Origin of the sequence: Rothia sp. HMSC069C03 (genome assembly GCF_001811075.1) — a bacterium.
In the GTDB taxonomy this organism is placed as follows: domain Bacteria; phylum Actinomycetota; class Actinomycetes; order Actinomycetales; family Micrococcaceae; genus Rothia; species Rothia mucilaginosa.
On sequence record NZ_KZ627128.1, the window covers coordinates 1 to 56,004 of the forward strand.

Annotated in this window: 52 protein-coding genes and 5 tRNA genes (1 of these 57 only partly in view); 37 read left to right on the forward strand and 20 right to left on the reverse strand. The window is 59.6% G+C overall.

The window, feature by feature from the left end:
• Positions 1 to 79 precede the first annotated feature (79 nt).
• Together HMPREF2779_RS00810 and disA are read right to left on the reverse strand one after the other, a co-directional pair.
• Complete coding sequence (locus tag HMPREF2779_RS00810) at positions 80 to 319, reverse strand: phosphoglycerol transferase (protein WP_070633657.1); 240 nt, start codon at positions 317 to 319, stop codon at positions 80 to 82.
• A 100-nt stretch (positions 320 to 419) separates the two neighbouring features.
• Positions 420 to 1,496, reverse strand: a complete 1,077-nt coding sequence (disA, locus tag HMPREF2779_RS00815) for a DNA integrity scanning diadenylate cyclase DisA (protein ID WP_012902785.1) — start codon at positions 1,494 to 1,496, stop codon at positions 420 to 422.
• A gap of 208 nt (positions 1,497 to 1,704) precedes the next feature.
• Here disA and HMPREF2779_RS00820 point away from each other — a divergent pair, with 208 nt between their 5' ends.
• The gene (locus HMPREF2779_RS00820) at positions 1,705 to 3,153 is read left to right on the forward strand and encodes a DNA repair protein RadA (RefSeq protein WP_105360587.1); all 1,449 of its coding nucleotides are present in this window, start codon (positions 1,705 to 1,707) and stop codon (positions 3,151 to 3,153) included.
• A gap of 130 nt (positions 3,154 to 3,283) precedes the next feature.
• Here HMPREF2779_RS00820 and HMPREF2779_RS00825 read toward each other — a convergent pair whose 3' ends face one another.
• From HMPREF2779_RS00825 to HMPREF2779_RS00850, 6 genes are all read right to left on the reverse strand, one after another.
• Positions 3,284 to 4,612, reverse strand: a complete 1,329-nt coding sequence (locus HMPREF2779_RS00825) for an FUSC family protein (RefSeq protein WP_105360588.1) — start codon at positions 4,610 to 4,612, stop codon at positions 3,284 to 3,286.
• A gap of 141 nt (positions 4,613 to 4,753) precedes the next feature.
• Positions 4,754 to 6,481, reverse strand: a complete 1,728-nt coding sequence (locus tag HMPREF2779_RS00830) for a polysaccharide pyruvyl transferase family protein (protein WP_105360589.1) — start codon at positions 6,479 to 6,481, stop codon at positions 4,754 to 4,756.
• Between the two features lie 2 nt (positions 6,482 to 6,483).
• Complete coding sequence (locus HMPREF2779_RS00835; RefSeq protein ID WP_070685926.1) at positions 6,484 to 7,545, reverse strand: glycosyltransferase family 2 protein; 1,062 nt, start codon at positions 7,543 to 7,545, stop codon at positions 6,484 to 6,486.
• Positions 7,546 to 7,687: 142 nt separating this feature from the next.
• Positions 7,688 to 8,722: an inorganic phosphate transporter gene (locus HMPREF2779_RS00840; protein WP_105360590.1), complete on the reverse strand. Its 1,035-nt coding sequence runs from the start codon at positions 8,720 to 8,722 to the stop codon at positions 7,688 to 7,690.
• A complete protein-coding gene (locus HMPREF2779_RS00845) occupies positions 8,722 to 9,339 on the reverse strand; it encodes a hypothetical protein (RefSeq protein WP_005504391.1) in 618 nt (205 codons plus the stop codon). Before HMPREF2779_RS00845 ends, HMPREF2779_RS00840 begins: the two co-directional genes overlap by 1 nt.
• A gap of 418 nt (positions 9,340 to 9,757) precedes the next feature.
• Positions 9,758 to 10,531, reverse strand: coding sequence for a histone acetyltransferase (locus HMPREF2779_RS00850; RefSeq protein WP_105360591.1), 774 nt, complete (start codon positions 10,529 to 10,531; stop codon positions 9,758 to 9,760).
• Between the two features lie 88 nt (positions 10,532 to 10,619).
• Between HMPREF2779_RS00850 and HMPREF2779_RS00855 the strand changes: the two genes are divergently transcribed.
• From HMPREF2779_RS00855 to HMPREF2779_RS00895, 11 genes are all read left to right on the forward strand, one after another.
• Positions 10,620 to 10,692: transfer RNA gene (locus HMPREF2779_RS00855), tRNA-Lys, on the forward strand.
• Positions 10,693 to 10,861: 169 nt separating this feature from the next.
• Positions 10,862 to 11,371 carry an asparaginase domain-containing protein gene (locus tag HMPREF2779_RS00860; RefSeq protein WP_105360592.1) on the forward strand — a complete coding sequence of 170 codons (510 nt, stop codon included), beginning with the start codon at positions 10,862 to 10,864 and terminating at the stop codon, positions 11,369 to 11,371.
• A 1-nt stretch (position 11,372) separates the two neighbouring features.
• Positions 11,373 to 12,092, forward strand: coding sequence for an amino acid transporter (locus tag HMPREF2779_RS00865; RefSeq protein ID WP_105360593.1), 720 nt, complete (start codon positions 11,373 to 11,375; stop codon positions 12,090 to 12,092).
• A 203-nt stretch (positions 12,093 to 12,295) separates the two neighbouring features.
• Positions 12,296 to 13,099 carry an organic solvent tolerance protein OstA gene (locus HMPREF2779_RS00870; protein WP_070685936.1) on the forward strand — a complete coding sequence of 268 codons (804 nt, stop codon included), beginning with the start codon at positions 12,296 to 12,298 and terminating at the stop codon, positions 13,097 to 13,099.
• Positions 13,100 to 13,209: 110 nt separating this feature from the next.
• Positions 13,210 to 13,803, forward strand: a complete 594-nt coding sequence (locus tag HMPREF2779_RS00875) for a flagellar type III secretion system protein FlhB (RefSeq protein ID WP_005504401.1) — start codon at positions 13,210 to 13,212, stop codon at positions 13,801 to 13,803.
• A gap of 267 nt (positions 13,804 to 14,070) precedes the next feature.
• Positions 14,071 to 14,964, forward strand: a complete 894-nt coding sequence (locus tag HMPREF2779_RS09060) for a hypothetical protein (RefSeq protein ID WP_233992169.1) — start codon at positions 14,071 to 14,073, stop codon at positions 14,962 to 14,964.
• Positions 14,955 to 15,434 (forward strand): hypothetical protein, encoded by a 480-nt coding sequence (locus HMPREF2779_RS09065; protein WP_233992170.1) that lies wholly within the window; start codon positions 14,955 to 14,957, stop codon positions 15,432 to 15,434. Before HMPREF2779_RS09060 ends, HMPREF2779_RS09065 begins: the two co-directional genes overlap by 10 nt.
• A gap of 319 nt (positions 15,435 to 15,753) precedes the next feature.
• Entirely contained in the window at positions 15,754 to 16,194 is a 441-nt protein-coding gene (locus HMPREF2779_RS09070) for a hypothetical protein (protein WP_233992171.1), read from the forward strand.
• On the forward strand, positions 16,194 to 16,427 hold the full coding sequence (locus tag HMPREF2779_RS09075) for a hypothetical protein (RefSeq protein ID WP_233992172.1): 234 nt from the start codon (positions 16,194 to 16,196) through the stop codon (positions 16,425 to 16,427). The genes HMPREF2779_RS09070 and HMPREF2779_RS09075 overlap by 1 nt, the downstream gene beginning before the upstream one ends.
• A gap of 325 nt (positions 16,428 to 16,752) precedes the next feature.
• A complete protein-coding gene (locus HMPREF2779_RS00890) occupies positions 16,753 to 17,403 on the forward strand; it encodes a hypothetical protein (protein ID WP_070685939.1) in 651 nt (216 codons plus the stop codon).
• Between the two features lie 134 nt (positions 17,404 to 17,537).
• A complete protein-coding gene (locus HMPREF2779_RS00895; protein ID WP_070685941.1) occupies positions 17,538 to 18,155 on the forward strand; it encodes a hypothetical protein in 618 nt (205 codons plus the stop codon).
• Positions 18,156 to 18,287: 132 nt separating this feature from the next.
• Here HMPREF2779_RS00895 and HMPREF2779_RS00900 read toward each other — a convergent pair whose 3' ends face one another.
• The gene (locus HMPREF2779_RS00900; RefSeq protein ID WP_070507274.1) at positions 18,288 to 18,944 is read right to left on the reverse strand and encodes a DedA family protein; all 657 of its coding nucleotides are present in this window, start codon (positions 18,942 to 18,944) and stop codon (positions 18,288 to 18,290) included.
• 337 nt (positions 18,945 to 19,281) lie between these two features.
• On the opposite strand from HMPREF2779_RS00900, the gene HMPREF2779_RS00905 reads away from it, so the two are divergent.
• The 9 genes from HMPREF2779_RS00905 (at position 19,282) to HMPREF2779_RS00945 (ending at position 29,380) form a co-directional block, all read left to right on the forward strand.
• Positions 19,282 to 21,441: a RecQ family ATP-dependent DNA helicase gene (locus HMPREF2779_RS00905; protein WP_070685943.1), complete on the forward strand. Its 2,160-nt coding sequence runs from the start codon at positions 19,282 to 19,284 to the stop codon at positions 21,439 to 21,441.
• 41 nt (positions 21,442 to 21,482) lie between these two features.
• Entirely contained in the window at positions 21,483 to 22,010 is a 528-nt protein-coding gene (locus HMPREF2779_RS00910; protein ID WP_070685945.1) for a nucleoside deaminase, read from the forward strand.
• 368 nt (positions 22,011 to 22,378) lie between these two features.
• Complete coding sequence (locus HMPREF2779_RS00915) at positions 22,379 to 23,044, forward strand: P-loop NTPase family protein (protein ID WP_233992173.1); 666 nt, start codon at positions 22,379 to 22,381, stop codon at positions 23,042 to 23,044.
• Positions 23,045 to 23,046: 2 nt separating this feature from the next.
• Positions 23,047 to 25,653 carry a YhgE/Pip domain-containing protein gene (locus HMPREF2779_RS00920; protein ID WP_070685949.1) on the forward strand — a complete coding sequence of 869 codons (2,607 nt, stop codon included), beginning with the start codon at positions 23,047 to 23,049 and terminating at the stop codon, positions 25,651 to 25,653.
• An 80-nt stretch (positions 25,654 to 25,733) separates the two neighbouring features.
• On the forward strand, positions 25,734 to 26,354 hold the full coding sequence (locus tag HMPREF2779_RS00925; RefSeq protein ID WP_070685951.1) for a TetR/AcrR family transcriptional regulator: 621 nt from the start codon (positions 25,734 to 25,736) through the stop codon (positions 26,352 to 26,354).
• A 154-nt stretch (positions 26,355 to 26,508) separates the two neighbouring features.
• Positions 26,509 to 26,595 (forward strand) — tRNA-Ser (locus HMPREF2779_RS00930).
• A gap of 185 nt (positions 26,596 to 26,780) precedes the next feature.
• Positions 26,781 to 27,419 carry a uracil phosphoribosyltransferase gene (gene upp, locus HMPREF2779_RS00935; RefSeq protein WP_005507583.1) on the forward strand — a complete coding sequence of 213 codons (639 nt, stop codon included), beginning with the start codon at positions 26,781 to 26,783 and terminating at the stop codon, positions 27,417 to 27,419.
• Positions 27,420 to 27,948: 529 nt separating this feature from the next.
• Positions 27,949 to 28,701: a winged helix-turn-helix domain-containing protein gene (locus HMPREF2779_RS00940; RefSeq protein ID WP_070685953.1), complete on the forward strand. Its 753-nt coding sequence runs from the start codon at positions 27,949 to 27,951 to the stop codon at positions 28,699 to 28,701.
• A 133-nt stretch (positions 28,702 to 28,834) separates the two neighbouring features.
• Entirely contained in the window at positions 28,835 to 29,380 is a 546-nt protein-coding gene (locus tag HMPREF2779_RS00945) for a SixA phosphatase family protein (protein WP_070685955.1), read from the forward strand.
• A gap of 63 nt (positions 29,381 to 29,443) precedes the next feature.
• Here HMPREF2779_RS00945 and HMPREF2779_RS00950 read toward each other — a convergent pair.
• Positions 29,444 to 29,535: transfer RNA gene (locus HMPREF2779_RS00950), tRNA-Ser, on the reverse strand.
• A 391-nt stretch (positions 29,536 to 29,926) separates the two neighbouring features.
• Here HMPREF2779_RS00950 and HMPREF2779_RS00955 point away from each other — a divergent pair.
• Positions 29,927 to 30,439 (forward strand): polyprenyltransferase, encoded by a 513-nt coding sequence (locus HMPREF2779_RS00955; protein WP_070685957.1) that lies wholly within the window; start codon positions 29,927 to 29,929, stop codon positions 30,437 to 30,439.
• Between the two features lie 97 nt (positions 30,440 to 30,536).
• Here the strand turns inward: HMPREF2779_RS00955 and HMPREF2779_RS00960 are convergent.
• Positions 30,537 to 30,624 (reverse strand) — tRNA-Ser (locus HMPREF2779_RS00960).
• Positions 30,625 to 30,749: 125 nt separating this feature from the next.
• Here HMPREF2779_RS00960 and HMPREF2779_RS00965 point away from each other — a divergent pair.
• The 3 genes from HMPREF2779_RS00965 (at position 30,750) to HMPREF2779_RS00975 (ending at position 33,642) form a co-directional block, all read left to right on the forward strand.
• Complete coding sequence (locus HMPREF2779_RS00965) at positions 30,750 to 31,760, forward strand: NAD(P)H-quinone oxidoreductase (RefSeq protein ID WP_105360594.1); 1,011 nt, start codon at positions 30,750 to 30,752, stop codon at positions 31,758 to 31,760.
• Positions 31,761 to 32,008: 248 nt separating this feature from the next.
• Positions 32,009 to 32,548 carry a dehydrogenase gene (locus HMPREF2779_RS00970; RefSeq protein WP_105360595.1) on the forward strand — a complete coding sequence of 180 codons (540 nt, stop codon included), beginning with the start codon at positions 32,009 to 32,011 and terminating at the stop codon, positions 32,546 to 32,548.
• 218 nt (positions 32,549 to 32,766) lie between these two features.
• Positions 32,767 to 33,642, forward strand: a complete 876-nt coding sequence (locus tag HMPREF2779_RS00975) for an HpcH/HpaI aldolase/citrate lyase family protein (RefSeq protein WP_070819273.1) — start codon at positions 32,767 to 32,769, stop codon at positions 33,640 to 33,642.
• A gap of 126 nt (positions 33,643 to 33,768) precedes the next feature.
• Here HMPREF2779_RS00975 and HMPREF2779_RS00980 read toward each other — a convergent pair whose 3' ends face one another.
• Positions 33,769 to 34,035, reverse strand: a complete 267-nt coding sequence (locus tag HMPREF2779_RS00980) for a hypothetical protein (RefSeq protein WP_070685963.1) — start codon at positions 34,033 to 34,035, stop codon at positions 33,769 to 33,771.
• A gap of 105 nt (positions 34,036 to 34,140) precedes the next feature.
• Positions 34,141 to 34,215, reverse strand: a tRNA-Thr gene (locus HMPREF2779_RS00985).
• Positions 34,216 to 34,522: 307 nt separating this feature from the next.
• On the opposite strand from HMPREF2779_RS00985, the gene HMPREF2779_RS00990 reads away from it, so the two are divergent.
• Together HMPREF2779_RS00990 and HMPREF2779_RS00995 are read left to right on the forward strand one after the other, a co-directional pair.
• Positions 34,523 to 35,275: a DsbA family protein gene (locus HMPREF2779_RS00990; RefSeq protein ID WP_105360596.1), complete on the forward strand. Its 753-nt coding sequence runs from the start codon at positions 34,523 to 34,525 to the stop codon at positions 35,273 to 35,275.
• Positions 35,275 to 36,063 carry a spermidine synthase gene (locus HMPREF2779_RS00995; RefSeq protein WP_105360597.1) on the forward strand — a complete coding sequence of 263 codons (789 nt, stop codon included), beginning with the start codon at positions 35,275 to 35,277 and terminating at the stop codon, positions 36,061 to 36,063. The genes HMPREF2779_RS00990 and HMPREF2779_RS00995 overlap by 1 nt, the downstream gene beginning before the upstream one ends.
• Before the next feature lie 124 nt (positions 36,064 to 36,187).
• Here HMPREF2779_RS00995 and HMPREF2779_RS01000 read toward each other — a convergent pair whose 3' ends face one another.
• Together HMPREF2779_RS01000 and HMPREF2779_RS01005 are read right to left on the reverse strand one after the other, a co-directional pair.
• Positions 36,188 to 37,162 carry an EamA family transporter gene (locus HMPREF2779_RS01000; protein WP_105360598.1) on the reverse strand — a complete coding sequence of 325 codons (975 nt, stop codon included), beginning with the start codon at positions 37,160 to 37,162 and terminating at the stop codon, positions 36,188 to 36,190.
• A 188-nt stretch (positions 37,163 to 37,350) separates the two neighbouring features.
• Positions 37,351 to 38,412, reverse strand: a complete 1,062-nt coding sequence (locus tag HMPREF2779_RS01005; RefSeq protein ID WP_105360599.1) for an EamA family transporter — start codon at positions 38,410 to 38,412, stop codon at positions 37,351 to 37,353.
• Between the two features lie 273 nt (positions 38,413 to 38,685).
• Between HMPREF2779_RS01005 and HMPREF2779_RS01010 the strand changes: the two genes are divergently transcribed.
• Positions 38,686 to 39,567 (forward strand): di- and tripeptidase, encoded by an 882-nt coding sequence (locus tag HMPREF2779_RS01010; protein WP_105360600.1) that lies wholly within the window; start codon positions 38,686 to 38,688, stop codon positions 39,565 to 39,567.
• Between the two features lie 89 nt (positions 39,568 to 39,656).
• On the opposite strand, the gene purB is transcribed toward HMPREF2779_RS01010, so the two are convergent.
• Both purB and HMPREF2779_RS08915 read right to left on the reverse strand, forming a co-directional pair.
• Positions 39,657 to 41,090, reverse strand: a complete 1,434-nt coding sequence (purB, locus tag HMPREF2779_RS01015; protein ID WP_070685967.1) for an adenylosuccinate lyase — start codon at positions 41,088 to 41,090, stop codon at positions 39,657 to 39,659.
• 4 nt (positions 41,091 to 41,094) lie between these two features.
• Positions 41,095 to 41,295 carry a hypothetical protein gene (locus HMPREF2779_RS08915; protein ID WP_141754876.1) on the reverse strand — a complete coding sequence of 67 codons (201 nt, stop codon included), beginning with the start codon at positions 41,293 to 41,295 and terminating at the stop codon, positions 41,095 to 41,097.
• Between the two features lie 86 nt (positions 41,296 to 41,381).
• On the opposite strand from HMPREF2779_RS08915, the gene HMPREF2779_RS01020 reads away from it, so the two are divergent.
• The 6 genes from HMPREF2779_RS01020 to HMPREF2779_RS01045 all read left to right on the forward strand — a co-directional run bounded on the left by HMPREF2779_RS01020 (position 41,382) and on the right by HMPREF2779_RS01045 (position 49,766).
• Positions 41,382 to 41,975, forward strand: a complete 594-nt coding sequence (locus tag HMPREF2779_RS01020; protein ID WP_105360601.1) for an ABC transporter substrate-binding protein — start codon at positions 41,382 to 41,384, stop codon at positions 41,973 to 41,975.
• Between the two features lie 19 nt (positions 41,976 to 41,994).
• On the forward strand, positions 41,995 to 44,241 hold the full coding sequence (locus HMPREF2779_RS01025) for an extensin (protein WP_105360602.1): 2,247 nt from the start codon (positions 41,995 to 41,997) through the stop codon (positions 44,239 to 44,241).
• A gap of 263 nt (positions 44,242 to 44,504) precedes the next feature.
• Positions 44,505 to 45,632, forward strand: a complete 1,128-nt coding sequence (locus HMPREF2779_RS01030) for a histidinol-phosphate transaminase (protein ID WP_070685973.1) — start codon at positions 44,505 to 44,507, stop codon at positions 45,630 to 45,632.
• Positions 45,633 to 46,035: 403 nt separating this feature from the next.
• Positions 46,036 to 47,202 (forward strand): thiamine pyrophosphate-dependent enzyme, encoded by a 1,167-nt coding sequence (locus tag HMPREF2779_RS01035; RefSeq protein WP_105360603.1) that lies wholly within the window; start codon positions 46,036 to 46,038, stop codon positions 47,200 to 47,202.
• Positions 47,203 to 47,204: 2 nt separating this feature from the next.
• Positions 47,205 to 48,191 carry an alpha-ketoacid dehydrogenase subunit beta gene (locus HMPREF2779_RS01040; RefSeq protein WP_070685977.1) on the forward strand — a complete coding sequence of 329 codons (987 nt, stop codon included), beginning with the start codon at positions 47,205 to 47,207 and terminating at the stop codon, positions 48,189 to 48,191.
• A gap of 99 nt (positions 48,192 to 48,290) precedes the next feature.
• Positions 48,291 to 49,766 (forward strand): dihydrolipoamide acetyltransferase family protein, encoded by a 1,476-nt coding sequence (locus tag HMPREF2779_RS01045; RefSeq protein WP_105360604.1) that lies wholly within the window; start codon positions 48,291 to 48,293, stop codon positions 49,764 to 49,766.
• A gap of 154 nt (positions 49,767 to 49,920) precedes the next feature.
• On the opposite strand, the gene HMPREF2779_RS01050 is transcribed toward HMPREF2779_RS01045, so the two are convergent.
• From HMPREF2779_RS01050 to HMPREF2779_RS09000, 3 genes are read right to left on the reverse strand one after another with little or no spacing between them, the layout of a single operon-like run.
• Positions 49,921 to 51,027 (reverse strand): hypothetical protein, encoded by a 1,107-nt coding sequence (locus tag HMPREF2779_RS01050; protein ID WP_105360605.1) that lies wholly within the window; start codon positions 51,025 to 51,027, stop codon positions 49,921 to 49,923.
• Positions 51,028 to 51,060: 33 nt separating this feature from the next.
• Entirely contained in the window at positions 51,061 to 51,723 is a 663-nt protein-coding gene (locus HMPREF2779_RS01055) for a sugar O-acetyltransferase (protein WP_070685983.1), read from the reverse strand.
• Positions 51,723 to 51,872 carry a hypothetical protein gene (locus HMPREF2779_RS09000; RefSeq protein ID WP_005504480.1) on the reverse strand — a complete coding sequence of 50 codons (150 nt, stop codon included), beginning with the start codon at positions 51,870 to 51,872 and terminating at the stop codon, positions 51,723 to 51,725. The genes HMPREF2779_RS01055 and HMPREF2779_RS09000 overlap by 1 nt, the downstream gene beginning before the upstream one ends.
• Before the next feature lie 147 nt (positions 51,873 to 52,019).
• On the opposite strand from HMPREF2779_RS09000, the gene HMPREF2779_RS01060 reads away from it, so the two are divergent.
• The 3 genes from HMPREF2779_RS01060 to HMPREF2779_RS01070 all read left to right on the forward strand — a co-directional run.
• The gene (locus HMPREF2779_RS01060) at positions 52,020 to 53,786 is read left to right on the forward strand and encodes a long-chain-fatty-acid--CoA ligase (RefSeq protein ID WP_105360606.1); all 1,767 of its coding nucleotides are present in this window, start codon (positions 52,020 to 52,022) and stop codon (positions 53,784 to 53,786) included.
• A 323-nt stretch (positions 53,787 to 54,109) separates the two neighbouring features.
• Positions 54,110 to 54,997, forward strand: a complete 888-nt coding sequence (locus HMPREF2779_RS01065; protein ID WP_105360607.1) for a MetQ/NlpA family ABC transporter substrate-binding protein — start codon at positions 54,110 to 54,112, stop codon at positions 54,995 to 54,997.
• Positions 54,998 to 55,143: 146 nt separating this feature from the next.
• A protein-coding gene (locus HMPREF2779_RS01070; protein ID WP_105360608.1) for a methionine ABC transporter ATP-binding protein crosses the window boundary here: on the forward strand, positions 55,144 to 56,004 show its 5' portion. Its footprint extends 195 nt past the window's final position; only the first 861 of its 1,056 coding nucleotides appear in the window; the start codon lies at positions 55,144 to 55,146; its stop codon lies off the right edge, out of view.

Here is a 56,004-nt window from a genome sequence, read left to right on the forward strand (position 1 = left end):
ATTTTGTTGTCCAAGAAACGGGAGGCAGTTCAGATATTCTCCGGTGCGGGGGCTTTTTGTATAGGTCTATTGCGTGGCGCTATTTGGAGGCGCGCGGCTTGGCGAAGCGGCGCTCACCCAGGTACCCGAGCAGGCTTCCGAATGCGGTCCACTGTAGTGCCGCCAAAAGCAGGGTGGACAGGTCGGTCACCTCAAAGGAATTGGGGATGACCTTGAACCACAGCAGCGGCAGGTAAATTAGGAACAGAATGGGGGACGCCCACACGAAGAACGGGACGGGGTGCTTGGCCGACGGATACTTAGCTCGTGAGTACGACATTGTGACCTCCTTGGGGTGTCAAGGTGCGGAGAAAACTCCGCTGTCACTGCATCATAGCGCAAAAATATTCTCCGGGGGGGGGGGATTACGCGCCGCTGACTTAGAGATATTTCTCCAGGCTGCTCTCCGCCATGCGGGAGAGCTGCTCACGCACCGTGCGGGCACGAGCCTCACCCACACCGTCCACGGCGCGCAGGTCCTCAAGGGACGCCGCCATGAGAGCCTGCAGGCTACCAAAGCGCTCCACCAGACGCTCAGAAATAGCGTTCGGGATGCTCGGAATGCCGGCAAGCAGGCGGAAACCGCGAGGCTGCAGGGGTAGCTCCAGGTCGGGGTTCTCACCAAAGCCGACAGTGCGGGCAATCGTGCGCAGATCCACGATGTCCATATCGTCCAGGTTCTGCAGAGCCTCAACGCCGGCGGTAATCAGCTCGTCGTTCACCTCGGGCAGGTAGTCGCGCAGAATCAGGTCGCTGGCGGTCATCTCGGGGGCGCGCAGCTCCTCCAGCTGCAGGGCAATCAGGCGGCCGTGCACGCCGAGCTCCAGCACGTAGTGGCTGACCTCGCGGATAATGCGGTTCACCATCTCCATGCGCTGCAGGGTCATCGCCACGTCGCTCAGGGAAACGTTCGATTCAATCTCCTGGGCAGACAGGTTGGAGAGCACCGAACGCAGACGCTTCTTGTAGCTTTCAAGGGTCTGAATCGCCTGGTTTGCGCGAGCCATCAGGTACTGGCTGTCCTCAACCATGTAGCGGGTGCCGTCAACGTACACCGAAATCACGGACATCGATGCACTCACCGAAATCACCGGGAAACCGGTCTGAATTGCGGTGCGCTCGGCGGTGCGATGGCGGGTGCCGGACTCGTTCGTTTCAATGGAGGCGTCCGGCATGAGCTGCACGCCGGCGTGCAACAGGCGGGTGGCGTCGCGGTCGCAGATGATAGCGCCATCCATCTTCGCCAGCTCGCGCAGGCGGGTTGCCGAGAACTCAGTGTCGATATTGAAACCGCCCGACGACAGGGAGGATACGGTGCGGTCGGATCCGAGTACGATGAGTGCGCCCGTACGGCCACGCATGATGCGTTCCAGGCCCTCGCGGAGCTCGGTGCCGGGGGCGATTCGGGCGATAGTTTTAAGCAATAGGTCACTATAATTCATCTGCACGAAAACCATTGTACCCGTAAGGGTGGTTATTGAGCCAGGTCAGGGGCGGAACGGCGGGCTAAAGTGCCTCAAAAACGAACGGATATTCTCGATATTTATACGGGAGTGCACCGGGCTAAACTATCTGCGTTTAAGAGTAAAAATGCGTTCTGTGGCACCCCATTTCGCCGTGACCAAACACCGCGCGCCATATCGCCCCAGACCCTAAAATAGACCCATGACCGCGCGCACGAAAAACACCAAAACCGCACCCGCCTACCGCTGCACCGAATGCGGCTGGACCACCGCCAAATGGGTAGGCCGCTGCGGCGAATGCCAAACCTGGGGCACCGTTGAAGAAGCCGCCGGGGGCACCCGCGCGCGTACCCGCGCCGCATCCAGCGTGCAGAAACCCGCCCAGCCCATCGCAGAAGTCGACTCGCGCGTAGCCGCCTACATGAGCACCGGAAACCCCGAATTTGACCGCGTGCTCGGCGGCGGACTCGTACCCGGCGCGGTCATCCTCATGGCGGGCGAACCCGGCGTGGGTAAGTCCACCCTGCTGCTGGATGTTGCCGCCACCTTTGCGCGCGGCACCGCCGGAATCGCGGGGGAGAAGGGCGCGCAGAACAACCCGGCGCAGAATAGCGCACCCCAGCCGCCGCGCCCGGTGCTGTACATTACCGGCGAGGAATCCGCCGCGCAGGTTAAACTCCGTGCCGACCGCATCGGCGCCATCGCGGAAACCCTCTACCTGACCAGCGAAACTGACCTCGGCACCGCCCTAGCGCATATTGAGCAGGTCAACCCCTCCCTGCTGGTCATCGACTCGGTGCAGACCCTCGCCTCCGCGGAAGTTGAGGGTAGCGCCGGCGGTGTGACCCAGGTGCGTGAGGTTGCCGCCTCCGTGATTGCCGCGGCTAAGGAACGCAATATGTGCACCCTGCTCGTGGGTCACGTGACTAAGGAAGGCACCATCGCGGGCCCGCGCCTGCTTGAGCACCTGGTGGACGTGGTCTGCCAGTTCGAGGGCGATAAGCACTCGAATATCCGCATGCTACGCGCGATTAAGAACCGCTTCGGACCCACCGACGAGGTGGGCTGCTTCGACATGCACGAGGACGGCATCGCACCGGTGCTGGACCCCTCCGGCATGTTCGTCTCCAGTACCCCGCACCCGGTGGCGGGCACCTGCGTGACCGTCACGATGGAGGGCCGCCGACCCCTGCTCGCGGAGGTACAGGCGCTACTGGATCAGGCGGTGGCACCCGCCCCGCGCCGTACCGTTTCGGGCCTGGATTCGGCGCGTATTCAGATGCTGTTGGCGGTGCTGCAGCGCCGCGCCGGGCTGAACGTGGGCAAGCTCGACTGCTACGTCTCCACGGTGGGCGGGGCAAAAATTGCCGAGCCCGCCGCTGACCTGGCGTGCGTCATGGCCCTTGCCTCGGCGGCGCAAAATAAGCCGCTACCGCGCAAGCTCGCGGTCTTCGGCGAGGTCGGCCTGGCCGGTGAAGTGCGCGCCGTGCCGGGCATCCGCCAGCGCATTGCGGAGGTGGGCCGCCTGGGCTTCACGCACGTGCTGGTGCCCGCCTCCCCGACCGGTGTGGGGGACGTGCCCGAGGGCGTGACCGTGCGTGAGGTAACCACCCTGGGTGAGGCACTCGCGCTGCTCTTCCCGCAGAAGTAGCCGCCCGCGCATTAACAGCATAGAGATAGCGGAGGAGGGGGCTCCCGGCTGGCGTGAATGCCGGCCGGGAGCCCCTCCGCTGTATCTTGATGGTTGCCACTGACCCCACTAGAGCCCCGCTAGAACCCCGCTAGGAGGAGCGGCTCTCCTCCTCGTTCTCGTGCAACATGATGTTGATCGAGCGGGTGTTGAGCTTGTTCGTGCGGTGGGTGTTCACCGCGCTATCGGTCACGTCATCAACCACCATGGAGTCATCCATGTCAGCGTCAACAATCGGGATTGCCGAGGTACGCGGTGCATGTTTGGTGACCGCCTCACCCAGAGGCACCAGAACCGCCACGGCATCCTGGTGGGACATACCGGTTGCCTCCATAAAGTCCACCACAATCAGGCGGAGCATCAGCACGAGCGACTCGCCCTCAAAGGTCGCCACACCCATTGTGCGCGGCTCGAGGGTGCCGGCAAGCTTAATCATGTGCTCGCGTGCCTCCATCATGTAGTGCTCGCGTTCGCCCTCCGTCGGGGCGGACATGCCCAAGCCGAGGCTCTGCGCCGCCAGCGACAGCTCGGTCAGCGCGTCACTGAGTGAGAGCTGCGCGGCGGTGCGCAGTTGCACGTGGTGAATCGTGGACGCCATGCGGCGGTTGAGCACGCGGTCGTTACGAATCGCCAAATCCACCGCGGCGAGGGTCTTCGCCATGCGCGCCAGCTCGCCCTTGCTCTTGCGGCTATTCCAGGACAGCTCGCTCATGCCCTGCGCGGTAATCAGGTCACCGCGGCATGCATCGTAGAGCGGCTGCAGGGCGCGCGCATCGAGCAGGCTCTGGTACGCCTTGTTGTAATCGTAGTAGCGGATTGCCTCGGAGGAGAGCTGGAAAACCTTCGCGAACGCATCCATGAGAGCCTGCGCGCGGGCACGCGGGTTCTTACGCGGGTCGCGCGGCATCAGGTACATGGCGAGGAACGCGAAGGCGCCACCGACAATGCCGTCAAAACTGCGGGTGAACGCATCGTCAGGTACGGGCAGCAGCAACGTGAAACAGGCCTGGAAGCTGAGCTGAATCGTAAAAATAATGCCCTTATCAATAAATCGGGCAATAATCACGGTCAAGAAAAGCACCACTGCCGCCTGCCAGGTACCGTGACCGAGCAGGATCAGCAGAAGGTCGCCAATGAGAATGCCGAGGGTCACGCCGAAGGAAACCTCAAGGATTCGGCGGGAATGCTTAGCACCGCTTACATAGCCGAGGGATACGAGGGCAGCGACCGGCGCGAAAATGGGCTCGTGGTGGCCCAGGACGCGCTCAGCGAAAAGCCAAGCGCCCATAGACGCCGCAACAATCTGCACAGACTGAAAGAAGTCTGCTCGGACTCGGTGAATACCCTCACGGATGAACTGTCGGGTGTTCTGTTCAGTAGTGCGTAGAATGTCTGCGAATCGTGCCATGGGCACCATCATACCGGCGCATATGCGGTGCACAAGGGGGTAGGGGAGTGTTGGGTTGAAGTGTGAGAGACCCCGCGCCCCGGACCCCGCATAGCACTCTGGCTTGGGTGGTTTTTCGCGCGGAAACTTTAGCTCAAGGGCTCAGCCGCGAATCTAGCCGCGGAGGCGCCGCGCTACCTTCGCCAGCAGGCCCGGCTTCGTCTCGGCGGGCGCTTCAGAAGATGACTCAGGCTCAACGGTGACAGGATGCGTTTCTTCGGCGCCGTGTGCCCCGTGAATACCGTGCGCGCTGTACCCGCCGCCGATTGCGCGGGCACGCTCGAGCTGCCGACGGTGCTCAGCATCCCAGGAGTGCGCCCGGTCGGACATTGCCCACTCAAACCCAGCGGTGAGGGAGGTTTCGGTAAAGAGATCGCGTGCGGCGCGGACGGTCGCACCCAGCGGCTCGGGGAGAGCCGGGGTTTGCTCTGAGGCAGGGAAGGGTGCGGGGGCCGCACATTTCCCAGAGCCAAGAATCTGCGCGAGCAGGTAGGCACGCTCGGCTCGCAGAGCCTCCAGCAGCTCGGTGCGGCGTGCATCCGATGCCACCGCCGCATGCCGCAGGGCAGCGGTGACCATCAGCTCGGGAACGCCACCGGCGAGCATGCCCAACGGCAGGGTGAACTCGCCCAGCCCGTACTGACGCAGGGCACCGCCCACGCGCATCTGCGTGAAGGCGTCCGGCACGAGGGCGAGCACGGGAATACCCGCTGCGGCGGAGAATACCGCCGGGTGGTAGCGGCTGGTCAGGGTGAACGCCGCCGCCCGGTGCACGGTGATGCTCTGGTCGGCGTGCAGAATCGGCAGCAGGGTCGCCGGGGTGGAGGGGCTGAGCTGCTCGGCGATGCGCTGGTGCGTCTGAATATCGCCGCTTTCGGGGTTCTGCGGGTCGCCAAAATGGCTCAGGAACACGGAGGCGTAGCCGTGCTCGCGCCACATGTTATCGAGCAGACGCGCGAGCTGCTGCGCCTGCTGTTCGGTGCACTCGTTGACGGTCACGCACACGTAGCGTTCGGGCAGCTCATCCAGCGCCTGACCTGCGGAAACACCTTCCGCATAGTGCAGGGTACGCGCGGGGGAAGCCGGCAGGTAGTCGGTGGCATCGTCCACGCTCAGGCGCGCGTCAATACCCCGCTCACGGCACCAGGCGAGGGAAGAATGTTCGCGCACCGTCACCGAACGGGCGGTGCGCAGCATACGCTCCAGAACCTGCGCATCCTCAGGATTGAGCACCGGGCCCAGGGACTGGCCGGTCACGTACACGGGCACGCCCGCATGCTCGGCGGCACGCACCGCGGCGGCGCGTTCGTAGAGCAGCCAGCCGTAGCGGGAGTTGAGGTTGCCGCCGCCGGAGACCACGACCGCGTCCATGGTGGCGATAGCGTCCGCGAACTCCACCATGCGCTCAACGGTCTGCGCCAGCGGATGTAGCACCTCCGGCAGCGCCTGCACCTGCGGCAACGCCACCAGCTCGTTAGCGGAGGGGCGCTCCCGGTCGGCGTGCAGCTGCGCCAGGACGCACTCGAGCGCCGCGAGGGTCAGCTCGCGTTCAGCCGGCGCCCAGGGGAAGAGGAAAAACGGCAGGTACTCGTAGGGTACGCCCGCCTCATGATGTACCGCCGCGCCAATATAGCGCGCTGAATGGCCTACGTCGCGGGTCATGAGGGTGACCGCCGCGCCGCCTTCGGAAAGTGCCTCCGCGCTCGCAATGGTCATGGCTTCGTCGCCCACGTGGTAGGTGTGCTGGCCGATATCGCCGATGACGAGCACGCGCGGTGCTTCAGTAAAGTGCGGTGCTTCAGTAATAGGCAGTGCTGTAGAAGAATGATTGTTCTCCGTCATGGCTATGCGCCCTTCTCGCCGGTAGAACCATCCTCAGTACCGCGACGAGCCTGAGAACGCTGGCTGAGGGAACGCTTCGCCAAGGAACGCAACGCGCGGCCCGGGGTGCGCAGGTGCTTGAGAACCCGCAGACGCTCCTCAATACCCTGCTGACGGGCCTCGATACGTTCCAGGCGGCTCTCAATAGAGCGCAGAATGTCCAGGGATTCGCGGGTCAGATCGTGCCCGTCAATCACGCGGCGCTCCAGGTCAGCCGCCAAATGCGCCTGATACAGGTACGCACCCGGTCGGGCACCCGCCTGCAAATCCTCGCGGATAGCGCGGGCGCGCACCAGCGAATCGAAGCGGGCATGATCAGCCTGACGCTTCACGCTATTCGCCTCGGCACCCTCCGCGTCGGGGCGCAGTGACCAGTACGCCAGCGGCTCATCCACCAGCAGAATATCCGCAACGGATGCGGCACGCATGTTGAACTCCCAGTCGCCGACCACCGGCAGGGACTCGTCATAAAAACCGACCAGCTCGTGCAGGCTGCGGCGGTAGAGAATACCAATCGGCACGGCACGGTTCGTGCGGAAGAGGAACTGCAAACCCATGCCGGGCAGGCCGTCGTGGAAAATACGCTCCTCGTACACCTCGAACTCGCCGTCGGCGTTCTCACGTTCGTACCGCTCCACAACGCGGGTGGTGCACATGAGCGCGCCGCTCTCTTCTAGCGCCGCGACGGTGCGTTCCAGGAACTCGGGTGCCCACAGGTCGTCGTCATCGTGAATCGCCACGTATTCGGAGGTGGTCGCCGCCAAACCGGCGTTGGATGCCGCCTCCATGTTGCCGCCGACGGTGGTCAGCAGCTGCACGCGGCTGGAATCCTGCGCGTTAGAACCCAGCAAACCCAGCGGGGAAGCCTCAATGACGGCGCAGGTTGCCTGCTCGTCGCCTCCGTCGTTAATCACGCAGACCGTGTAGTCGGTGAAGGTCTGCTGCGCAATGTTCTCCAGGGCGCGACTCAAGAAGCGGGGGCGGTCCTTCGTGCGGACCAGAATAGCTACGGTAGGGGAAGACATAACCACAATCAGTCGAGGGCGAATGGGCCCGTGCCAGCCCAAGAACTCAACCCATTATGAAGGTGTGCACTGTTCAGACTCAACCCGCCGCCCGGCTAACCCGCGACAGTGGGCATGCACAGGCATGCACCGCCCCTAAAAACTAGCTGATGGACTGTAGCGCCACCATTGCCAGCACACCGAGCACAAAGCACGCCGGAATGGTTACCAGCCACACCAGAAGAATCTGCAGAACAATCCTGGACTTCAACGCGTTAAGACGCTGATTCACGCCCGCGCCGAGCGCCGATGCAGTCGCCAGGTGCGAGGAGGAGAACGGCACCTGCAGCAGGAAGTAGCCGAGCACCTGCACCACCGCGGTCGTGCCCTGAGCGACCGCGCCACGGAACGGGTCCAGGCGCACCATCTTGTAGGCGAAGGTGTAGCCGATGCGGCGGCCACCGGTCAGCGTACCGGCACCCAGGCTGAGGGCAATGATGATGGTGCCCAGCAGCATCCCGCCCCAGGTGAGGGACTGAATAAGCGCCGGATCCATGATGCGTTCGCTCAGCAGCGCCCACAGCAGCAGGTACAGGTAGCCGGTCTGCAGGCCGTGTAGTAGCGAAATCGCGGAGGCAGACACCGCCAGCACCTCGCGTGCATGCTGATTCACCAGGCGCGGGTTGTGGCCGACCACCAGCCGGTAGAACGGCACCACCATCAGCCAGGACAGCAGAAAAATGAGCGGCGGCAGGTAGAAGAGAGGCAGCAGGGTCGCCCCAAAAATATGCGGCAGGAAGGCGAGGGAACCGAAGCCTTCAACGGCGCTGTCATTCCTCGTCTGGGTCCACCAGCTCACACCGGCGAGGGCACCGACCAGCGCGTGAGTTGAGGAGGACGGCAACCGCAGAAACCAGGTGAGCACACCCCAAATAGCGCAGACGAGCAGCGCCGCAACGATGCCGTTCAGGCCGGTGGTACCCTCCGGGGCACTCACCCACGAGGCAGAATACTCACCGAGCAGCAGGAACGCACCGATTACACCGAGCACGTTGAAGAGCGCGGCAAGGTACAGGGCGGAGCGCTCGCCAAGGGCGCGGGTACGCACCGGAACAGCAACGGAGTTGGAGGCGTCGTGCACACCGGTGACGTAGACCGCGGCAATGAAGGCGCAGCAGGCTAGAAGACCCAGAAGCATTAGGATTCCTGAACGATAATGCGGCCGATCTCGGCAGACACATCACGCATAGCGTTGGAGGCAGCGGTCAGCTGCGCCAGGAAGGTGGCGTAGCGGCGGTACCGTTCGGGGGTGTAGCGTTCGGCAATGTACGCGTCGTATTCTTCGGCGGTGCGCAGCGCCTGGCGGGAGATACGCAGCATGTCCATCCAGTAGTTGTCGAGGCCGCGAATATCGGCAAGTTTGGGGATGACGGCGGCGGTCAGCACCGCCTGACGCTGAATAATGTCCAGGATTGAGGTGATGTGCGTGGCGAAGCCGTCAATGCTGTGCAGGGACAGCACGTGCGCGGCACTCGTAAGCTTCTCAACGGCGTTGGTGAGCTTGCGTGCCAGCGTGTACAGGTCTTCACGCGGAATCGGCGGGGAGAAGGAGCTGCGCACCTCGGTGAGGGTGCGGAACAGCAGGTTCGTGGAGTCCGCCTCGTGGGTGAGCATGCGTTCGAAGAGTTCGGGGTACTCCGCGACGGGGGAGCCGACCATTTCTGAGAGCAACGCGGCAGCCTCACCGACCTGCGCTGAAATTTCAGCGAGGGAGGCGAGGGATTCGTTGGCGTGGGGGAAAAGTCGGTGCAGCATAGTTCCCAGTCTAACCAGTATTGGGGGCTGCGGGTACGCATAGTCCGCGCGTATCTCACGAGCGCCCGACCTGCAAACGCTACTGTAACGACCAGTAAATGTTATAGCGCCGACCTGTTCACGGTTGCGCATGAGGGTTTTAAACAAAAAACGGTGGGGGTCGATTTCTCAACCCCCACCGGAACGTTTAGGGATGTCGGGTTGGGAGCGCCTCTCGGCGGAAGGCCGCTCGAAGCGGCTAAAGATTTGGAGCCCGGGGCTACCTATTAGCAACCCGACATCTTGTAATTATTATCCACCCGCACCCTGCGCAGAGTCAATCGGAAACAGGCTTTTCAAGCCTTTGCGGCCCAAAGTGGAACCTGTGCCAATTCGCGGCACGAACCTGCATTTTTAGGCGCTCAAACGTTGCAGAAGACTAGAATGCTTCGAGGTTGGTCTGCGATTTTTCCTGCGCAGAATCAGCCCCGGAACCCCCGTTAGCCTGCTGACCAGCCTCAACGGCGCGCAGCTGGGCGGCGACCGCCTCCAAATCGTGCGCAATCTGCTCCATCTGCTGAGCCTGACGCAGCAGGCGAGCACGACGCTCCACCGCCTCACGCTTCACCTCGTGGCTGCCCGGAACCGCACCATCCTGCCCGGCAGAGCGCGCATAATCGGTGCGAATACCCAACGCCACCACGTGCGCAAACGCGGCGCAACGTTCCATCGCAATATCCATATCGCCGGTGTACAGGCCCGCCAGAATCTCATCAATCGTGCGGACCACCTCGTCGGCACTCGGCGGGTCGGGAACACCCGCCACCACGTGCGAACGGTAATCCTCCGCCATGCCCAGCTCAAAAGCGCGGCTTACCCCGCGCGGCGAACGATGCACCACGTCCCGCAGCCAGTACATACGCCACAGCGCACCCGGCAGGGAGTGGGCGCTCGCGTGCGACCAGAGTTCGGCGAGGGTCTCAATACCGTAGTCGTCGGTGAAGCTGACGAGCCGTTCGGTCATCTGTTCGTCGGTGCCGCGTCCGCGTATCAGCAGGATTCGTGCGGAGGCGTGCGCCGCCTCTTCGCGTGCGGCGGGGTCCATGCCGCCTTCGTGGCGTTCAAATTTCTCGGCGGAGTAGAGGACGGGGCGGTGGTGGGTGCGGTGTCGGGCGCGCCCGGAGGCGCCGGTTGATGATGTGGGTGTAGACATAGGATTTCCCAGTGTACCGTTCATTGGCTTGGGGGCCGGTAGTGTATAGTATTTCTATCTGCACACTTTCAGTTTTGTGTGGATAGGAGCGCCTTTAGCTCAGTCGGTAGAGCTACGGACTTTTAATCCGCAGGTCGTGGGTTCGAGCCCCACAGGGCGCACTAGCCGACCCGTCGCCTCCCGCTTTGCGGGGGTCGGCGGGTTTTTGCGTCTTCACCCTCGTGTGCGGGGTTTTATCCCGTGTTGATTCTGTGTGGTGGGGCGTGTCCTGCCGGGTTGGTCTGGCAGTTTTTGATTCGTGTACGTTGACCCGAAAAGATGAGGAAACCCGTGAGCGTCACTATTAAGAACCCTGAAGAAATCACGATTCTTGCCACTGGCGGTACGATCGATAAGTTCTATTCGGTGGCGGGCACCATGGATATTGGTGAGCCTGCCGCTAAAGACCTGCTGGACCGCGTGATTACCGATATCCGTTTTGATATTCGCCCGCTGATTGGCAAGGATAGCCTGGACATGACCGATGAGGATCGTGCCGAGCTGACCGAGGTGCTGAACGCTGTCACTAACGACCAGGTGCTCATCACTCACGGTACCGACACCATGCCGGAGACTGCCCGCTACCTGGTGGAGCACGCCGACCTGGGCGATAAGGTTGTGGTGCTGACCGGTGCGATGCAGCCCGCCGTGATGGCTCGTTCGGATGCCGGTTTCAACCTGGGTGCCGCTATTGCCGCCCTGAACCTGCTGGAGCCGGGCGTGTACATCAGCATGAGCGGTCGTATTTTCCCTGCTGAGAGCGTGCGTAAGGACCGTTCTCGCGGCATTTTTGAGGGCTAAGATGGCTGATTCTTCTGCTCGTATGCTGCGGGGTGAACCAGTTTCTGCTACTGAGCTTGCGCCGGTGGAGGGCTCTTCAGATCTTGTGCCGCAGGAGCATATGTCGCAGGCGCAGCTCATGCAGCAGCAAGCGTTGGATGAGCTGGAGCAGCAGGCTGACGAGTTCTGGAATGTCACCAGTGATTACCTGCTTCCGGCTAAGAACCTGTACCTGGTGCGTGTGCTGCTGCTGGTCGTACCCTCGCTGATTACTGTTTATTACTTCATCCGCGTCACGCTTTTCCCGATTGGTGCGGTGCCGCTGGTCTATCTGGTGATGCATGTGTGGCTTGCCATGATTTACCGGGCGAACCGTTCGGTGAAGCTGGTGCTGCTGGCGAATGCGGCATCCGGGGTCGCGGCGGCCATAATGACAGCGTTCTTTGCCTATGCGCTTGTGACGGTGCAGGGCCCGCAGACGCTGCTGGACCGTGTGGGCGTGCTCTATACGGTGAGCCTGCTGACGGTCATGGCGTCGTTTGCGTTGGAGGTTCTGTTCTCGCTGTTCTATAGTTTGGCGGTTCGTAGGAGCTTGCGTTTGACGCGGCAGAAGCAACAATCGGAGCAGCAGGGCGCTGAAGAGCAGAAGGCAGAGGAACCAAAACCAGAAGAGCCGAATCCCGAGGCACCGAACGCTGAGGAGTTGAACACTGAGGCTTCGCGTGCTGCGGAGCAGAGCTAACGCGCACCGACGGGCGGGGATTTTCCTGCGCATCCGCGCCTCTGCCGGGTGATGCCTGACGGGGCGTTGACGGGGTGTTGACGGGGCGATAAGAGGCGGTGTGACACGCTCTCAGTGATGCCCAGCTACTGCTCAGATTCCCTTAAAGTCCGCGTGATACGGTAGAGACAGAAACACGACCAGCACCTGTCAGGAGGTCACCCATGGGCGCTACACATCTGAACACAGATGCTGCTTCATCCGCAGAACACCCGGATGAAGATATCAGTGTGCAGACTCGCTATCAGGCGCCTATCCGCCACGCGACTCCTGCCACGCCGGAGGTGTCCGTTCCGCTGAACGTGCCGCCGGTGGTGACTGGTTCGCATCCGGTTATTTCGGCGACTTCTACCGTCATCATTCAGGATGGTACGAACCCTCCGATTGTGGTGCGTACGCATCCGACGGGTCCTCTACCGCCGTTCCCGGGGCAGGGTCAGTTGCCCGCTTTTCTGCGTACTTACACCGCTGATGAGGTGAAGGAGCGCAAACAGAAGCTTAAGAAGAACCTCCTAGTCCGCGCGGTTATTTTGAGTATTTTGACCCTGGTCGAAGGGCTCATTATTTCTCAGTACACGCAGCCGTTGGCGATTTGCTTTGGTTTTGTGGCGGCGCTTTACCTGGTGGTTCAGATGTGGCCGCTGATGCGCCCTCCGAATGATTCGACGGACGCCTCCGTGTATAGCGTTTGGGCTATCTGCTCCCTGATCGGGTATGTTGCCGTGGGGCTGGTGCTTTCACCGATTACGTTCCTGCTGCTGATGCTCGACTGGGCTGGAGTTTCGATGGGGCTTGACCCCCTGCTGATACTTGTTGTCTTGGGCCTAGTCTGGTTGAGCGAGGTCGGTTTATCGTTGCTGACCATTTACCGCTTCAACAACTTGCGAATTGCGATGGCGAATCAGGCAGATTCTCCGTTGCTACCTGACAGTATTTCTGCGACGGTTGATCCGTCCACTTCTGCCTAGAGTTTTGAGGCGGTGCGGTAGACAAACGCCGCGCCGCCGCCCACACTCACATCACACACTCGCTCATACGTTTTCCGCACACTATCAGCCGATATCCGAAAGATTCAGCTATGTCCGCCGTCGAGTCCTCTCCGCCATCCGCTCCGAACACCACGCATCCTACGAAGCCCGCCACCCCCACTCTCGTGTCTGTGGCGGGTTGGGTTCTGCTTGTTATTGCTGTGGGCTGGCTGGCGCTGATTGCGTACACCGGCGTCTCCTATGCGACTACCCATTTGTCGCATTTTTCGACCTGGCGTGCCCAGTCGCTGGTGGATGCGCAGGCGTACTATCCGGTGCTTTTCCTGATGGTCAGCGCGTTCGGTAATGTGACCCTGCACGGCTTCTGCACGGTGGCGTATCTGCGTGGTTACCGGTGGGCGGCGTTGGTGCTGTCGGTGGCATTGGCGTTGGGCGTTTTGGCTTCTTTACTGATTATGCTGACTGTGGCGGCTCTTCTGGGCACGTTGAATGGTGCGCCGAGCCAGGATGTTGAGCTGCTGCTCAGTAGCGCTTCGCCGCTGTACACGCCGGTGTATATTGCGGGTCCGTACATGCTGGTGTGCGTGGTGGCGTTGGCGTTGGTGTGGTCGCGTCAGTCGCGTTCTTATATGGAGGCGCGCCGTGATTGGCGTGTGCGCCGCAGCGAGGATTACCTGATTTAGCCTCATTTCTTGACGCGGGCACTGCGATACACGGGTCTGCGGCTCACCGATAATTTTATTCACCCAACCACAGTTAGGATGACTCGTGCACCCTACTTCCGAACCTGCGCACGAATCCTCATCGCAGACTAGCCCCGGCGCCCCCAAGCGCACATATGATGAGCGGGCGGCATTTGAAGAGGCGAAAAGAAACCTTGGCATAGTTGGCGAGAGGGAGCAGGAATTTAACCGGGCCTGGAGCTTCTTGGTAAAGCCTATTCCATCGGTATGACGCTCATCCTGGTGTATTTCCTCCTGGATGCGTACCAGATTCTCGTTACTGCGGGTCGTAGTTTGAACATCGGCTCGTTCCTTAGCTATGCCCTGCCGAAGGTTCTGTCTGACGCCATCTTGGTGGTGCCGTTCCTCTGGATTGTTCTGGGGTGGGTCAAAGACGGGTACATTAATCCGCGCCGCCTGATGATGCTGTACCTGCCGCTGTGCTGTGTGAGCGGTGTGCTTTCTTTCGCCGGTGTTTTTGGTATGGCGCAGGTGCTTTTCCCTGCGTTTACTGCTCTGGATCCGGCATCGCATCCTGCCGCCGCTTCATCTATCGTGACGCAGGTTCTGGTTGCGGTCATTACGGCGGGTAGCGCTGTTCTGATGTTTCTTCTGACCCGCCCGGCTGTGGGTGTGGTTCCGAGCTTTGCGGTGATTCGGAAACAGATGAGGGCTATCGAGGAAAGCATGTCGGGTGCTGAGGACGAAGAAGAGTTGACTCGCGAGGATGTTCTTCGTCAGCTTGAGAAGGAAGAAGGCCCGGTCAAGGACTCTATCGAGCAGCTGTTGCGTGAGCTTTCTGCCGATTATGCGCTCTCGAATGATCCGGTGGAGAAGAACCGCCTGCTGGATGAGATACAGCAGGTTCAGCGCGCCCAGAAGGCGGGTGTAAAGCCCAATCTTGGCGGCGCCTCCGCTGGTAGGCGGGTAAGCCCCACGAGCAAGCACACGGGGGCGAGAAGGCTACTGCTGGCTCTACCGCGCCTGAGGTGGTGCTCCCGCCGCGCCCGAAGGCGCTGCGTGGCGTCATGTGGTGCGCTACAGCGATTATTATTCTGTCCGCAATCCAACGTATCTATGTATCTATCCATAACGAGGTGCCAGATCGCGTTATGGAAATGATGCCGGGCATCATCATTTCAGGCATATTCGCTACCTTCATCTTCTCTCTCATACCGATTTTCGTCCTCCGCCGATTGTGGAAGGGCCGTAGATGGGCGTACTTCCTCACCCTCTTCGGTAGCGCTTTTGCGGTTTTTGTTGGGGCGCTGAGTTTGCAATCTTTCATATCGGCTGATTATTTCTCCAGGCTGGCGGATGAATCGTTAACGTCACGACCCAGAGACTACGTAGTTTCCATCGTGGTGAGTGACATTATGGGAGCTTTTCTCACGGCTTTCTATCAGGTGATTGTTGTGTTGCTCTTGAGCCGTTCCACCAGGTCGTACGTGGCTGCTGCGCGGTTGACGCGGTTGAAGGCGCGCGAACAGGTGAACGCTGATGATGGCTGGGTCGTTTTCCATCAGGACGCAGAAACGTGTGCTCACCTGGACGAAGAGCAGACACGTCGGGAAGAGAAGGAAGCTAACTGACGGGCTGAAGAAGCGGCCGCGCAGCAGTACAAGACGACCCGCCGCACGGATGCACGGAGGAACTCCCGCAGCGAGCAACGCGGCTATAAGGATACTTCCGTGTACACCGAGGAAGGCTACCGCCTCAATTAGGATGGGATGCCCCTCTTCATGGGGAGACTCTTCTGCACCCGCCCCGCGCTATAGCGTGCGGGGCGCGAAGAAAAGAAAGAAACAAAGATGTCAGAACGCCCCCCCAAAGCAACCGCTAAATGATCCGGAGTACACGGTTCCCGAGTACACCGTGCTGCTACCCTCCGACGAGGCTAAAAACAGCACGGTGGAGAATAGCGAGCCCTGTGACAGCACCCCCGAGCACGCCAGCACCCCCGAGCACACCACTACCGACAATCGGGAGGCGACCGCCGGATACAACGCTACCGCCTCCGAACATGCGGGTTGGGTACGATCGAAGGCTCTGCGCAGCGCCAAGCGGTGCACCACCGTGATCATTATTCTGTCGCTTTTCAGCACTATCCAACTCTTCCTGTTCTACGGTAAACCGATTGCCGGTTTGGAGACGCTACCTGACCTTGTCGTGCGTATGCTGGGGTACCCTCTCCTCTTTGTTCTTATCCAGTTTTTCCTCTTCTGGATGACCTGGAAAGGGCACAGGTGGGCGCACATACTTATCCTCATGTACAGTGCCTACGAGGTCTTGAGTCGCATGTATTGGTTTGCGCAAGATTTCCTCGTGGACTCCCGCTATATCACCTGTTGATGGATGAGTTGCAGTCCTCCGACTCTGCAGATTTTGCGGTCGCTCTTCTCATCCATACCGCGATTGGTGTTTTCATTACTGTCCTCTACGTCCGGAATATTGTGTTGTTGACTCGTCCCTCTGCGTGGGCGTACACGACTACCAGCGGCAGCGCACCGAACAACCAGATGGTTGGTCAGAATCCGTCGGAACCTGACGTAAATTCCAATGAGGGTGGGAACCGCCTCAACTAGGGTGTTTGCCTCAAACGACGCCACTACCACCAAAAGGCTCAGGGCGTGAAAAGGGTGGGGATACCAAACGGCATCCCCACCCTTTCGCGTTAAATATCGAAATCTTCTAGCTGGTAAAACCCTTTGAGTTACCTAAAAGGTTCCATGCTTCGTATAAAAACTCTACAAGACTCGAAGAGCTTACCCTATACTGAAAAAGTATTATTCTCTCAGCTAACTACATCAAATAACTCTTTTAGGTATGTTTCAAGCAATTCTACCTAAATGAGTGGAATAATCACCGACTTACGCACCATCGTGCGAGCATGCGAGAGAAAGAACGACGATGTTTAACAATACTTCCGGTGCCTCCGCGGGCACACTGGCACCTCAGCCTAACGCCGCAGCATCGAACTTTGCGGCACCGAATTTTGCGGCACCCGCCGCAGCGGCGCCTCAGCTTCCGGTTCCTGCAGGTGCCCGCCCCGTGTATGGTGTTCCGGGTGTTCAGCGTGCTATCAATCTTCCGTCGCGCCCTATTGCCATCTGGGCGGTATCCCTATTCTTGATGCTGTACATGTCCACATATCCTCTACAGCCTCTTGTAGGTCTGGAATTTACGGGCGCTTACATGTTTGCAGGTATGACGATGGGGCTTACGATGGTTCTCCCTATTGTTCTTGGAGTAGTCTCTGCCTGGTACCTCAATGAGGGTTATGAGTGGGCGCGAGTGGTGATTATTATCGAGGGTGCGTTACGCATGATCCTAGATATTGTGTATGTAGTTCTCTGTGCTCACGTTTTCTTTGACAATGAATACGATTCGCAAATGCTTAGGGTGTTGTTCTTTGGCCCGTTTATGACTCTTGAAGTCTTGTGTGCAAAGCTCGCCTTTGATTTCATTAGCCGCATCGTGATTATTGTTCTTCTCTGCCAGCCGCAGGTGGGGCGGTACATCCATATGCGTGGAGACCTGCGACGTATGGGTGTGCGCTAAACATAACTAACCGGGGCGCAACCCCGCCCGCCTCTTGAGGCAGGTTTCATACGAGCCTGCCTGGAGATAGAACAATCACCTGAACAATCACCGACTCACGCATCAGCGTGGGGCACATACAAGAAAGAACGACGATGTTTAACAACGCTCCCAACTCTTCGGCTACTGGCCCGACATCTCAGCCTAATACCGCAGCACCGAACTTTCCGGCATCGAACTTTTCGGTTCCGGGCGCACCCGCTCCTTCATACAGCATGCCGGGCTCCTACGGACTCATTTACGTCCCTTCGCAGCCTGTTGCCCTGCGTGCGGCGATGGGCTGCGCAATCGCTGTGATGGTATTGAGCGCCCTATCATCCCTGTACGTGATGGCCTGGCGTGGTGTGGAAGTCGCTGGTCTTTCATGGATTGGCTTTACCGCTATCGGCGGGCTCGTCATCTGGCAGCTCTGGCAAGGAGCCCGCTGGGCGCACATACTGGTCATTGTTGACTGTGCGCTATACCTTGTCCTTAACCTATTGGGCTTGCTGTTGCTTCCTCTTTTGCGTCAGATTGGTGTACCCGTCCTAGAAGTGATTGGGCTAGCAGGCGCATACCACTATGGAGATCCTAATGTCTTCTTTGTGCTGGCTCTAGGCAGGACCGCACTTGATGTTGTCTTGCATATTGCCATCATTATTCTTCTGGCTCAACCGCAGGTATTGCAGTACTTCAAAGCTCACGCAGACCTTCGAAGCATAAGCGTAAAGTAACCTCGCGGAGGTGTAGCTGGCTTCCGGGGCATCACCTCCACCGGGTTTGAGAGAACGCAAAAGGGTGGGGATACCAAACGGTATCCCCACCTTTTCTCGTCCCCGGCTCAGCAGCCGAGAAGGACTCACGTATTACTCAGCAGATTCCTGCTTCGCCTTCGAACGGCCACGCAGGTATTCGATAATAACCGGCACCACAGAAACCGCCACAATAATCACAGCAATGTACTCAATGTTGTTGTGCACGAACGGGATACCGCCCAGCAGCACACCCGCCAGACCAATCGAACCAATCCACGCAACTGCGCCAACAACATTCCACAGGTGGAACTTCTTACGGTCGTACGAAGAAATACCAGCCGCAAGAGACACAAAAGTACGAACAATCGGTACGAAACGACCCAGAACCAGAGCCAAACTACCGCGCTTCTGAAAGAACTCCTCAGTAGTGTGCAGGTTCTTGGTGCTCAGAATCTTCGCGTCATCCTTGAAGATCTTACGGCCGTAACGGGCACCAATCTGGTAGCCAACCTCAGCGCCAGCAATAGCAACCAGCACCAGGACCGGGAACGCAACCCACAGGGACAGGCCCATCTGCTCATGCAGCATACCCAGAGCAAAAATCAGGGAGTCACCCGGCAGAACAGGGAAAAGAACACCGGACTCAATAAATACGATAATTGCCGAAACTACCAGAACCCAGGGGCCGGTATCGAGCAGGAACTGCTCAAGGTCGAGACCCAAGAGCGCAACCGGAAGATGCGCCAAAGCGGTGGCAAGAAAAGTCATAAAAAATCCTGAACTGTGAGTGGACCGCACGCACGGATCGGCGGCGGAGTAACACCAGCATAGAAAGCGTACCTATGGTGAACATTGTGCACAACTATGCGGAGGCTGTGTATTACTGGCACAATTCTACCGGCATTTACACCGGATGCACGGGTGAGCGAGGCGTAAATCTCCGCGCCCGCATGGCGAAACAACCCGAGGTGACGCGGTGCTCGCGTGCCTCCCCAAGAAATGACCATCCGCAGAGCCGGAGGATACGGGGTGTGACATGATGGAAAGAGAGCACGGCGCGTCGCGGCGTAGCGATTGACCCAACCACCCACCGTTGGAGAGAACCATGAACCCCGAACAGGCGGCTTCCAGCTCCGCCGATCTCCTGCATGCTGAAGCCCGTGAAGTGTTGCGCCGCCTCACCGGCGTCGCTAATGCCGAGTTCCACGACGGCCAGTACGAGGCGATTCGCGCCCTCGTAGCCGACCGCGCCCGCACCCTCGTCGTGCAGCGTACCGGCTGGGGTAAGTCCGCGGTCTACTTCATCTCTTCCCTGCTGTTGCGTGCCCGTGGTATGGGCCCGGCTCTTATCGTCTCCCCGCTGCTTTCCCTGATGCGTGATCAGGTCGAGGCGGCATCCCGCGCGGGAGTGCGCGCCGCCATGGTGAACTCCGCGAACGTCACCGAATGGGATGAAATCCGCACCCGCCTCGAAGCTAACGAGCTCGACGTACTCCTGGTGGGCCCCGAACGCCTCAATAACGCGGCGTTCCGCGAGCAGTGGCTGCCGTACCTGCTGCCGCGCCTGGGGCTACTCGTCATTGATGAGGCGCACTGTATTTCTGACTGGGGTCACGATTTCCGCCCCGACTACCGCCGTATTGGTTCGCTCATTAAGTCTCTGCCAGCGGGCGTGCCGGTGCTGGCGACTACAGCAACCGCGAATGACCGTGTTAGCCGCGATATCGCCGAACAGCTCAGCACCGATACGACCGCACCTGTACATGTGCTGCGCGGTCCGCTATCCCGCGAGTCCCTGCGCCTGGGCGTTCTGACTCTGCCCCATGAGGCGCAACGCATCGGATGGCTACTCATGCACCTGAACAGCCTGCCCGGTTCGGGCATTATCTACACGTTGACTGTCTCCGCGGCAGAAGATACCGCAAATGCTCTGCGCGCCAGCGGCCACGAGGTGCTCGCCTACACCGGCAAAACTGACCCGGATGAACGGCTGGTTGCAGAGCAGGCACTCAAGGAGAACCGGGTGAAGGCGCTTGTTGCGACGAGCGCCCTCGGTATGGGTTTTGATAAGCCTGATTTGGGTTTTGTTGTGCACCTGGGTGCGCCGTCGTCTGCGGTGAGCTACTACCAGCAGATTGGCCGAGCCGGACGAGGCGCCGTCAACGCTGATGTTCTGCTCCTGCCCGGTCGTGAAGACCGCGCCATTTGGGAGTATTTTGCGACCGCCTCCATGCCCAATGAGGAGCAGGCGCTGGCGGTGCTGGATGCCCTCGCCCAGTCCCCGGAGGGGTTGAGCATTACCGCGTTGGAGGCGCGCGTTCAGTTGCGCCGCTCCACCCTGGAGCTTCTGCTGAAGGTGCTGGACGTTGAGGGTGCCGCTGTGAAGGAAGGTAACTATTGGCGTCGAACCTCTTTGCCGTGGCAGTACGATAGCGCCCGTTATGCGGCGGTGGCGCAGGCGCGTGTGGCGGAGCAGAACGCCATGCTCGAGTATGAACGCACTAGTCAGTGCCGGATGCTTTTCTTGGCTCAGCAGCTTGATGATGCTTCCGCGACTGCTTGCGGCCGTTGCGATGTGTGTGCGGGTCCCTGGTACCCGGTTGAAGTTCCCGCTGAGGCTCAGCAGGCGGCACAGAGCAGCTTCAATACGGTGGGTGTGCCCCTGCAACCGCGCCGCATGTGGCCGAGCGGGCTGGATCAGCTGATGGGTGCGGATGCGCCGCGCGGTCGTTTGTCTAAGGACGAGCAGGCTGAAGCCGGTTACGCTTTGGCGCGTCTGAGCGACATGGGGTACGGTACTCGTCTGCGTGAGCTTCTGGCGACGAATGAACTGGGCGAGCCGGTTGATTCTGAGGTTCCTGCCGAGCTGGGTCGCGCCTGCGTGAAAGTGCTTGCCGCTTGGGAATGGTCTGAGGCGGGTCGTCCGGTGGCGGTGTTGACCCTGCCGTCGCCGGTGCGTCCTCGTTTGGCTCAGTCCCTTGGTAGGGGGCTTGCGTCGGTGGGTCGTCTGGTGGATTTGGGTCAGGTGTCACTGGTGGGGGAGCCGCGTTTCTTTGGCGGTAATAGCGCATTCCGCTGTGCGGATGTGCTGCGCTCGTACCGGGTGCCTGCAGAGGTTCTGGACTATGTGCGTGAGCATCGGTGCCCTGTTCTGCTGGTTTCTGATGTGGTGGATTCGCGGTGGGCGTTTACGGCTGTTGCGCGGGAGCTACGGCTGGCGGGTGCTTCTGCGGTGTATCCTTTCTCTTTGGCAGCCACCCACTAGTTGCGCCTATTAACGTTTATTTATTCCCCTGACGAGGTTGTATGTCATATTCGGAATATTCAAAATTGACGGTCACAGACGGTTCTTCCGCCGTGCTCAGCGATATTCCCGCTCGCCCCGAACACAGCGAGTGGATGGTCCGCGCCCTCGCCGAGGGTGCCGCCGCAGGTGAGCGTGGTGAGATCCCTATCGGTGCTGTGGTGGTGGACGAGCAGGGTGTCATTATTGGTTCGGCAGGCAATACCCGCGAGCGGGAGCATGACCCCAGTGCCCATGCGGAGGTGAATGCGATTCGTCAGGCGGCGTCGCATCGTGGTCAGTGGCGCCTGGACGGATGCACGCTCGTGGTGACGGTTGAGCCGTGCCTGATGTGCGCCGGCACGATCCTGGCCTCGCGCGTTTCGACGGTGGTTTTTGGTGCCTGGGAGGAGAAGACGGGGGCTGCTGGCAGTCGTTACGATGTACTGCGTGACGGCAGGGTTGCTCCGGTTCCCGAGGTGTATGCGGGGGTGCGTGCTGATGAGTGTGCGCAGCTGATGGTGGACTTCTTTAAGGAACGCCGCCCCTGACCTCACCTAGGCCCCACCCCTAAAGATGGTTTGTATAACGCGAAAAGCCGCGCAGAGATTGCGTGGCTTTTCGCGTTATTTGTACGAAAAACCCCATTTATTTGAAAAATACTTCAAAAATTTCAAAAATGACCCCTATTTTTTTATGAAAAGCCCACCACATCACACATAACCGGGTCTAACATATATAGGCATTGGAGCCTCCGCCTGCCTGCGCCTGACGTTCTACACCCTGCGTGGTGCCGCGGATGACTCCCAGAAACTCACCCGAACCATCCATTCTCTGAGGGGATCTAACCGTGTTAAGCGTTGACAATATTTGGGCAAAAGGGCGCCATACTCCGCTTTTTGACCGCACCACCTTCTCAGTGGGTGAGGGTGAAGTCATTATTGTTCAGGCGGATAGCCAGTTGGAGCGTACCTCTCTCGCGTTGGCGCTGACTGGTCGCCTTCCCCTGTCCAGCGGCACGATTAGCTGGAGCAAGGGCGATGATGAGCCTCGCCGTATTTCGATGAAGCGTCTGCGTGCTCTTAGCAGCGTGGTGGACTCTCCTGATGTGACCGCTCCTGAGCAGCATATGCGCGTGCATGATTACGTGTCGGAGATGCTCTCCTATAACTTGCCGATTTTTGGTCGTTCCCGTGCGAGCCGCTGGTTGGCCGAGCGCGGTCTTGATGAGCTGGACGGCCTGTGGATGGATGAGATTAGCGGCGAGATGAACATTGAGCTGATGGCTGCTTTGGCGCAGCATAGCCCCTCTGACTTGCTGGTTTTTGATACTCCTTCCCGCCACCTGAACCACACGTACATGTGGCTTCCGTACCTGGAGGAGCTTGCCGCCGATGAGGACCACCCGCGCACTGTGGTGGCTGTTGTTCCGCATATTTCTGAGTCCTGGCATGGTGCGCGTGCCGTGGTCGGTCGTGCCTCTGAGGAACAAGCCTCTGAGGAAAACGTGCCGGCTCCTGTTGAGGGCGAGATTGAACCCTCCAATGATTCCCCCGAACATGGCGAAAACGCTGAGAAGGAGTAAGAATGACTGTTCTGCGTGTTGCACTCGTTGAGCTGAAGCGCCTGACCAGCGGTGTTCTGCCGGTTCTGGTGCTGCTTGCGATGTCCTGCATTCCGCTGCTGTATGGCGCCCTGTATCTGTACGGTAACTGGGATGCTTACGGCAATGTGAATGGCATTGTGGGGGCCCTGGTGGTTGAAGATGAGGGCGCTGAGGATTCTGAAGGTAAGCAGGTGAACACCGGTGCGGACGTGAAGAAGAACCTTCTAGACGCTGGCACGTTTGATTGGCGTCAGGTGCAGACCCGTGCTGAGGCTGTTGAGGGCGTGGAGAACGGCACCTATGACTTTGCGATGGTGATTCCGAAGGATTTCTCCCGTAATTTGCAGAGTGCCGGTTCGTTCAAGCCTGATGCTGACGGCAAGACGGGCACTATTGATGCGCGTTCGGCGGGTATTGAGGTCATTACGAATGATGCCAATAACTATGTGCTGACGAATATTGTCACGAAGGCGGGCACTGCGGTGCGTGATTCGGTGGCGGAGAAGGTCGGTAATTCTACGGCGAATTCGCTGTTGGCTAGCTTCACGACGATTCATTCGAAGATGGGTGAGGCTGCTGATGGTGCGTCGAAGGTGAATAACGGCACGGTGAAGCTGGCGGATGCTATCACTCAGCTGAAGGACGGCACTGCCACGGTGAATGATGGTGCCGTGAAGCTGAAGGACGGCACTTCCTCCTTGGCTGATGGTCAGTCCCAGTTGTTGGATGGTCAGAAGCAGTTGGCGGAAGGCGCTGCGAAGCTTGCTGATGGTGTGTCGACTTTGGATTCGGGTGCCGAGAAGCTGGATTCTGGTGCTGCGAAGCTTGCCGATGGCGCTTCGAGTTTGAAGGATGGTTCGTCGACGTTGGCTTCGGCTGCGGCGTCTGCTTCTGATGGTGCGGCGAAGTTGAAGGACGGTTCGGCGACCCTGGCTGAGGGTACTGCGAGCTTGAAGAGTGGTTCGGCTTCGGTTGCGAAGGGCGCTAATGATTTGGCCTCTGGCATTCATCAGTTGCGTGCAGGTATGGATCAGGCGGGTATTCGTGAGTTGCCGGCTGAGCTGAACGCGATGTGCATGCGCCTGCATGAGACGGATACGTCTGCCGGTAGCGGCGATTTTGGTCGTGATCTGTCGAATACTGTGGTGTCTGCGAGTGCGCAGAAGGTGCGTGCTCAGGTGACTCCGCTGGTTGAGGCGGGTACATTGACTCAGGAACAGGCTGATCAGCTGGTGGCTGCTGTTGATTCTGAGGAGACGAAGAATGAGGTTGCTGAGCTGAATCAGAAGGCTCTGCAGTCTCATTTGGCGGCTCGTGATGCTGCCGCTGCTGATGCCCTGTCGAAGCTGAGCGCATTGAAGTCGAGCCATTGTATTTCTGATGGTTCGTCGTCGACTGCGGCGAAGATTCAGACTTTGGTGACTGGCGTGGATTCGCTGGATTCTGGTGCTTCGTCGCTGGCGAAGGGCGCTTCGTCGCTGGCTGAGGGTGCCGCTCGTGTGGATGCTGGCGCGTCCTCGTTGGCGTCGGGTTCGGCGAGCCTGGCTGATGGTAATTCTAAGATTGCTTCGGGTGCTTCGAGCCTTGCGAGTGGTTCTGCGACTCTGTCGGGTGGTGCTTCTGAGCTGAAGGAGGGTACCGGTTCTTTGAAGAGCGGTACCGCCGAGCTGAAGGATGGTAGCGGCACTTTGGCGCAGAAGGAGCAGTCTGCGGTTGAGGGCCAGCAGAAGCTGGCTGATGGCGCGGATAAGCTGAAGGATGGTGCGTCGCAGCTTTCTGACGGTACGGCGAAGCTGTCTGATGGTTCTTCGAAGCTGAATGATGGTGCTTCCGAGTTGAAGGATGGTACTTCGTCGCTGGAGAACGGTCTGGCTTCTGGCGCGAAGCAGGTTCCGAGCCTTGCGCCGACTGATCAGGCGAAGATTGCGGATACGATGTCGAACCCTGTGACTTTGTCGCAGGAGTCGCTGGCGTCGGCTCGTAACTATGGTGAGGGCATGGGCCCGTTCTTCATGTGCTTGGCGCTGTGGATTGGCGGCTTGATGCTGGTTCAGACGTTGCGTGTGATGAATAACCGTGCGTTGGCTTCGCATGCTCCGTCGATCCGCGTGATGCTCGGTAGCTGGATGCCGTTCGGCCTGGTGGGTATTGCTCAGGCGACTCTGATGTTCGCCGCGATTAAGTTTGGTTTGGGCTTTGAGATGGCTCATCCGTGGCTGGTGTGGCTGTTCCTCTGCTATGTGGCTTTGGTCTTTACCGGTTTCATTCATGGTTTGACGGTGATTTTGGGTGCGCCGGGCAAGCTTGTTGCTTTGGTCATTCTGATTCTGCAGCTGATTACTGCGGGTGGCACGATGCCGTATGAGACTTTGCCTGAGTCGATTCGTTGGATGCATGATTTCTTCCCGATGGGTTATGCGGTGGCGGGCACGCGTCGTTTGGCGTATGGCATTAATGAGTCGAGTCTGTGGGGCATCATGCTGGTTTTGACTTTGTGGGGTCTGGCTGGTCTGGTGTTGGGCTATATTGGCACGCGTCGTGATCGTACGTGGTCCCTGAAGAAGCTTGCGCCGGAGATTACTGTGTAACGAACCCTGTTTGGTCGCACCGGGGGAAAACTGTCTAATAAAATAGAGATATATCTGCAAAAAGGGAGGGAGGACTGCTGATGTTGCAGCGCCCAGTCGCTGAAGCTTCAAGTCGTCGTCCCGGCCGTACAGGTAGAACTCAGTTGAAGTTGTTCAACGCTGCTATGGAAATCATGACCCAAAAGGGGCTTGAGTACGCCACTGTTGAAGAGGTGGCTGCCCGGGCGGGTGTTTCTAAGGGAACCGTGTATTACAACTTCGGTTCTAAGAAGACCATGGTGGATCAGCTGGTTCAGTACGGCACGCAGTTGCTGCTGAGCGATGCGCGTCGCGCGGCGTCGGTTCATTCTGATCCGCGTGAGGCGTTGCGGAGCGCTGTTCGCGCCGCGTTCCAGTATCTTGAGGACCGTCCGGGTTTTACTCGGATGTGGCTTGCGGAGACGTGGAAGGGCGCGGATGGTTGGACCGAGGCGATGAGTGATAACCGTCTGAATCTTCTGGATTATTTGCAGGAGATGACGGAGGCTGTGGCTCGCCGCTATACGGTTGATACTGCTCAGAATCCTCGTGCGATTGCGATCTCTATGTTCGGAGCGATTTATATGCTTGCTATGGATCGTGAAGTGCATCAGGCGGAGCGCAATGCTGAGGATGCAACGCGTGCTGTCATGCTGGTTGTAGATGGGTATATCCGTCATTAGGCGGACCTGTTGGGTCTGTAGACCTAGCCGGGACTTCGGTGTCGGGTGTCGAAAAGGGCACGGTGAAAAGGGGCCGTGAAGAGGGCGACACCCGGCTGCCGCACGTGGTTTTTCTTGCTCTCTTGTTGGGGGTGTGCTATAGTTTTCCACTGTTGGTGGTGTGTCCGAGCGGCCGAAGGTGCATCACTCGAAATGATGTTTGGTGTAAAAGCCAACGGGGGTTCAAATCCCTCCACCACCGCACCAACGAAAACCCGTCGAGATTCGTCTCGGCGGGTTTTTGCATGCCTGGATTGTTCTGGGGTGGTGCTGGCGGGTGTGTTGGTAGGTGCTTGTGCGGGGGTACTTCGCCTCGTTTTATAGGTTGTGTGCCACTTCCGGGGCTTTGCCGGTGCTTGCTGATTCGGGGGTGGGTAAAATCGTATTATGCGTATTAAGATTCTTGACCACCCGCTGGTCTCTCACAAGATTAGTGTTCTGCGTGATAAGAACACCCCGTCCCCGATTTTCCGTCAGCTGGTTGATGAGCTGGTGACCCTTCTCGCCTATGAGGCGACTCGCGAGATTCGCGTGGAAGAGGTTGAGGTTGTGACTCCGGTGGCGACTACTACCGGTGTTCGTATTGCTGATCCTAAGCCGCTGGTTGTTCCGATTCTGCGTGCTGGTCTGGGCATGCTGGAGGGTATGACTCGTCTGGTTCCGACCGCTGAGGTGGGCTTCCTGGGTATGGCTCGTAATGAGGAGACCCTGGATATTGTGACTTATGCTGAGCGTCTGCCGGAGGATTTGACTGGTCGTCAGGTGTACCTGCTGGATCCGATGCTGGCTACCGGTGGCACTCTGATTGAGGCCATTAAGTTCCTGCGTGAACGTGGTGCTGAGTCTGTGACTTGCGTGTGCCTGATTGCTGCTCCTGAGGGCATTGCTGCTCTGGAGAAGGGCATTGAGGGTATGGAGAATGTTGACCTGTTCCTGGCTGCTCGTGATGAGCGTCTGAACGAGAAGGCGTACATCATTCCGGGTCTGGGCGATGCTGGTGACCGCCTGTACGGTCTGGCTGAGTAGTTTTTCAGCGTTATTCACGTGATGTGAGTGGGGCGCCTCTGCATATGTTTAAGCATGTGCGGGGGCGCTTTGTTGTGTCTGCGGGGGGCTGTGCGCAGGTTATACGTTGTGATGTTGGGTGCTTGTGTGGGTTTATGAAACACCCTTGATAATATGTGATGAGGAACACTATAATGCTTTGAGGGCCTCAAAATATATTGAGCATATTCGCAGCTTCACATGAAAATACAGGGTGAAACCAGTAAATAAAAGAAGCTATGAATATTTATAAGGGAAAAAATACTGAAAGCTTCAGGTAGTCCCCGAAACCCTAAAACATGAGAGAGGGCATTGTACTCCTCTCGCCCATAAAGATGAATCCACTATGCTGAATCCGCTTGATTTATCCGTCAAATAGGAGAAATATTAAGTAAGAGGATTGAGACTCGAACAGGTATTGGGGACTGTTTTAGCTCCGCGTCACTTCCGGCGCACCCCACACTACGTACGACAGGGATCCCGTACACAGACTTTGAGAGAAGGTTGAACCATGTCAGGCGCTGTACCTGGATATGTCCACATCTCCCAGCGCGGCCGCGCCGCTAAGCGCCAGGTCGTGCAGCCCCAGCGTCCCGCTGCGCCGGCCGCAACGTTGCGCCCGATGACTTTCTCAGCCGGTGACTCTGCCCATAAGCAGGCTCAGGAAAATGAGGCACGCGGCTTTGTGCTCTATGTGGGTTTGAACGAGGAACTTGCTGCAGCGAATGGTACCTCCCTGGTGCGTATCGTTCAGGATCTGCGCACTTACGCACACCACCTGGCTCCCGAGTCGGAGTCGTACGCCGCTGTGGCGTTGGCTCCGGTGAACGCTGAGGGTAGCGACCTTGAGGTGGTACGTAATGCGCTCGGCGACCCGACCGCAATGTACATGCACCCGGAGGCGAATGTCGCCCGCGAAGCAGAGACCACGAATAGCCATTCTTCGGGTGTGCTGATTGATTTGGCACGCCGCGAGGTATTCCTGGATGGTGAGCCGCTCATGCTGACCTTCAAGGAATTCGAGCTGCTGGCACACCTGGTGGAGAACTCTTCCCGCACCGTGGGGCGTGAGGAACTGCTGAAGGCGCTGTGGAGCTCCGGTGACGAGCATCCGCATGAGCGTACGATTGACGTGCATATTCGTCGTCTGCGTTCGAAGCTGGGCCGCCTGTCGGGTACCGTGCGTACGGTGCGCGGTCAGGGTTACCGCTTCTTTGAGCACCCCGAGGTTGTCGTCTGGGCTGCTCCGGAGTACTCGATTTAGTTTTTAGAGTGCACCCCGGTGTGCTGGCGTGATGCCGGTACGCCGGGGTTTACTTGTGCCCCGCCTGTGGGTGTTAGTGCGCGTGCTGTGCGGCGTGCGGGACGTCCCGGCGCCCTCTAGCTAGAATGGGTGTATGGCTGAAAATTCTTCCAACACTGCATCTGGCTCGCACCGCAGCGGGGCCAAGCGTCTGATTATTATGCGCCATGCGGAGGCTGATTGGGGTCTGAATGATTTTGATCGTCCGCTGACGAAGCGTGGTCATGAGCAGGCTGCCGCCGCAGGTGCCTGGTTGGCTTCTCGCGGTTATATTCCGGAGCAGATTATGTCGTCATCGGCATTGCGTACTCGCCAGACGACGACTTGGGTTTCGGATGGTTTGGGGGCGAAGGCGCCTACCGCTCATCTGGATGAGGGTCTATATGAGGTGTCTGCGTCCCGCATTATTGCGCGCATTAACAGCGTTTCGGAGAATGTTCATTCTCTGATGGTGGTGTCGCATCTGCCCGGTGTGCAGGATGCGGCGCAGCGTTTGATGGGCCCGGATTCTGACCCGAACGCGTCCATGGATGTGTACTACGGTTTCCCGCCTTCTTCCATTGCGGTGTTTGAGGTGCCGGGGGAGTGGGCTCTGCTTGATGGCGCGGATGCGCGCCTCGTGGACTTCAAGAGCTTCTAGACTTCGCACCCGAATGAAAAGGGTAAAGTAAAAGCCCCGTACCAGCTGGTACGGGGCTTTTTGTGGCGGAGACGGGGGGATTTGAACCCCCGGTCGAGTTTAACCCCGACCCTTCATTAGCAGTGAAGTCCATTCGGCCGCTCTGGCACGTCTCCACGGTGCGCTCGCGAGCGCATCCCTATAAGAATATAGGCTGTTTTGCGCTTGGTCAATTCGACCTGTGAGGCGTGAGAGATATATGGGTGGGATGGTGTTGCGGTGGGAGTTGTGAATATGCTGCTTGGTATTCTGCTCAGCCTTTTGAGATGCTGCTGTTGTTTATGGTCCTGGCGTATGTTTAGATGGATATCTTTCATAGCTACTGGTCGGAGAAGACTCGCGAGCGCTCCGTGTGCCCGCAGATTTTTGTATATCCTTTAGAGCACCCAGCTAATGCATTGCGGTGCATTGTGGGGGCTTGGGCAGCGGATGTAGTTGTACCCGTTCCATTCATGGGTTAGGGTGAATTAGGTTTAACGCACACCAGCCGTACGAAAGTGAGATGCCATGTCTCAGAATCCTCGGGGTTCAGACCCCTACGACTACAACCCGGACTACAACCGTCTGAACGAGCAGTACAACCAGAACGGTCAGTGCGGGCAGAATACGAAGTATGGTCAGTATGGTCAGGGCTCTTACGGCCAGTACGGTCAGCCAATGATGGTTCCTGTGGGCTTTTTGCAGAAGACCCCTGAACAGATTGCTGGTGAGAAGGCTGCTCAGACTTCTACGGTGCTCGGTATTATCGGCTTGATTTGTGTTCTGACGCTTGGCTGGTTCTTGATTGGTATTCCCTTTCTGATTCTGGGTGTTATCGGTGTCTCCAAGGCGAATGAGGCGGAGCGTTTCGGTGTGGCGGCTTCGACTGGTCGCATCCTGAATTGGATTACCGTAGTTATTGGTGGCATTTTCCTGGTGCTTTACGGCGGTAGTATTCTGATGCTGATTCTGTTGGCTTCCTCAGAATCCGCGGCCAATTCCAGACTGGTGGATGTTGCGCAGATACTGGCATTCTTCTAAAAGCTTCTGCCCTCGCTGGAGGGTACGCGAGAGCCCCGTTCCTCAATACGAGGAACGGGGCTCTTTGTGCTCCACGCGTGGAGCACAAGCTAAAACGCGGATGGTAAGGGATTTGAACCCTTGAGACGGGGTCACCGCCTACTGGTTTTCAAGACCAGCTCCTTCGGCCGCTCGGACAACCATCCATACGCACCAGAGACCGGCATTTTATGGCAATACCGTGCCGCAGGGCACTACGAGATTATCTCATGCGATAAGCTTTCTGTAAATCGCGCACCAACGATGGTGCTTCCGGCAATGAGGAGGACTCATGAGAGCAATTATTGAGAACAGTCACGGCGGACCTGAGGCTCTGACAATCAGCGAAGTCCCCGCCCCCGTACCCCGATCCCACGAAGTTCTCGTCCGTGTTCACGCCGCCGGAATCAACCGCGCCGACGCCCTGCAGCGCCGCGGATTCTACCCGCCGCCCGCCGGCGCGAGCGCCATCTACGGCCTCGAAGTAGCCGGCGTCATTGAAGCGGTCGGTGAAGGCGCCTCCGTGGAGAACCGCGGCACCCCCGTCATGGCGCTCCTCGCTGGAGGCGGCTACGCCGACTACGTGACCGTACCGGTCGACCACGTGCTACCCGTACCCGAACAGCTGAGTTTTGCCGAAGCCGCCGGTATTCCCGAAGTCGCGGCAACCGTCTACTCGAACCTGGTTCTCACCTGTGGTATGAGCATGAACCCCGCCGAAAACCTCAAGGAAGACGGTGAACCCGCGGTGGTGCTCGTGCACGGTGGTACCGGCGGTATCGGTGTGCACGCTATTCAGCTGGCGCTCGCCGTAGGTACCCGCGTGTTTGCAACCGTGGGAACCGAGGAAAAAGCAGAATATGTGCGCTTACTAGGTGCGGAACCCATTATTTATACAGAACATTCGTTCCGTGAAGTTCTGCTGGCTGAAACTGGCGGACGCGGCGCTGACTACATCCTCGACGTCGTGGGCGGAAAGTACCTGGACGACAATCTGCACACCCTCGCCGACGGCGGGCACCTGTGCATTATCGGTCTGATGGGCGGCGCCAAAGCAGAAGTGAACCTGGGGTATATGCTCTCCCGCCGCCTGTCGGTGCACGCTACGAGCCTGCGTACCCGTTCGGATCATCAGAAGGCTGAGATTCTGCGAGGTGTACGCGAACACGTGCTGCCGCTGATTGAATCCGGCAGGATTGGCGTGGGTCTGGACCGTATCTTCGACATGGAGGAGGCGGCTGCCGCCCACGAATACTTCGACTCCGGTCAGCATCGCGGCAAGATTGTGCTGCGCATGGTCTAGAAATCGCTGCGCCCCTGCGGTGCTATTTTAGGCCGGTGCCATTTTAGACTGGCGCTGCGGGGAGCGTCGCGTGAGCGGCGTGAAGAAAATCTGGGTTTGAAATAAACAGTTGACTGCTGACATCTCGTCACTAAAGGAGATTTAGGGTAACCTAAGTATAGGGAGGTTTGCGGGTCGCCGCAGAGCCCATCACCGGCAGCCTCCACCGACCAACAAACACGGCACACACACCACGCAGAGGAGGACATATGGGACTTAAAAGCTACCTGCAATCGCGCCGCGACGACGCCGCACTCGGCAAAGGCATCTGGCGCCGATCCCACGACCGGTTCATTCGCGGTATCGACCGCTTCCACCAGGTCCTCGAACGCTTGGCGGCAACCGATTCGTCCACCTCCATGATTGAGCTCATCGTGCCGGACGCAAACGAGCTCGCCGACCTCATCCCGCGCGTGCGTGCAGTCGCTATGGAAGCGCACCGCCTCGCTCCCAGCGACGGCGATATTCCCGCCTCCCCATTCGGCACCTACTCTGACCTGAACCGCGCCCTCTCCAAGGCGGGTAACGCCGTGGCACTCTGCGCCGAAGCGCTCGCCATGGCACGCTGCTTCGGCAATTGTGCGAGTGCATGCGACCGCCAGGTGAGCGTGCACCGCCGCGTGGAAACCGTCATCCAGCACATTGAAGACGCTGAGCGTCTGATTCAGCGCGCCCAGAAGGAAGCCGCCGGCAAGCTGACCTTCGACGATGGAATCCCCGTGGGCCGCACCCAGCTGATTGAGGCATAACACAGGGCCTAAATTGCGGTCAACAGGCGGGTTAGTTTGATGTGCACCTCAACAGGCGATACGCTTAAAGAAGAGGTGTAGGACACTTCTTATGCGGTTCCGTCACAATGGAGGTGACGACACAATGCGATGGTACGCGCGGAAGAACCGCAGGCTTTTTCCTGCCCCTCTACGGCACAACCCAATGCATATACAATTCACGGAAGAAGTCACACACCATGTTTGAATTCCACCGCAATGAGCGTGCGCGTCAGCTGCGCCCCAGCCTCTCACGCTCCTGGCTCCTCGTGCGCGCCAACTCCTCCGAAGAAGTCTTTGAAGAGGCCTTCGAATCCGAGGCTGACTCCATCATCATTGACCTTGAAGACGGCTGCCCCGCCGAAGAGAAGGACGCCGCTCGCGAACAGGTCGTCCGTATGCTCAACTCCGGCGTCGTCGCATGGGTGCGAATCAACGCCATCACCACCGAACACTGGTGGAAGGACGTCAAAGCCCTCAAGAACGTGAAGGGCTTGCGAGGCGTCATGCTCGCCACCGCAGAGCACGCCACCGACATTGACCGCACCGCAGCCGAGCTGCCCCCCGGAACCCCCATCATCGCGCTGATCGAGTCCGCACTGGGCGTGCACCACTCCATCGAAATTGCGCGCGCAATCGGCACCTTCCGTCTCGCATTCGGTGCGGGCGACTACCGCCGCGACACCGGCTCCTCCGCAACCCCCATGGCGCTCGCCTACGTGCGTTCGCAGCTGGTCATCGCCTCCACTCTGGGTGGTCTGCCCGGCCCCATCGACGGCCCGACCCTCGGCGCATACGGCGCTGACCTCTCCAAGGCATGCGGCTACGCGAACGACCACGGCATGACCGGTAAGATTACCCTCGACATCCGCCAGACCGAGACCATCAACGCCGCATTCTCTCCCAGCGAGATCGAAATCGAAGAAGCACACCAGATGCTCGACGTGCCCCTCGACGGCCCCCGCGACGGCTCCTACCTGCCGCGTTACCTGCGTGCAAAGAAGGTCAAGGAACTCGCCAAGGTTTACGGTCTGTGGGGCAAGACCGACAGCGACTTCCAGCGTGCATCCAAGTAAGATGCTCGCCTAAGGTACACGCGTAAAAAGCCGCGCATCCGACCCCTGAACGGGGAACCGGATGCGCGGCTTTTGTCTGCCTGAAACCTCACGAGGCTACAGCCTGGCGGGCTGCCGGTCAGCAACCTAGTTGCGGGGCGACTTTCCGCCCGTCAGCGCATGAGCGCACACGTACGAAGTCGCCAAAGAAATCACAATCGGCACCAGGAACGAGGTGTCATCCTCATACACGGAACGGTAGAAGAACCACACCGCCAGGGAAACCACCAGCGCCAGCACGTACACCAGCGCAAAACGCATCGTGGGGCTCATCGGGCGTGCAGAGCCCGCAGAGGCGCGGCCTGCCTGCGAACGGCCCCTCTGGCGCTTAGCGGATGCGGATCGAGAAGACATGAGAATCTCCTAAAGTTCGACGGTGACATCTTCGAGAAAACGACATCTCTCAGATGCTAAAAACCGCCGCAACACACCGGAAACCGGCACGCGTTACGGCGGATGTGGAGCCCCCAGTGGGATTCGAACCCACGACCTTTTCTTTACGAGGGAAATGCTCTACCCCTGAGCTATAGAGGCGCATATGCTGCCGTTCTCAACTGCCCGAAAGCAACCGGCGAACAGTGCATACCCCGCAATAGTACCAAAAAGGCGGGGGAGAGGCTAATTACTTTCAACACCGGGCCCGCAGCTGAGAGTAGGCGGCAGAGCGGCTATGGTGTGCACTGCATTTACCCCGCAAACCCGCCCGAAGATAGGGAAAGTTCAGGGCAGGGGCATACAATAAAGCCTGTACCCACGGCGGCTGACAGCATCTCACAGTGCATATCAACCACAGATTGATTACCCACAGACCAGCCCGCCACCCGTAGAGAGAGGAACCCCCATGACTTCACCCCTCAACCGTCGCACCCTGCTGCTGGGCGTAGTGCCCGCCGCCGCACTGGGACTGAGCGCATGCGGTTCCAGCTCCTCCCAGTCCTCCGCATCGGCATCGGCGAGCGCTTCGGCGAGCGCCACCGCAAGCACCGCCGCTACCTCGGCAAGCGCATCCGCTGACCCCTCGGCTTCTGTGAGTGGCTCGGCAACCGCCGATGACGGCTACGTCGGATACCGCCTCAACCGCGAAGTACCCGGCGCAGGCACCGCAACCCTGTACACCGACTACCAGTGCCCCTACTGCGCCAAGGTAGAACCCAAGTTCGAAGAAGCCGCCAAGAAGCTTGACGGCATCATGAACGTGACCGTGCGCCACATGCCGCTGAACATGCACGCCAATGCCGTACCCGCCGCACTCGCCGTAGAGGCCGCAGCAGCTCAGGGTAAGCACGTCGAAATGGCGAACAAGCTCTTCAACACCCAGAACGACTGGAAGAACATCCAGGAGCGCCCTAAGCTGCGCACCCTCTTCAACGACTACGCCAAGGAACTGGGCCTGAACGTCGAAGAATTCGACAAGGCTCTGCTCGACTCCAACACCGTCAAGCCCGTTCAGCGCGACTACGAGCACGCCGTGAAGATCGGCGTGAAGGGCACCCCCACCTTCGCCGTGAACGACAAGGTCATTGAGGGTCTGGATTCTTCCTCCTCGGTGGATGACCTGGTCAGCACCTTCAAGCGTGAAGCTGGCGTGAAGTAGTGGCGCACATTCAGCTCTCCGGCGGTCAGTGCGCCGAAATTCACCCCGACGGGTTCAGCGACCACGGCTACGTCCTCGAAATCGGTGGCGCCGAGCAGTCCCACGTGGACGTGCAGAACCCCGACTACGTGTTCTACGAGTACCTGCGCCGCATCGCAAACGCGGTGGATGTGCTCGCACCCGCCGGCGAACCCATCACCGCCGCACACCTGGGCGCCGGTGCGCTCACCCTCGTGCGTTACATTCAGGCGACCCGCCCCGGCTCCCGCCAGGTTGCCGTGGATATTGAACCCGAGCTCATGGGCTTCGTAAGGGACCGCCTGCCGTTACCCGCCGGAACCGACTGCCAGCTGGTGGTCGGTGACGCCCGTGAGCAGCTGGCGAACCTGCCCGAAGTGCTGGGCGTGCCCGGCTTCGACGCGATCATTCTCGACATCTTCACCGGCATGGATGCGCCCGCCCACCTGGCGAACCGCGACTTCTACCGCGAACTCAAGGACGCCCTGAGTGAGCGCGGCATGGTCGCCATCAACGTGGGTGACGATGCGGGTCTGCCCTTCTTCCAGCTGCAGGCAGCCGCCATGCTGGAAGTCTTCGACCACGTGTGGTGCCTGTGCGAAAGTTCCATGATTAGCGGGCAGAATGAGGGCAACCTCGTGCTGGTCGGTACCGCCCGCGAGCTGGACGAGGACACCCAGGACTGGCTGTACGCCCTGGGCCCACATCCGGCGGAGGTGCTCACCACCGATGAGCTGCGCGACCTGCTGGACGAGCTGGCTGAGAGCTAAACCTGACGTACAAAACCGTTGAGGCGGGTACCAACCAGGTACCCGCCTCAACGGTTTTCTCTATGGATTTTCTACAGGGGTTTTTCTATATGCCGCGCGCCGCACGCGGGCAGAATTTTAGTTTTTACTCAGGTAGCGGCACGGGGACGGGGTCCATGCCGTCATCTTTCTGCTTGTGGGAACTGCCCTTCGTGGTGGTCAGCGTAATACCCACACTCGCGGTCATCAGCAGGAAAATCGCCACCCAACGAATCGGGCCGGTCTCCTGATTCAGCAGCGCCCAACCGGCAATCGCCGCAATAGCGGGCTCCAAGCTCATTAGCACACTAAATACGCGCTCCGGCAGGTTGCGCAGAGCCATCAGCTCCGCGCTATAGGGAATCACCGAAGCGAACATGGCGGTACCAAAAATCATGAGGATCAGCATCGGATCCTGCGCCGCATTCCAGATCGGCTGAGGCGCCGGAACAACTGCCGCCACCGGGGCAATAAACGCAGCACCAACAAGCATCGCCACCGCCAGGCCGCTCGCACCCGGAACCAGGGCACCCACCTTCGCGCTAGAGCGAATATACAGCGCCCAGAACACGCCAGCAATCAGCGCGAACGTCAGACCCAGGTAGTCGGTATCCTTGCCGACCGCCGCCTCATAGCCGAGCACCAGCATGCCCGCCAGGGTGCAGAGCACCCACACCGCGTCGCGGAGCCTGCGCGTCAGCATGGACGCCAACGCCAGCGGGCCCAAGAACTCCACCGCAACCGCCAAACCAATCGGGATGCGGTCAATCGCGCAATAGAAGAAGCCGTTCATCAGACCGAAAGTCATACCGAAAATGATGACGGCACGCCACTGCTCCTTCGACCAGGACAGCGCACCCGGCGGCATCGTGCCCCCGCGACGGGCACGCCAGCGAGCCGCCAACCACACGGCGCTACCGACCACAATGGACGCAATCGCCAGACGGCTGACGCTAACAGCAAGCGCACCAAACAGCGGGAAGAGCGTCACCGCGAACGCAGCGCCGAATTGCAGCGACGAGCAGGATATCAGCACAAACATAATGCCCAGTGCAGGACGTTGAGATGAAGTATGCGGCATGATTCTCCTTCCTGCCCCTCACAAGGAGGCGGTGCGTCTCTCGAGGTGTACCGGTGACGTATCGATTCGGGCGGAGGCAAGAACCTGACCAGCGCAGTTAAAAAGTGCACCCCCGGGTAACACGAGATACTATCCTACTCGTCACCCGGGGGTGCTAGAAACCGTTGACACGGCTACAGTTCAGCAGATTAGAGGCCCTTCGCCTCACGGTCAGCCTTGATCTGCGCAGCCGACGGAAGCGTAATGGAACTTGTTGCCATCTGCGCAATATCAACCGCGTGGGCATCCACCGCGCCGGGCAAGTAGCGATCAGGATCCTCCAAAGTGCCCTCCTCCTGCGCCTTCTTCTGTGCGCGAGCGTGAGAAATTGAAATGCCGATACTCGCAGCCACCAGCAGAGCAATAGCAACCCAACGAACCAGGCCGGTAGCCTCACCAAGCATCACAATACCCACAGCCGCCGCAATCGCAGGCTCCAGGGACAGCACCACGCTATAAATATGCGCGGGCAACAGACGCAGCGAAGAAACCTCACCCAGTGCCGGCAGAGCAGAAGCCAGCAGACCCATCAGGCAGCCAATAGCCAGCAGGTTCACATCCTGGGTGACCTTCAGCAGGTTGTTGCCGCTAATAAGGAACGGGAACGGCAGAACCAGCAGGGTAGAGACAACGTTACCCATGACCATGCCGCCCATGCCCGGGATGAGTGCGCCCACCTTCTCCGTCGCCAGAATATAGGCGGCACGAGAAACAGCGGTCAGCACCGCAAAGAACACACCCATCAGGGCGAAATCTTCAGGCTTCGCCTGGGACTCAGCCGTCAGAATCGCCATGCCCGTAAAGGACAGCGCAATCCACACCAGGTCCAGCTTGCGGCGCGACATAACCGTCGCCAGAACCAGCGGACCCATGAACTCAATCGCCACCGCAATCGCCAGCGGAACCTGCTCAATCGCCACATAGAAGAAGGCATTCGCACCCGTCAGGGCGACACCGAGAACAATGACCGTCAGCCACTGTTGACGGGTCCACGAACGAATCTGCGGACGGAAGAACGCCCACAGCAGGATAGAAGAAGTCAACAGGCGCAGAGTCACCACGCCCCAAGGGCCCAAATCGCCCATCAGCTGCTTAGCAAGAGCCGCACCGAACTGCGCCGAAATAATCGCGCCGGTCGCGTACGCAACACCCAGCCCCTGAGTCGCCAGGGGAGAACGCGCAGCATTGGGCGTATGGGTGGAAGAAGTCATAGCAATCCTTATTAGTCCAGAAGAGGTGTCAGCCGCTATCTGTCGTCAGGCGCGACCCCGAATCGTCGTGAAACAGGTCACACACTATGCAAACAATGAATAGTGTGTAATCTAGGACAATTTTACGCGCTTTAAAATTGGGCGCAAATAGAGACCAAAACACCCTAACAACCCCTCAAAAACCTCCACGCCCTCGGTGAAATTTCACCCCCACACCCCACCACAACCCCTCATATCCAGGAAATATTCACCCAGCCGTGATTTACTGAGAGCATGCTTGACCCGAAGAAGTCTCTATTCGATGAAGACGGCAACCCCCGTCCCGCGCTAACCACCACCCTCGACAACGTACTGCGCATGCAACGACCGCTCGCGCTGTCCATCGTCAAAAAACTCCGTGAAGCGCACCCCGACGAAACCCCCGAACAAATCCACAAGCGCCTCGACCGCACCTACCTGCGCGACATCACCGCCATCGGCGGCGTCACCGGCGCATCCGCATTCGTGCCCGGCGTCGGTACCGTCACCTCCATGAGCCTGTCCGCGCTCGCAGTTGGCGGCTACCTCGAACGTACCGCCCTCTACGCCCAGGCAGTCGCAGAACTGCACGGCGTGCACGTACACGACGCCGAAACCGCCCGCTCCATGGTCATGGCCATCATGCTCGGTGACGAAGGCTCCCAGCTCATGAACACCGTGCTGCTGCAGACCGGTAAGGCAAGCGGCGTCTCCAACAAGTGGGGCATGCTGCTCGGCAACTCCTCCGGCGGCAAGATGTTCAGCGTCGAACGCACCATCCGTAACCTGTTCATCCGCCGATTCCTCACCCGCCAGACCGGCGCACTGCTCGGCCGCGCCCTGCCCTTCGGCGTAGGCGCAGTCGTTGGCGGCGGCGCAAACCTGGCCCTTGGCAAGGACGTTGTGCGCAACACCCGCCGAGCCTTCGGCGACGCACCCGCCTACTTCCCCGCAGAGCTCATGATCACCCCGCGTGCACCGCGCGTACAGGGCGGCGAAGGTTCGGAAGGCCCCTCCGGCGTGGTTGGCTCCCTGCTCAAGGGCGTCAAGGACGCAGGTAAGGCGGCAGGCAAGGTCTTCACCCGCGACAAGGGCAACGACACCGAAACCGGTCACCGCCGCATGCTCGGTCGCTAAAATCCTCGCCAGCTAACAGAACATAGCAAAGACCCCGGCTCCCTGAATACAGGGAACCGGGGTCTTCTGTTTCAATCCTTTGCTACGGACTAAGCGTTCTTCGCGTGATCCAGCAGCTGAGCCGCAATACCGTTATAGGTGTGCGGAGTCAGAGCAGACAGACGCGCCTCAGCCTCGGGGGAGAGGCCCAGAGTAGCCACAAACTCCTTCAGACGAGCAGCATCCACGCGGTGACCGCGAGTCAGCTCCTTCAGACGCTCATACGGGTTCTCCATACCGGGAACACCCGCGATAGCCTCAGCGCGCATCACCATCTGGATCGCCTCAGCCAGAACCTCCCAGTTCGCATCCAGATCAGCCGAAATAACGTCGGTCGCAATATCCAGACGCTGCAGACCCTTCACCACATTGGAGATAGCCAGCACCGAGTGACCAAACGCCACACCGATATTGCGCTGCGCCGACGAGTCAGTCAGGTCACGCTGCCAACGAGAAGTTACCAGGGTCGAAGCCAGCGAATCCAGCAGAGCGTTGGACAGCTCCAGGTTAGCCTCCGCATTCTCAAAGCGAATCGGGTTCACCTTGTGCGGCATAGTCGACGAACCGGTCGCACCAGCCACCGGAATCTGACGGAAGAAACCAATCGAAATGTAGCTCCACACATCGGTGCAGAGGTTGTGCAGCACGCGGTTGAAATGAGCGATATCCGAGTACAGCTCAGCCTGCCAGTCGTGCGACTCAATCTGAGTGGTCAGCGGGTTCCAAGTCAGACCCAGGTGCTCCACAAAACCACGAGAAATCTTCTGCCAATCAGCGCTCGGCACCGAGGCGTAATGCGCGGCGTAAGTACCGGTCGCGCCATTAATCTTGCCGAGGAACTCGGTCGCCTTCACGTGCTTGACCTGGCGCTTCAGGCGGTAGGCGAGCACGCCCATCTCCTTGCCCAGGGTGGAGGGGGTCGCCGGCTGGCCGTGAGTGCGGCACAGCATCGGCACGTCGCGGCCGTCCTCAGCCAGCTTCAGCAGAACATCAATCAGCTCCTCCGCGGCGGGGATCCACACGTTCTCAACGGCGTCCTTGATGCCCAGCGCGTAGGAGAGGTTGTTAATGTCCTCAGAAGTGCAGCCGAAGTGAACCAGCGGCACCAGGTGACCCAGGCCCAGGCCCTCCAGGCGGCGGCCAATGTAGTACTCGACCGCCTTCACATCGTGAACGGTGACAGCCTCAATCTCAGCCAGCTCCGCCACAGAATCAGCGTTGAAATCGGTCACGATGGCGCGCAGGCCCTTCTTCTGTTCCTCGCTCAGCGGGGACAGACCCGGCAGCACCTCGTGCTCGCACAGGTAAATGAACCACTCAACCTCAACGTGGATGCGGTCGCGGTTCAGAGCCGCCTCAGAAAGGTAGTTGGTCAGGGGTGCGGTCACGGATGCGTAGCGTCCGTCGAGGGGGCCCAGCGCAAGTTCGCCGGTGCCCAGGTCAATACGGCCAGAAGGCAAGAAGGTGTTATTGGTGTGAGACATAGCTCTATTTTTGCATGAATTCGCTGAAAAAAAGAGGCGGGAAGAGCATATGGACGTGACGGGCGGCTTGGTTAGTTGCAGAAATATGACAAAACGAGGTGCTGCGGAAGGGGTATTTTTCGGGTCTTGAGGGGTCAAAACGTGCGAATTTTTCGAAACAAGCCTGAGTTATCCACAGGTTGGCGTACTCGGCCTGCACGGTCACCGCGGCAGATTTAGCCTAAAACAAACCCGAACACAGGACAGAAACAGGCACACAAACAACCAGTCCAACCACCGAAAGGACGCCCCGTGAACACAATCGTCGACACCGCACCACCTCCCGCACCCCAGCTGCCCCGCATCGAACCAACCGATATCCTCCGCGCAGCAGGACACATGGGCATCGGCACCGCTGCCGGCCACGCCCTCGCCGAACAGCTCATGGCGGCAGCCGACCTCGCCCGCGCCAAAGGCGCAGAACTCGCCCACAGGATGCGCACCGAAGCCCAAGAAATCCGCACCGCACACCAATGCGCCAACGAACTCAACGGCGACCGCTGGGCATCCGAAGCCGGACGCGCCTACCGGCGACAACTCGAAGAACACCGCGAAAAAATCCGCAACCAAGCCGAACAAGCCGAAGGCACCGCCGCCATGATCGCCGCCGCCGGTGAAGAACTCGCCAACGACCTCACCGGCAAAGCGCAGGCTATCAAAGCTGCCGCCTCCGCCATAGATAACCTACTCGGCAAACTCGCCGACGGTGCCGCCGACGCCCTCGAAAAACTTAACCCCGGCGAAATCATCGCCCGCTCAGGCGTGCAAAAAGCCCAGTCAACGCTCGATTCACTCATGCACGTGAACCTGCCCGACGGGCTGAGCTCGCTCATCCGAACCCACTAATCTCACCCCAGGAGACACCATGATTACCGGACCCACCGTTGCGCCCATCGGTGACCTCGCCGACTCTGCAAGGCCCACCGCAGGCACCATCAGCGTTGAGCTTGAAGAAATGCCCGCCATCGCCGACGGGCTCGACACCGTCAGCCGCACCTGCGCCGACCGCACCATGCCCATTCTTGGCATCGCCGCTGAGACTCGTCTCTTCCTCGGCATCAACGGACGCGCCCAGCAGGCTGCCGCCCTCTGCACCAGCCTCGCCGCAGACCTCGGCGGAAGCGCACTAAAGTTCGGCGCCACCGCAGCCGCCGTCCGCGCCGCCCACAGCTCCTACCTGCAGGTTGAAAACACCATCGCAGGCTGGTTCGACTCCATGGGCATCGCAAGGGACGGCAAGCTACCCGACGGACGCAGCACCCGAGATCACTTCCGCGGCCTCATCGCTGGAGAACCCGGCGAAGCTAACTACCTCTTGAAGCTCACCATTCCCGAGCTCGGATACTTCTCAGCCTATTGGGTATTGCCTCATTCACCTGTAGTGGCAGCCATTATCTTCGGCTTCACTGCCTACATGGATGCCAAATGGAATCCCGAAATTGCTCGTCAGCGTATTGCGGGGCGACTCTCCGCTGTAACAAAAATACCCCAGGGAATCATTGAAAAAGTCTTGGCCGTAGGCGGAGTTGGAATCGTCGGTCCCCTCCGTGATCCGGATTCTGAGAAGAAAGCGCATAACATGCGCACTGCCTCAGCCGACGATTACGGGGTCAGTGCACATGCTGGCGAGAAGGATCGTCTCACGGTGGACGCTAGCGCTGAACGTCTGCAGGCTGCTGCCAAGGCACAAGATCAGGAGTTTGAACGCTCCCAACAGGATCCGACTAAGGGCGAACGCGGTGCCGTGCTCGTCACCGTCATGTACGAAGCAGGACACGAAGGTGACCCCGCCCATGCTCTGTACGTCGTGAGTATTCCGGGTACTAACTTTGCATCCCTTGGTGGATCGCCTATGGATGTTCCTGGGACTCTTCGCGAAGCACTGGGTAACGATACTCTGGAGAACCCCGCCTATCAGATGGTTCTGCAGGCCCTCCGCGATGCCGGAGCGCCTCAGGGTGCCCGCGTGTACATGGAGGGTTTCAGCCAGGGTGCCATGATTGCCTACAACATGGCTAATAGTCTCGAGGTTGCCAAGGAAATCAATATTGTGGGTGTCTACGCTCAAGCCTCCCCGCTACGAGGTCTACCGGCTAAACGCCGCGACTTTGGAGTGGATTACGTGGAGGGAGATGGAGACCCGGTTCCTGACTCTGCGTTGAGGCCTGAGGGAGGGTGGCGTCCCGATGAACGTGATACCGCAATTACAATCTCAAATTTTAGACATAATAGCGGGGAATACCGAGAAACTCTGCAACGTGAAGGATACGGAAACCAGACTCTGGGTGCCCTCAGAGCGGCTATGGGCAACAAAGGTTACGTGCAAGGGGAACAAAAGGTTACCTCGGGCTCTGCTATGCCAGATGGTTACACGTTTGAAGAACGTCTGAACGAGTATGGACTGCGTGGGGCTAGGTACACTCAACAGGCTCTTGAAGCTGGGGTGCAGCTTGATTCTCGAGTTTTATATGAGGGTATAGACCAACTAACAGATGGAGAACTGCACCGAGTAGATAGTGTAGTGCGTGGCAACGTCGAAAATACGCGGCAGAAAATCGAAGATACCGTTGCAGATGCCCAGGTGGGCATGGAGATTGCCAAGCAGAAGGCAGAGGGTCTTCAACGAGAAGCTGGAGAAACCGTACAGGCGGCTGCTGGGCAAATCGCCGCCGTCATCGAGGGCGTCCAAAAGACCATCCCTCACCCCGAGCCTGCACCCATCAAGATGCCCACTCGAATCGAGGCAGAGAGGCAGTTACCCCCTGCAGGTCTAATCCCGCCGGATATTCTGCCCAAACCTTCAGAGCTGCATACGCACATCGAAAAGGCTGTTACTCAGCCAATCATTGATCATCTGCAGCTCCCTACAGCTGGTTCTGTGCTCAAGAATCCTCCAATCTTCGGAGCCGGACAAGGTGGAGACTACGGTGGCGTTGAGTCGCTCATTCCCATCCTGCCAGGCCAGAAGCCTGCACCCATGCTCCCGCCCAAGAGCATTGACCCCGGGTTCCTCGCACCAACTCCACCCGAGAATATCGACCCCGGGTTCCGCGCCCCGGGCCCTCCCGAGGACCTGACTCCCATCGAGGAGAGTGAACCCCTGATGGTCTAAACACCGAGTCTAAAAGTACCAATCTCAAGGACTCGGTGGAGGGTGGAGGGGACGAGTAGAGTAGAGAAGAGAAAAGGAGGGGCGCCACCGGGAACAACCCCGGCGGCGCCCCTCCATCTTTGCGTACAGCTTTTACACACAGCCTTTTGCGTACAGCGCTCGCGGCCAGTATCTGCTGCCTGCACAGCTACAGCTTGCTCGCGACCTGCTCTCCAGGTGAGAAGCGTTAGCCTCCGAGCCGCCCGCAGGCACATACTGGAACCATGAGCCAGTCAGCTGAACACGCCAACATCCCGGTCCGCCCCGTCTTCAACACCCTGCCCAGCTACGCGGCAGGCAAGCCGCCCGTACCCGTTGAAGGCCTCACCCAGTACAAGCTCTCCTCGAACGAGAACCCGCTGGGCCCCGTACCCGAGGTCGCGTGCGTCCTCGCAGAATTTGCGACCGCGCACCGCTACCCCGACCCGCTCTCCACCGCCCTGCGCCACAAGCTCTCCGCACGGCTCGGCGTGGACGCTGACGACATCGTCACCGGTGCCGGAAGCCTCGGCGCGCTCAACCAAATCCTCAAAACCTTCGCCGGTGTAAACGCCGACGGCGTGCAGGACGAAGTCATCTACGCCTGGCGTTCCTTCGAGGCATACCCGATCCTCATCGGCATTATGGGCGCTCGCAGCGTGCAGGTGCCGAACCTGCCCGACGGCTCGCACGACCTGGACGCCATGGCGGCAGCCATCACCGGACGTACCCGCCTGATCCTGGTCTGCACCCCCAACAACCCGACCGGCCCCGCCGTCACCGAAAGTCAGACCCGTGCGTTCCTGGCGAAGGTGCCCGCCCACATCCCCGTGGTTATTGATGAGGCGTACTTCGAGTTCTGCGCCGCCTCCACCGTGCCGGAAGGTGAAGAAGCCCCGCTGAATGGCATGGACATCTACCGCGACTACGAGAACGTCATCATTCTGCGCACCTTCTCCAAGGCGCAGGGCCTGGCGGGTCTGCGCGTGGGCTACTCAATTTCGCACCAGCAGATTACGCAGCACCTGCGCGTGGCGGCAACCCCGTTCGCCGTGACGGCGCTGGCTGAGGCGGCGGCTATCGCCTCCATCGAGCATGAGGATACGGTCATGGAGCGTGTGAGTCACCAGGTCGCTGAGCGTGAGCGCGTGACCGCTCGACTGCGGGAGCTGGGCTACGATTTCCCGAGCACTTACGCGAACTTTGTGTGGTTGCCCCTGGGGGAGCGCACGGGTGATTTTGTGCAGCTGATGTCTGAGCATGCGCTGTCGGTTCGTGCGTTCGGCACCGAGGGTGTTCGCGTGAGCATTGGCGAGGTGGAGGCGAATGACCGTTTTCTCTCGCTCTGTGAGGTCTTCGCGAAGGGGCTCTAGAGCGTCTTGTGAATGGGTGGGGGGAACCCACTCGACCCTAATTGAACAATGTACTATTTTCCCTTGTCGAGGTTTGTTTGGGCTTTTCAAATGGTTCTCGCGCGAGAAAAATGATGGCCCGAAAAAGCTCTCAATAGCTAAACTAAACCTCCCATATATTCTCGAAAAAGAATATACGGGAGGTTTAATTTAATGATGTTCAAATAGTGAATGACAGGGCATAATACACTGCGTTATCAGCGTAACTGCCGCGAGATAAAGCCGAAAAGAGTAGACTGGTAACTATATATGCCCAGACCCTCACAGGCTTGCCGGAACACCTCAAACCCTGCACCATCAGGTGAAAGTTGAGACTAAAACCCAAGCCGCTGAGGGCCAAGCCCTCGTCACGTGTGGAGGTTAGATGCACGAGAACGACAAGTACCCCGGAGTGCCCGAACGCATCCAGCTCATGGATGAAAACGGTACCGTACACGAACACCCCACCTACAGCCGGTACATCGAAGACGTCAACGCAGACACCCTGCGCGAGGCATACCGCCTCATGTACACCACCCGCCGATTCGACGACGAGGCAACCGCCCTGCAGCGCCAGGGTCAGCTCGCCCTCTGGGTACCCAGCCAAGGCCAGGAAGCCGCACAGGTCGGATCCGCACTCGCCTACGCACCCAACGACTACATCTTCCCCTCCTACCGTGAGCACGCCGTCGCCCTGACGCGCGGCGTGGACTTCCGCGACCTGATCACCATCTTTCGCGGCTCCACCACCCACGGCTGGGATATGAAGGCACACAACTTCCACACCTATACCAAGGTGCTTGCCGCCCAGACCCTGCACGCAGTCGGCTACGCCATGGGTCTGAACTTCGACGCCGACATCGAGGCTGAAACCGGCACCCGTCGCATCGGTCAGGGTCAGGCAACCGACCCTGCCAAGGATACCCAGAAGCCCGCCGTGGCGGTCTACTTCGGTGACGGCTCCTCCACCGAGGGTGACGCACACGAGTCCATGGTTTTCGCCGCCTCCTATAACGCGCCGGTGCTCTTCTTTGTGCAGAACAACCGCTGGGCTATCTCCGTGCCCTTCGAGGTGCAGTCCCGCGTGCCGGTGTCCACCCGCGCCGCAGGCTACGGCTTCGAGGGTATTCGCGTTGACGGCAACGACGTTCTCGCCGTACTGGCTGCAACCCGCTACGCCATGGAAAAGATTCGCGCCGGCGAAGGCCCCGTGCTGATTGAGGCTGAAACCTACCGCCTCGGCCCGCACACCACCGCGGATGACCCCACCAAGTACCGCACCGACGCCGATCTTGAGGGCCCGCTGCACCGCGACCCCATGATTCGCCTCGAGAAGTACCTGCGCGAGCAGGGCTACGCCGATGATGCCTTCTTCGAAGAGGTTGCAGAATCCGCGCAGCAGGTCGCATCCGGCGTACGTGAGGCAGTGCTGAACTCCGAGGTCGCCGACTTTGAGCGTTTCTTCGACCGCGTCTACGTGCAGGAACACCAGCAGGTTGAAGACGACCGCGAGTTCTACCGTAACTACGTTGCAGGCTTTGAAGAGGAGTAAGCATGAGCGAGAAAATTGAACGTTTGACCCTCGCCAAGGCGATTACCCGCGGCCTGGAAGACGCCATGGAAGCCGACCGCACCGTCGTCATGCTCGGTGAGGATATCGGCAAGCTCGGCGGCGTGTACCGTGTGACCGAGGGCCTGCAGGCGCGCTTCGGCACCCGTCGCGTCATGGATGCGCCCCTGGGAGAGTCCGGCATTATCGGCACCTCCATCGGTATGGCGCTGCGTGGCTACCGCCCCGTGCCGGAGATTCAGTTCGACGGCTTCGTGTTCCCCGCCTACAACCAGATCACGAGCCAGCTGGCGAAGATCCACAACCGCACCGATAAGCAGTACACGGTACCGGTGACTATCCGCATTCCGTACGGTGGCGTGATTGGTTCGGTGGAGCACCACTCCGAGTCCCCGGAGGCGCTGTTTGCCCACACTGCGGGTCTGCGTATTGTGACCCCCTCGACCCCGCACGAGGCGTACTGGATGACCCGCAAGGCGATTGAGTGCCCCGACCCGGTCATTATTTTTGAGCCGAAGCGCCGCTACTGGCTCAAGGGTGAAGTGGACTTTAGCGATACTTCCTTTGATCCGTTTAGCGCCCAGGTGGTGCGTGAGGGTACGGACGCGACCATCGTTGCGTACGGTCCGCTGGTGCCGGTTGCTCTGGCAGCGGCAGAGGCTGCCGTGGAGGATGGCCGTTCGATTGAGGTTATTGACCTGCGCTCGATTTCGCCGCTGGATGTGCCGACCGTTGCCGCTTCGGTGGCGAAGACTGGCCGCCTGATTGTCGCGCACGAGGCGCCGACCTTTGGCGGTATGGGCGGTGAGTTGGCTGCGGCGATTACGGAGCGTTGCTTCTACAGCCTGCAGGCGCCGGTGATTCGCGTTGGCGGCTACTACATGCCGTACCCGGTTTCCCGTGTTGAGGAAGAGTACGTGCCCGATATTGACCGTATTCTTGAGGCGGTTGACCGCGCTTTTGACTACTAGGCATTCCCTGATCTGACGTATCAGCGTGTTGCGCTATGGCGGGTTGCGAGCCCGCACAGAATATTCCGTATAGGGTATATGCCCTAGTGAGAGGTAAAAATGTCCCAGATTTTCCCGCTCCCTGACGTGGGCGAAGGCCTGACCGAAGCAGAAATCCTCAGCTGGAAGGTGGCAGTCGGCACCGAGGTCGCCATCAACGACGTCCTCGTCGAAATTGAAACCGCAAAGAGCGTTGTGGAGCTTCCCTCGCCCTTCGCCGGCACCGTCGAGGCGCTGCTCGTTGCCGAAGGCGAAACCGTTGAGGTGGGCACCCCGATCATCAGCATCTCCGGTGGCGACAACGCCCCCGCAACCCCGGCGGCACCCGCCGCGGCAGAGCCTGAGTCCGGCACCGCGCTGGTCGGTTCCGGCCCCAAGGCGGATGCTGTGAAGCGTCGCGCCCGCAAGCGCCCCGCCTCCGCAACCCAGCCCGCACAGGCTGCTGCGGCACCGGTCGCACCGGCTGTTCAGGTACCCGTGGCGCACACCCCCGCCGACTTGGCGAACCGCAACCAGGGCCTGCTGAGCGAGCTGGCTGAGCGCGCCTCCCGCTTTGTGGAGAACACCCCGCTGAATTCGGTGGTGCAGCGTCTGGCACCCGAGCCTGCAGCGGCTCCCGCGCCGACTTTGGCTCCCGAGCAGGTTCCGCACCGCCCGACCCTCGCTCCGCCTCCGGTGCGTCTTGCCGCAAAGGAGCTGGGCGTTGACCTGGCGAATGTGACCGCTACCGGTGCGCGCGGCCAGGTGACCAAGCAGGACCTCATGAACTATGTGGCGCACCTGAGCGATGTGCAGCATAGCGGCGCCCGCCAGACGTTCTGGGAGCCCGCAGCCACCCCCGGTGACCGCATTGAGCGCATCCCTGTGCGTGGCGTGCGTAAGGCTACCGCGAAGGCGATGGTTTCTTCGGCGTTTAGCGCTCCGCACGTGTCCATCTTTGTGGATGTTGATGCCTCCCGCACCATGGAGTTCGTGAAGCGCTTGAAGAAGTCCCGCCATTTTGAGGGCGTGAAGGTCACCCCGCTGTTGGTGCTTGCCGCCGCGGTCATTTGGGCTGCTGAGCGTAACCCGCAGGTCAACGCGACCTGGACCGATAGTGAAATCCAGATTAAGCACTTCATGAACCTGGGTATTGCTGCGGCGACCCCGCGCGGCCTGATGGTTCCGAACATTAAGGACGCTCAGGAGCTGTCCCTGCGTGAGCTGGCTATTGCGCTGAACAACCTGACCACTCGCGCCCGTGAGGGTAAGACTCAGCCCGCTGAGATGGCGAACGGCACCCTGACCATTACGAACATCGGTTCGCTGGGTATTGATACGGGTACCCCGATTATTAACCCCGGTGAGGTGGCGATTGTTGCCTTCGGTACGATTAAGCAGAAGCCGTGGGTGGTTGATGGTGAGGTTATTCCTCGCTGGGTGACGACCCTGGGTGGCTCCTTCGACCACCGTGTGGTGGATGGCGACCTGTCGGCTCGTTTCATGGCAGATGTGGCCGCGATTCTTGAGGAGCCTGCACTGCTGCTGGACCACTAGGCGGCACATTTTGGCTAGTCAGTGCTGTATTGCTGGGTAGCTGAGGCTGTTTAGGATACAGATATTTAGATACAGAAAACCTCCGGTACCTTGCGCAAGGTACCGGAGGTTTTCTGTATTCTCTAACGCCGAGGTGCGCGCTTAGAAACCTAAGTTAGGCGTCCTCGCGTGCCACCTGGTCGCTCGGGTACTTGTCCACGCGGCGGTGGTACAGGCGTCCCAATAGGCCGCCGAGGATAGCGCCGAGGAAGCTCAACGCCAGAACCAGCAGAACCGCGAGCAGGCCGTTCGCGAAATCGCCCGCAATCAGCTTCTGCAGGGACAGGGACGCGACACCATTCTGGAACAGCTGAGGCGTGAGGAAGGTCGCCAGGGATCCGAGGATGAGCGCCATAATCTGCCAGAGCCACACGGCAATGCCCTGCTTCGCGCCGGCGAATCGTGCCATGCGTCCCGCAGCGTAACCGCCCACCAGGTAAGCGAAGAAAATGAGCACACTCAACGCCACCGCGACCGGCATGGCGTTCGACGCGCCGCTGAAGAGTCGGGAGACCACAGAGGCGTACTCGATGGACTCGCTCTGACCGGTCAGGGTCAGCCACGACTGGATAGCCCACAGGCCACCGTCCATGAGGGAGATGGTGATTAGCCAGCCGAGCAGACCGGGTAGCAGGTGCATGCGGGAGTAGCGGCTCTTCTGCATGGACAGCGCGGTTGCAGCGGTGAGGATGGGTTCCGAGCCAGCGGCATCACCTGCGGGGGTGGGGATGACGAAGTGGTCATCTGCCGCGGGGGCAGCCTGCGGGGCGTTCGATGCCGTATGGGCGTTGCCGGGTGCGGGCACCTCGTAGCTTGCCGCAGCGGTAGGTGCGGTAGCGGGGGCTGCGCCGCCGCGCACGTTATCCGTGTTGGGGGCCGCAGGCTTGTCGAGCCAGCTGAGGTTGTCGGTAGCGGGTTCGCCCAAGTCAGCGCCGGATTCTGTACTTTGAGCAGCGCTGTTTGCGGAGAGGAGCGGCTGGGTTGCGGTAGCCACCTCGGTGAGGGGGCGGGTCGCATCCTGCGAGGACTGCGCGGAGGACTGAGCCGAAGAGGCCGCCTCACGCGCCTTTTCGTGGGCGCGGCGTGCGGCGTTCAGCTCCTCATCGGTCAGAACCACGGTGGGGTCGTCGGAGGAGAATGCCGCCTCCCACAGGTCACTTTCGGTGGGGGAGGACGCCGCGGCGGCCGGGCGCTGCTGCGGGGTGTTGTTCTGTGCGTTCATTAAATCCTTTGGATTCTAGTCCTGGGTGCTGATTTAGCGGTTGCGGTCAGCGTAGAAGGCGCGTGCTTCTTCCAGGGCTTCTGCGGCGTAAGTGTGCGGGTATGCCGGGCGTTCGTTCTCGTCCAGGGGGCGGACCACGCGGCCGGGGTTGCCCACCACGAGGGAGTTAGCCGGGACGTCCTTGGTGACGACGGTGCCCGCGCCAATCACGGAGTTCTTGCCGATGGTCACACCGCCCAGGATGATGGCGCCGCCACCGATCCAGACGTTGTCTTCAACGGTGATGGGCTCGCCACCTTCCCAGTATGCGGCGCGGTCGACCGGGTTGAGCGGGTGGGTGGGGGTGAGGAACTGTACGTTGTTGCCGACGAGCACGGTGGAGCCGATGCGGATCGGGCAGACGTCCAGGAAGACGCAGCCAAAGTTGAAGAAGGAGCCGTCACCAATATAGGTGTTCACGCCGTAGTCGAAGCGTGCGCCGGGGCGGATGTGCGAGTGCTCGCCCAGGTGGCCTAGGTGTTCACGGTAGACGTGCATTGCCTGTGCCTGCTCGCCGCGTGCGTAGTGTTCTTCGGCGAGGACGGTTGCAGCGTGGATGCGCTTAGTCTGCGCGGCGCATTCGGCGTCGGGCATGTAGGCGGCGCCGGAGACCATGCGGTTGAAGATGTCGCCGTTGGGGCGCTGCGGGGTGTGCATTAGTGGGCTCCTCCCAGAAGGTAAGCAAGTGCGATGATGGCCATTCCGAACAGGATGACGACTCCTCCGGCGATGGCGAATCGTTTGGAAATTTCGCGGAGGAGCTTCTTGAACTGCTCGTCAGTGATGTCTTGCTGTCGTTTACTCATGCTTTAAGTATCCCAGAGTTGCTTGGGTTTACCTTAGTGTTTCGGCGTTTATTGCGGTATCTGGGGCGGGTGCACCGTGTGATTTTCAGCGTGGAAAGAAACGCGGCTGAGTTGAAGGGTATGGGCACGGGAAGGCACAATCAATGCATGACTGAGGCTCAGAAGAACACGAACCTGCAGGATGCGGCGGCACCTGCATCCCCCGCTGGCGTATCGGCTGGTGCGCATCCGTTGGCGCATCGCCCCTGGTTGAAGAATTATGCTCCGTGGACTGCCCGCGATATTGAGCTGCCCGAAACTTCGCTGAGCCACCTCATTGACGAGGCGGTCCGCACCGTACCCCACAAGGTGGCGCTGGAGTTCTTTGGCGCGACCACGACCTACGCCGAGTTGGGGGACCAGATTGAGCGTGCTGCGGAGGGTCTGCGTGTGGCTGGTGTGCAGGCGGGTGACCGTGTGGCGCTGATTTTGCCGAACTGCCCTCAGCATATTGCGGCGTTCTACGCGATTTTGCGCCTGGGCGCGATTGTGGTGGAGCATAACCCTCTGTACACGGGCGCGGAGTTGCGTCACATGTTTGAGGATCACGGCGCGAAGGTCGCGATTGTGTGGGATAAGATCGCCTCGCATATTACGGGTCTTCCTGCGGATATCCGCCCGAACCATATTTATTCGGTGAACATGATTTCGGCGATGCCCGCGCTGATGCGTACCGCGCTGAAGCTACCGTTGAAGAGTGCGCGTGCTTCGCGTAAGAAGCTGACCGGTCCTGCGCCGGGTACGGTGTCGTGGGCTCAGCTGGTGAAGAGCGAGTGTATTGACCCGTCGCATCACCGCCCGACGGCGCACGATATCGCGCTGCTGCAGTACACCTCGGGCACGACCGGCCTGCCGAAGGGCGTGATGCTCACGCACCGCAATCTGGAGTCTAACGGCCGCATGGGTGAGGCATGGATTAACCCGGGCGATGACGAGGTGATTTACTCGGTTCTGCCGCTGTTCCACGCGTACGGTATGACCCTGGGCGTGACGATTGCGTCGCTGTGCCGTGCCCGCCTGGTGCTGTTCCCGACTGTGGACATGGACCTGATTTTGAAGGCGATGAAGAAGACCCGCCCGACCATTCTTCCTGCGGTTCCGCCGGTGTATCGCCGCCTGATGGATGAGGCGAAGAAGCGCGGTGTGTCCCTGGAGGGTATCCGTTACGCGGTCTCTGGCGCAATGAACCTGCCGCCTGAGCTGGTTGCCGAGTGGGAGGAAGCGTCCGGCGGTTTCATGGTGGAAGGTTACGGCCTGACCGAGTGCGCGCCGCTGGTGTCCTGCAACCCGCTTAATGACACTCGCCGTGCCGGTTTTATTGGTGTTCCGTTCCCCTCCACCGATATTCGTGTGGTGGACCCGGAGACCGGCGAGGACGTGCCCGAGGGCGAAGAGGGCGAGCTATGGGTGAAGGGCCCTCAGCGTTTTGCTGGCTATTGGAAGCGTGAGGACGAGACGGCGAAGACCATCACTCCTGAGGGTTGGCTGCGTACCGGCGATATTGTGCGCCTGGACGAGGACTACTTCATTCAGATTGTTGATCGCATCAAGGAAGTTATTATTACCGGCGGTTTCAACGTCTCCCCGACGGAGGTTGAGGTCGCCCTCAAGCAGCACGACATGGTCGCGGATGCGGCAGTCGTCGGTATTCCGCTGCCCGCCGGTGGCGAGATGGTGGTTGCCGCTGTGGTTCCCGCCCCGGGTCGAGTGGTGCAGGAGCATACTCTGCGTGAGCACTGCTATTCGAAGGTGACCCGTTATAAGGTTCCGCGCCGCATCGTGGTGGTGGAGGACCTGCCCCGTTCGATGCTGGGTAAGGTTCTGCGCCGTAAGGTGCGTGAGCAGCTGATTGCTTCGGGCGAGTTCGATCAGTAGGTTGATTCCCCGCCCGCCCGTATCGGGTGGCACTATGGATGCCGGCTTGGGTTTTTTGTACCCGGGCCGGCGTTTTGTATACGCCTTTGTGTGCGCCTGAATACACCGTCAATGACGCTTTGCGACCTGGAAATAATCACTGCGTGACGAATTGTGACAAAATATGACGACCTTGACGTTCTGTGTCTCATGAATAGCCATTAACTTCCACACCCGCCCTTGTGCGTGCTGTAATTGTCCCATCATCATTCCCATCGGATGTGCTAGTACCAACGTGAGCACCCGGTGGAACGCATCATCATTCAACAGAAAGATTCATAGCCGTGAAGAAGTTTGCTGCTGCACTCGCAGTTGTCCCCATGGTCTTTGGCCTGGCAGCCTGCGGTTCCACCAACTCCTCCTCCTCTTCCTCCTCTTCCGCATCCAAGAAGGTCACCATCGGTGTGGTTGGCTCTGAGAAGTTCAACAAGACCCTGAAGGAAGAAGCTAAGAAGCAGGGTATCGACATTGAGTTCAAGGAGTTCAGCGCTTACACCGAGCCGAACCCCGCACTGGACGCCGGTGATATCGACATGAACCGCTTCCAGCACATCGCGTACCTGTCCAACTACAACGTGAGCGCTAAGAAGGACCTGCAGATTGTCGGCCCGACCGTCATCTACCCGATGGCTCTGTTCTCTAAGAAGCACTCCAAGTTGGCTGACATCCCCCAGGGCGGCGAGATCGTTATCCCGAACGACACCGTGAACGAAGCACGCGCGCTGAAGCTGCTGAAGACCAACGGTCTGGTTACCTTCAAGAACGCTGATGTTGACGCACCCACCATCGACGACGTGGACATCGCTAACTCCAAGGTGAAGGTCACCCCCGTCGACGCAACCCAGACCGTGGTTGGCATGGAGTCCGCTGACGGCGCAGTCGTCAACAACGACTTCCTCAAGGATGCAGGCCTGAAGCCCGCAGACGCCCTGGCTCAGGACGACCCCAAGACCGACCCCTCGGCAATCAAGTACGTGAACCTCTTCGTTGCTCAGAAGGACAAGGCTGACGACGAGACCTACAAGAAGATTGTTGAAATCTTCCACACCAAGCCCGTCATGGATGTTGTTCAGGAAGAGACCCGCGGCACCGCTGTTGAGGTCAACGTGAGCACCGACGAGCTGCGTCAGTCCCTGGCTAACGAAGAAGCCAAGCTGCGCGCCAAGAAGTAATCTTCTAAATACACGCCTCCTCTAGGCATACGCAAAGGCGGTAAGTCTAAGCACCCGATGCGGGTCACGACAGGCTTACCGTCCTTTGCGTAAGGGCGTTAATGCCCTTTAGCGCCCCAACCACGACATACAACGGATACAAACTTATGAGTGAACTGGTACAGAGCTTCGGTGACAGCACCGAGCCCATGGTGGTTCTGGACGGAGTCTCTAAGGTCTTCGGCAACGGCCCCAAGGCAGTAGTTGCTGTGGACAACGTCTCCCTCAGCATTAACCGCGGCGAAATCTTTGCAATCATCGGCTACTCCGGCGCCGGTAAGTCCACCCTGGTCCGCCTCATCAACGGCCTGGAAACCACCACCAGCGGCACCTTGACCGTCGGTGGCTTCCAGATTTCCGGTAAGCGCGACTCTGAACTGCGTGAAGCACGCACCAACATTGGTATGATCTTCCAGCAGTTCAACCTGATGAACTCCCGCACCGTGCTCGGTAACGTTGAGTTCCCGCTGAAGATTGCCGGCTGGTCTAAGAAGGACCGCCGCGCTCGCGCCCTGGAAATGCTGGAGTTCGTGGGTCTTGCCGACCGTGCAGGTCACTACCCGAACCAGCTCTCTGGCGGTCAGAAGCAGCGTGTGGGCATTGCTCGTGCGCTCGCGACCAACCCTGCCCTGCTGCTGGCTGATGAGTCCACCAGCGCACTGGACCCGGAAACCACTCATGAAGTTCTTGCGCTCCTTAAGCGTGTGAACCGTGAACTGGGTGTGACCGTCGTGGTGATTACCCACGAGATGGACGTGGTCTCCAGCATCGCTGACCGTGTGGCTGTCATGGAGTCCGGCCGCGTGGTGGAGCAGGGCAACGTCTACGACGTCTTCTCCAACCCGCAGACCGACGTGGCAAAGCTGTTTGTTGCGACCACCGTTAAGCTCGCCCCCACCGGCAAGGAAGCGGCTGAGCTGCGCGCAAACCACAAGGGTTACCTCATCAACGTTGAAATCGTGGAGGGT

Excerpts from the sequence above, each read along its gene's own strand:
- HMPREF2779_RS00905 (WP_070685943.1), top strand. The coding sequence starts at position 19,282 with ATGAACCCCGAACAGGCGGCTTCCAGCTCCGCCGATCTCCTGCATGCT.
- HMPREF2779_RS00910 (WP_070685945.1), top strand. The coding sequence starts at position 21,483 with ATGTCATATTCGGAATATTCAAAATTGACGGTCACAGACGGTTCTTCC.
- HMPREF2779_RS01035 (WP_105360603.1), top strand. The coding sequence starts at position 46,036 with ATGCACGAGAACGACAAGTACCCCGGAGTGCCCGAACGCATCCAGCTC.
- HMPREF2779_RS00940 (WP_070685953.1), top strand. The coding sequence starts at position 27,949 with ATGTCAGGCGCTGTACCTGGATATGTCCACATCTCCCAGCGCGGCCGC.
- HMPREF2779_RS00990 (WP_105360596.1), top strand. The coding sequence starts at position 34,523 with ATGACTTCACCCCTCAACCGTCGCACCCTGCTGCTGGGCGTAGTGCCC.
- HMPREF2779_RS00970 (WP_105360595.1), top strand. The coding sequence starts at position 32,009 with ATGGGACTTAAAAGCTACCTGCAATCGCGCCGCGACGACGCCGCACTC.
- HMPREF2779_RS00980 (WP_070685963.1), bottom strand. The coding sequence starts at position 34,035 with ATGTCTTCTCGATCCGCATCCGCTAAGCGCCAGAGGGGCCGTTCGCAG.
- HMPREF2779_RS00810 (WP_070633657.1), bottom strand. The coding sequence starts at position 319 with ATGTCGTACTCACGAGCTAAGTATCCGTCGGCCAAGCACCCCGTCCCG.
- HMPREF2779_RS01000 (WP_105360598.1), bottom strand. The coding sequence starts at position 37,162 with ATGCCGCATACTTCATCTCAACGTCCTGCACTGGGCATTATGTTTGTG.
- HMPREF2779_RS00890 (WP_070685939.1), top strand. The coding sequence starts at position 16,753 with ATGTTTAACAATACTTCCGGTGCCTCCGCGGGCACACTGGCACCTCAG.
- HMPREF2779_RS00895 (WP_070685941.1), top strand. The coding sequence starts at position 17,538 with ATGTTTAACAACGCTCCCAACTCTTCGGCTACTGGCCCGACATCTCAG.
- HMPREF2779_RS00820 (WP_105360587.1), top strand. The coding sequence starts at position 1,705 with ATGACCGCGCGCACGAAAAACACCAAAACCGCACCCGCCTACCGCTGC.
- HMPREF2779_RS00845 (WP_005504391.1), bottom strand. The coding sequence starts at position 9,339 with ATGCTGCACCGACTTTTCCCCCACGCCAACGAATCCCTCGCCTCCCTC.
- HMPREF2779_RS00840 (WP_105360590.1), bottom strand. The coding sequence starts at position 8,722 with ATGCTTCTGGGTCTTCTAGCCTGCTGCGCCTTCATTGCCGCGGTCTAC.
- HMPREF2779_RS00865 (WP_105360593.1), top strand. The coding sequence starts at position 11,373 with ATGGCTGATTCTTCTGCTCGTATGCTGCGGGGTGAACCAGTTTCTGCT.
- HMPREF2779_RS00835 (WP_070685926.1), bottom strand. The coding sequence starts at position 7,545 with ATGTCTTCCCCTACCGTAGCTATTCTGGTCCGCACGAAGGACCGCCCC.
- HMPREF2779_RS00965 (WP_105360594.1), top strand. The coding sequence starts at position 30,750 with ATGAGAGCAATTATTGAGAACAGTCACGGCGGACCTGAGGCTCTGACA.
- HMPREF2779_RS00955 (WP_070685957.1), top strand. The coding sequence starts at position 29,927 with ATGTCTCAGAATCCTCGGGGTTCAGACCCCTACGACTACAACCCGGAC.
- upp (WP_005507583.1), top strand. The coding sequence starts at position 26,781 with ATGCGTATTAAGATTCTTGACCACCCGCTGGTCTCTCACAAGATTAGT.
- disA (WP_012902785.1), bottom strand. The coding sequence starts at position 1,496 with ATGGTTTTCGTGCAGATGAATTATAGTGACCTATTGCTTAAAACTATC.
- HMPREF2779_RS01050 (WP_105360605.1), bottom strand. The coding sequence starts at position 51,027 with ATGAACGCACAGAACAACACCCCGCAGCAGCGCCCGGCCGCCGCGGCG.
- HMPREF2779_RS09000 (WP_005504480.1), bottom strand. The coding sequence starts at position 51,872 with ATGAGTAAACGACAGCAAGACATCACTGACGAGCAGTTCAAGAAGCTC.
- HMPREF2779_RS00945 (WP_070685955.1), top strand. The coding sequence starts at position 28,835 with ATGGCTGAAAATTCTTCCAACACTGCATCTGGCTCGCACCGCAGCGGG.
- HMPREF2779_RS09065 (WP_233992170.1), top strand. The coding sequence starts at position 14,955 with ATGGAAATGATGCCGGGCATCATCATTTCAGGCATATTCGCTACCTTC.
- HMPREF2779_RS09060 (WP_233992169.1), top strand. The coding sequence starts at position 14,071 with ATGACGCTCATCCTGGTGTATTTCCTCCTGGATGCGTACCAGATTCTC.
- HMPREF2779_RS01010 (WP_105360600.1), top strand. The coding sequence starts at position 38,686 with ATGCTTGACCCGAAGAAGTCTCTATTCGATGAAGACGGCAACCCCCGT.
- HMPREF2779_RS01005 (WP_105360599.1), bottom strand. The coding sequence starts at position 38,412 with ATGACTTCTTCCACCCATACGCCCAATGCTGCGCGTTCTCCCCTGGCG.
- HMPREF2779_RS00870 (WP_070685936.1), top strand. The coding sequence starts at position 12,296 with ATGGGCGCTACACATCTGAACACAGATGCTGCTTCATCCGCAGAACAC.
- HMPREF2779_RS01025 (WP_105360602.1), top strand. The coding sequence starts at position 41,995 with ATGATTACCGGACCCACCGTTGCGCCCATCGGTGACCTCGCCGACTCT.
- HMPREF2779_RS09075 (WP_233992172.1), top strand. The coding sequence starts at position 16,194 with ATGGATGAGTTGCAGTCCTCCGACTCTGCAGATTTTGCGGTCGCTCTT.
- HMPREF2779_RS00830 (WP_105360589.1), bottom strand. The coding sequence starts at position 6,481 with ATGACGGAGAACAATCATTCTTCTACAGCACTGCCTATTACTGAAGCA.
- HMPREF2779_RS00925 (WP_070685951.1), top strand. The coding sequence starts at position 25,734 with ATGTTGCAGCGCCCAGTCGCTGAAGCTTCAAGTCGTCGTCCCGGCCGT.
- HMPREF2779_RS01060 (WP_105360606.1), top strand. The coding sequence starts at position 52,020 with ATGACTGAGGCTCAGAAGAACACGAACCTGCAGGATGCGGCGGCACCT.
- HMPREF2779_RS00875 (WP_005504401.1), top strand. The coding sequence starts at position 13,210 with ATGTCCGCCGTCGAGTCCTCTCCGCCATCCGCTCCGAACACCACGCAT.
- HMPREF2779_RS00850 (WP_105360591.1), bottom strand. The coding sequence starts at position 10,531 with ATGTCTACACCCACATCATCAACCGGCGCCTCCGGGCGCGCCCGACAC.
- HMPREF2779_RS01045 (WP_105360604.1), top strand. The coding sequence starts at position 48,291 with ATGTCCCAGATTTTCCCGCTCCCTGACGTGGGCGAAGGCCTGACCGAA.
- HMPREF2779_RS00825 (WP_105360588.1), bottom strand. The coding sequence starts at position 4,612 with ATGATGGTGCCCATGGCACGATTCGCAGACATTCTACGCACTACTGAA.
- purB (WP_070685967.1), bottom strand. The coding sequence starts at position 41,090 with ATGTCTCACACCAATAACACCTTCTTGCCTTCTGGCCGTATTGACCTG.
- HMPREF2779_RS00920 (WP_070685949.1), top strand. The coding sequence starts at position 23,047 with ATGACTGTTCTGCGTGTTGCACTCGTTGAGCTGAAGCGCCTGACCAGC.
- HMPREF2779_RS01055 (WP_070685983.1), bottom strand. The coding sequence starts at position 51,723 with ATGCACACCCCGCAGCGCCCCAACGGCGACATCTTCAACCGCATGGTC.
- HMPREF2779_RS01030 (WP_070685973.1), top strand. The coding sequence starts at position 44,505 with ATGAGCCAGTCAGCTGAACACGCCAACATCCCGGTCCGCCCCGTCTTC.
- HMPREF2779_RS00975 (WP_070819273.1), top strand. The coding sequence starts at position 32,767 with ATGTTTGAATTCCACCGCAATGAGCGTGCGCGTCAGCTGCGCCCCAGC.
- HMPREF2779_RS00900 (WP_070507274.1), bottom strand. The coding sequence starts at position 18,944 with ATGACTTTTCTTGCCACCGCTTTGGCGCATCTTCCGGTTGCGCTCTTG.
- HMPREF2779_RS01040 (WP_070685977.1), top strand. The coding sequence starts at position 47,205 with ATGAGCGAGAAAATTGAACGTTTGACCCTCGCCAAGGCGATTACCCGC.